This is a genomic window from Burkholderia sp. Bp9004 (assembly GCF_003858025.1).
Lineage (GTDB): Bacteria > Pseudomonadota > Gammaproteobacteria > Burkholderiales > Burkholderiaceae > Burkholderia > Burkholderia diffusa.
The window spans coordinates 1-56,086 of sequence record NZ_QTQD01000006.1; the positions used below are offsets into that span (position 1 = coordinate 1).

Genomic DNA, 56,086 nt, shown 5'->3' on the forward strand with positions numbered 1-56,086 from the left:
GTCATGCCCATCGGCGAAGACAGTCAACTTGTCAGTCCAATCGCGGAACAACTTGGCAGACTGGTACGACTGCGGGCCAGACCAGACAAGGCCCCAATGCTGAGCGGCGACTTCAAAGCCGTCACAATACGGGCAGGGCACGATGGATGTGCCCCAGCTTTCGGCAAAGCCGGGAACAGCAGGCATCTGGTCGACAACGCCATAGCTCAGGATCAAACGGCGCGCCCTTAGGCTTTCGTGATCGTCGGTGACGACGCAGAAATCGTCGATGGCGCCAGACACGCTCTCCGCCCGGGCATCGACCAGCCGGATCGTTGGATAGCGCACCAGCTGCTGCCGCGCCTCGACAAGGATGTCTAGCGGCGGTTTGTGATCGTGGCCGAGCAAGCCATGCGAGTGCCCGGCAAAGCGGTTGCGCGGCCGGCCGGTATCGAGAACGGTGACCTTGCGGCGGGCACGGCCGAGCTGCAGGGCGGCGGCGAGACCGGCAAAGCTGCCGCCGATGATGATGACGTCATTCATGGTGATCGGCTCCGGGTTGTGGATGGAGGGGGCTGGGCGTGGTGTGCAATATCGCCCGGCGATACGCGCTTGAGACGGTCAGCGAGCAGGGCTTCGGCATTGGCGAGAAAGTTGCCCATGCTGTATTGACCGGCTCGACAATGCCGCTCGATATCGCCGGGCGGCCCGGGGAAACCTGATCTGGACAACCGGTTCAAACCTGCCCTTGACGTGCACATTGCGATACCACATGGTATCCTAATGCTCGAATTTGAATACTGTCAAGTACTGGAATTGTCGTGACCGAAAACAGCCACGGCCGGCGCGGCCGGCCCGCCAACGAGGCGCTTCGCCAAACGATTGTCGACGCCGCCTGCGAACTCTTTGTGGAATTGGGGTTTCAAGCGACGACCATGGACAAAGTCGCCCAGCGGGCGAAGATATCCAAGCTCAGCATCTATCGGCACTTCGAGAACAAGGAGGCGCTGTTCAGCGCGGCCATGGTGGCCCGCTGTGATCAGTTTGCACCGCAGGCCCTTTCTGAAGGCGTCGACGGTTCGGCCGAAGATCAGCTCATGGTGGTGGGATCATCCCTGCTTCGCACGCTGTTGAGCCCCGATGTCCGCAGTGTGGAAGCCATGGTTTTGGCCGACAAGACGAATCAAAAGTCGTTAAGCAAGCTTCATTACGAAGCCGGGCCCGCCCGTGTCATCGCCCACATCGAGGCCGTGTTGCTTCAGCTGCACGCGAAAGGGCTGCTGAACGTACCCGATCCTCTCCGGTCCGCCCGCTTGTTTGCCGCGCTTTTCAAAGGATCCGATCTACTGCTTATCGCACGCTTCGATGAGGCGAGAGCAGAGGACAGCAACGAAATCGAATCCTACTGCCGGTCGGCCGTCACCATGTTCATCGCCTCGCACGGTGACATCTAAGGGTGAGCTAACGCGGCTTGATGAAGAACCCGCAGAGTTGCACACGCTGTTCGCCTTGAGCAATCTGTGGATGACGCGCGAACGACTGATGCGCGAGGCCGCTACATGAGCGCAAAGGCTGCCCGCGCAGGCAGGCATCCTTGCACGGCTTAAGCCGCCTCACGAACTCAGGGGTCTAAGCGTCCGCAGAGGCCGATGACTTGTCCTCCAGGCGACGGCACGGAATGACCGCTCCACTCCGATACCTACCCTTAGGACAGAGACTGCTCGACCGGCTGCAACGGGTTGGCAAGCGACGTCCACGGAAATCCACGAAGAACCAAAAAAGAGGCGGGGCTTGCACCCCGCCTCTTCGGCTCCGTCATGATGCCCCGACTCTTAACCCTTCAAAAAGCCGGTGGAAATCCAAGGCACGGCGGCGATCATCGTGATCCCAATAAACAACGCGGCCATATAACCCATGATGGGTCGGATGCCCAGATTCGGCGAGATCTTGCTGACTGCACACGCCCCATAGTAGCCGACTCCGAACGGCGGCGAGAACAGCCCCAGTCCCATCGAGAGAATCACGACCATTGCATATTGAACTTCGTGGATGCCAACAGCTCGAGCAATCGGGAACAGTAACGGGCCGAAGAGCACGATTGCAGGGATTCCTTCAAGGACGCTACCCAATATGATGAACATGAAGATTGACACGACCATGAAGGAGAATGCGCCGCCAGGCAGATGCTGCATGAAGTCGGCCAGTCCATGGGAGAAGCCAGACTGGGTGAGCGCCCACGCCATCGCGGTAGCCGTACCAATGATGATAAGGATAGCTCCCGAAAGAGCAGCCGTCTCCACGAGCATGGGGCCGATTCGCTTCCAATTGAAGCATCGATACACCAAGAGTCCGGCGACGACGGCATAGGCGATTCCAACCGTTGAGACCTCCGTTGCCGTTGCCACTCCCTCTACCACCGCCAAACGGATGACAACCGGAAGTGCGAGTGCCGGGATCGATACCACAAACGCTTTCCCGACAAAGGACCACGCGGGTCTCCCGGACGACGTGGGTTCAGTCTTTCGAGCCCGCCACCAGACGAGCATGCATAACATGAACGCCAGTACAAGGCCCGGCAACAGACCGCCCGTAAAGAGCGCAGAGATTGATACCCCCGTAACCGATCCGATCGTGATGAGCACAATGCTTGGTGGGACCGTCTCAGTTTGCGCGCCGGTAGCCGATAGCAACGCCACGAGCTCGCCGGGATTCTCGCCACGCTTCTTCATCTCAGGGAACAGAATCGGAGCAACAGCTGCCATATCGGCTGCCTTCGAGCCGGAGATCCCCGAAATCAGATACATCGCACCGACCAAGACATAGTAAAGACCACCGCGCACATGGCCCAGCAACGATGCCAGGAAGTTGATCATCGCCCGTGCCATCCCTGTCATCTCAATGAGAAGCCCGAGGAAAATAAACATCGGCACCGCCAACAGAAGGATTTGAGACATTCCTTCGTCCATGCGGCTGACGACGATTTCCAGCGGCATGGAGGTTGACATTGAAAGGTAAGCAAACACGGAAAGACCGAAGGAGAATGCGATGGGCATGCCGCTCAAGACCGTGAAGCCGACCACTCCAACGAAGAAAATCACCAGGTTAAGGTTTCCAAGCGATTGCAAAACGGGTCCGGCATGTTCCAACGCAAACACACTTACTAGCGACACCGCAACCCCAGCGATAGCGGTCCTCCAGCCGATTGCTAACAACTTGACCACGCAGATCAGCAGCATCGACACAACCCCGAAGATGATAGCCGCAACGCGTACGCCGTCATTGATCTCCATTGTCGGGGTCAAAATGTCCCACTGCTGCTTGATGTAAGCGATCGATGGAACAAGTATGAGCCCGAGAAAAAGCATGCTCGCCACCGTCGAAATGGTGTCCCAGAACGGATCCCAGTGCTCGCCCATGCGGTTGACAAGTGCCGTCATGCGCATGTGGCTTCCTCGGTGCAACGCCGTAGCGGCACCTGTCATTGCTAGCCAGAGAAACAGGATGGCAGCGAGTTCGTCGCTCCAGATTAACGGGTGGTGCAGGACATAACGAGCAACAACGCCACTGAAAAGCAGGATAACTTCTGCTAGCACCAGCAGTGCCGCAGGCACAGAGACGATTACGCCAAGCGCAAAGTCCACACGGGACAGCCAGCGTGGCATAGTCTTCGTTGCGTGATGGACTGTTGCGCTGGTCTGTTGTTCGAGTGCGTCATCCACGTCTTTCAGCATTTGCGTTCTCATGCGAGCTTCCCCGTGTATTTCTCCATGAGACTCCATTCTTCGTCTCCGAAGAATTGCTTCTGCTCCGTGTAGAAGTTCGCGGATTTCAGGGTTTGGCGGAACGCGTTCGTGTCAGCGGTGTTAAACGCAAGCCCTCTGCCCGCAAGCGTCTTTTGCAGGGAGGCGTTCAACTGGATCACGTCTTGTCGTTGCTTCAGTGCCCCCGCATTGAGGTGCTTTGAGACGATGTCACGGACGGTGGGCGGCATTTTTTCCCACGCTGTCTTGTTACCCAAGAACCAGTAGCCGTCCCACATGTGGTTTGTCATCGAGCAGTATTTCTGGACTTCATAAAGCTTCGCGGCGTCTACTACAGCCAGCGCGTTCTCCTGTCCGTCGACGACCTTTGTCTGCAATGAGGAATAGACTTCGTTGAAGCTGATCGACGCCGGGGCGGCGGAAAGCGACTTGAACAGCGAGATCCAGAGACGACCACCCGGCACCCGGATTTTCATGCCCTGCAGGTCAGCAGGAGTCTTGATGGGCTTCGTACTGGTCGTGATCTGGCGGAACCCATTGTTCCAGATCTTGTCCTGAACAACCAGATTCGCCTTTCCAATAAGCCCGCGAATATGGGCGCCAAGGTCACCATCGAATGCCGCGAATACCTGGTCATAGTCTTTATACGCGAAGCCGACGCCAGAAATGGATGCCTTCGGAACCAGAGTCGACAAGGTATTTGCGCCCGACACCGTATAAAACTCCAGTGCCCCAGCTCGCAACTGCGAGAACATGTCCGGGTCGCCACCGAGCTGATTATTCGGAAACACCCGAAGGTCGACTCGACCATCTGTCTCCTTTTTGATCGCATCCGATGCCTCTTGGATGCGCACGTTCAGAGGGTGAGTTGCCGGTAGGTTCGTCCCGACCTTATAGGAAAATTCTGCAGCATTGGCGCGCCGAATCCACGGACCATCCAGGAGGCCTGTCGCCGCAACAACGGCTGCTCCGGTTCCGGTGATGAGAAAGTTTCTACGGGTGAATCCCATGTTCGTCTCCAACAATTTTGATAATCGTCCGTCAAGGACTTGCGCTTTATATGCTTGCTCGCCCTTCCCCGACGCGATGGGTCGAAGGAGCGGTATGGTGCGCTTTTGATTTGACGCGCCTGTCAGGTTAGTGCGCGTATTTAGAGTAGCGGACGTGTCGCCTCACAACAAACGACTTTATTTCGACCTATGGTGAGAAAAAATCGCTGGCTCGAATTCGAGAGGCGACGGGTTCAACAGATACTCCCCCGCGAAGCAGCGACCGCGGACTGTGAACACCGTGGCGTGCAGTGTTGGTGACCGCGTATTGGGGAAATCCCGCTCTGGCTTCGCCGCAGGGCGGCGGCCCTGGACGCGCGGTCTCTTCGCTTGCGCGAACCTCACTCACAACCAGTCGCGGCCCCAAAAGTCGGGGACTACGCCGGAATTAGCGATCTGCTTAAAAACCGCTTCTACGGTGAAAAAAAATCGGCACGTGGACGGAGCTGCCTAGCGCCATCGCCACTGATCGCAGTGATAGGTCCGATAGCCTTTGGCTTCGCGACATCGCTGAGCGCTACTGGTGAGCGCAAGGATTGAGCGTGTCCGCTCCTCAAGCCACGCACCGCTAGATTATTTTGCGCTGCTACCGGTGCCGCTTGCCGCGATTGACGGACGTAAATGAACGAAAGAAGCCGGGGGCCTATAACGGGCGCATCGACTCGCTCTCGACGGCCTGGCGAAAGGTCTTCGGCTTCACGCACGGCATTGTGCTCGTCGACGCCTTCTTCGAGAACGTCCAGCTTGATGGTCAGCGCGTGGGGCTGCGCTTCGACCGAGCGCCCCCACAGCCTATGCAGGTTGCGTGCTTGTGGACGCGCACCGAGATCCCGGACGCGGACGATCTGTGGTCGATCGCGGTGGTCACCGATGATCCGCCGCCCGAAGTAGCGGCGGCCGGTCACAAGTATTTTTCTTTACAATCATGGCCTTGGACCATCACGCAGGGAAGCACGTCATCCCGCGCGCCGACGAACCGATCGGCGACAAGATGCGCAGCCGCATCGTCGTGGACGTCAGCGCACGACGCCGGCAACGGCAATCCGTCGATTCGATTCAGGCCGGCGGCTCGTGCGTCGAGACCGCCCGCACCAATTTATCCAGGAGACCTCATGACCGCTGCAGACAACGCGCCCGTCAGCCGCTTTCCCGTGCCGACACTCGAAGACCTGCCCGACGACATTCGCGAACGGATCGCGGCCGTCCAGGAGAAATCGGGCTTCGTCCCGAACGTATTCCTCACGCTCGCGCATCGCCCGGACGAGTTTCGCGCGTTCATGGCATACCATGATGCGCTGATGGACAAGCCGGGCAACCTCACCAAGGCCGAACGCGAGATGATCGTCGTGGCCACCAGCAGCGTGAACCAGTGTCAGTACTGCGTGATCGCGCACGGCGCGATCCTGCGCATTCGCGCGAAGGATCCGCTGATCGCCGACCAGGTCGCGACCAACTATCGCAAGGCCGACATCACCGCTCGACAGAAGGCGATGCTCGACTTCGCGATGAAGGTTTCGCAGACCGCGCACCAAGTGGGCGAAGCGGACTTCGATACGCTGAAGTCGCATGGCTTCACCGACGAGGACGCCTGGGACATCGCGGCGATCTCGGCGTTCTTCGGGATGTCGAATCGCATCGCGAACGTGACCAACATGCGGCCCAACGCGGAGTTCTACGCGCTAGGGCGCTGAAGGCGGCCGGCAACGGCGATCGTGATCGAAGACCGGCGTGCATGCGACCGGGCGTCATCCGGTCGCCGCGCGTCGGCGGGGCGGCGGCGCCGCGCTCGAGCGAACCCGCGCTGCCCCGGCTCCCAGACTCACCCGACCTTCTTCAACGCCTGCAGCCCCTCCGGCAACTTCGCGTCCGGGAACATCGTCGACAGCGTCGTATCGCGCCACCGCGCCGCCTCCTCTGCACGCTGCGCTTCCGCCTGCTCGCACACGAACAGCGCATCGCCGCCGAGCAGCAGACGCATCGGCACGTCGTCGCGACGCGACAACTCGACGATCAGCTTCGCGATCCGCGCCGGATCGCCGACCTCGTGGCCGCCGTACGCGCCGAGCAATTCGAGAATCTTCCCGACCGACGGCTGATAGTCGGGCAGCAGGCCGTCGACCTCGCGCTTCGCCTGCGCGGCCCATTCGGTGCGCATCCCGCCCGGCTCCAGCGTGCAGACGCGCACGCCGAACGGCGCGACTTCCTTCGACAGCACGTCGCTGAACCCGCCGACCGCCCACTTCGCGGCCTGATACGCGGACAGGCCGGGCGTCGACGTGCGCCCGCCGACCGACGACACCTGGAAGATGTGGCCCGCGCGCTGCGCACGCATCGTCGGCAGCACCGCACGCGTCAGGTTGACCACGCCGAACAGGTTCGTTTCGATCTGGTCGCGGAAGTCATCGGCGCCGATCTGCTCGAACGGCGCCGTATGACCGTAGCCCGCGTTGTTCACCAGCACATCGATGCGGCCGAACGCGTCGCGGGCAGCCGCAACCGCATGCGCGGCCGCCGCTGCGTCGGTCACGTCGAGTTCAATCGGCAGCAGCCGGTCGCCGTACCGTTCTTCCAGATCCGCGAGCCGCGCGGGATCGCGCGCACCGGCCGCCAGACGATCGCCCGCCGCCAGCACCGCTTCCGCGATCGAGCGCCCCAGGCCGCGTGCGGCCCCTGTTACCAGCCAGACTTTCGACATTTTCCACTCCTCGACAAGGTTGAAATCACAAAATGAATGATTACTCACTCATTAATACAGGCGCTGAAACGGTGACTTTCACCGTGCCGCGCCCTGCCTGAAACCGCCTTCCGCCGCGGCGGATGCGCCCGATCCGAACGCGCCGCCGCTCACCCGTCTCCCGCCATCCGCCATCCGCCAGGCAGCCCGCCCGGCGAGCCGTCCGCTCAAACCGCGTGCAACACGGCCCACAACGCACGAAACCCCGCTTCCCGGTATCCGTCGGCCAGCGCCGGATCGCGCGCGATCGATTCCATCGCCGTTTCCGCGATCGACGTGAACAGCGCCGCGCAGAACGCGTGCGCATCGTCGGCCTTCAGCCCGCCCGCAGCCGCAACCTGCGCGCGCAGCAGCGAGCTGATCGCGCCGAACCCTTCGGCCCCGGCCGCGCGATGCGCGTCGTCGATGCGGCCGCTCACGCCGAGCTGCTGCAGCGCGCGGCGCCCGTCCGGATTCGCGACGCCCCACGACACATAGCCGTTCCACGCATGCCGCATCGCCTGTTCGGCCGGCGCGTGTTCCGGAAACCCGGTCATCATCGCCTCGCGCATCTCGGCCTTCAGGCTCAGGTACAGCGCATTCAGCAGCGCATCCTTGGTCTCGAAATAGGTAAACACCGTGCCTTCCGCGACGCCGGCGAGCCGGGCGATGCGCGCGGTGGTCGCGCTCGCGCCGTCCTCCGCGAGCGCGCGGGCGGCGGCGGCGAGGATGGCGTCGTGCTTGTCGGGACTGCGCGGTCGGGCCACGTTCGATTCCTTTAATGAGTGAGCGCTCAATCATAATCGCAGCATGCGTGCCATGCAAGCGCTGTTACGACACGGGAACACATACACAATCGATCAAAAGCGTGCACTATTAGCGTTTTCACGTACTGGCGCGCCAACGCACCGGCGCCCGGCGCTTCGACGTTCGTTCCACGCTCACACCGCTTCAGACCGCGATCCACTCATGACGAATAAGCCCAACCAGACCGAAGCCGACCAGCCCGTCGACATGATCATCTTCGGCGGCGGCGGCGACCTGGCCGCCCGCAAGCTGTTGCCCGCGCTGTACATGGCGCACCTGCACTGCAACCTGCCGCCGGAGACGCGCATCATCGCGGTCGGCCGGCGCGACTGGGGCATCGACGGCTATCGCAAGTTCATGGACGAGCAATCGCGCCCGTTCATCGACGACAAGGCGTTCAACGCCGACGCATGGGCCCGCTTCCTCGACCTGTTCAAGTACGTGCTGATCGACGTGAACGCGCCGGAAGACTACGCACGGCTCGCCGACGCGGCGCGCGGCGATGCGATCCGCGTGTTCTACCTGTCGACGTCGCCGGAGCTGTTCACGACGATCTGCGACAACCTGTCGGCCGCGCACCTCGTCGATGCGCGCTCGCGCGTCGTCCTCGAAAAGCCGCTCGGCCACGATCTCGCGTCGGCGCAGGCGATCAACGATGCGGTCGGCAAGCATTTCGCGGAATCGCAGATCTACCGGATCGACCATTACCTCGGCAAGGAAACCGTGCAGAACCTGATGGTGCTGCGCTTCGGCAACCCGATCTTCGGGCCGCTGTGGCAGGCGCCGAGCATTCGCAGCGTGCAGATCACGGTGGCGGAGACGGTCGGCGTCGGCAGCCGCGCGGGCTTCTACGACCATACCGGCGCGCTGCGCGACATGGTGCAGAATCACCTGCTGCAACTGCTGTGCATCGTCGCGATGGAACCGCCGGTGTCGCTCGACCCGGACGCGGTGCGCGACGAGAAGCTGAAGGTGCTGCGCTCGCTGCGGCCGATGGCGCTGTCGGACGTCGCGCGCGACACGGTGCGCGGCCAGTACACGGCCGGCGCGGTCGACGGACAGCCGGTCAAGGGCTATCTTGAGGAGGACAACGTGCCGGCGGACAGCCACGCGGAAACCTTCGTCGCGCTGCGCGCGCACATCAACAACTGGCGCTGGGCGAACGTGCCGTTCTTCCTGCGCACCGGCAAGCGGCTGCAGCGCCGCCAGTCGGAAATCGTGATCGAGTTCGCGGACATGCCGTTCTCGATCATCCCGAGCGGCCCGCGCCACTACAGCAACCGCCTCGTGATCCAGCTCCAGCCGGAAGAGTCGATCCAGTTGCAGATGCTCGCGAAGGAGCCGGGCAGCGGGATGAAGATGGTGCCCGTGAGCCTGAACCTCGACCTGCAGCAGGCGATTCCGGAGCGGCGCGCGGAAGCGTACGAACGGCTGCTGATCGACGTGATCCGCGGCCGCCTCACGCACTTCATGCGCCGCGACGAGCTCGAAGCCGCATGGTCGTGGGTCGAACCGATCCTCGACGGCTGGAAGCAGCTCGGCGATCGCCCGCGCCTCTACACCGCGGGCACGTTCGGACCGGCGGCATCGTCGGCGCTGCTGGCGCGCGACAACATGTCGTGGTCTGAGGAAGCGTAAGCCTTGCACGACGGCGTGCCCGCGGCGCAAGCGCCGTGCGGCACGCCGGGTCACGCCGGCGCCCGAAGCCGGTCGCCCGCGTCCCTTCCAGCGCGCCGCCGCTACAGCGGCCCCATCCACGCAGCCTTGCGCCGCGTCGGCCCATCGCTGCCGCTGCTCCCGCCGCCCAGCACCTCGATCATGTAATCGACGAACGACGCGATCCGCGACGAGATCGCAGTGTTCCGGTAATACACCGCGTTGATCGGCTGCTCGACCTCGAGCGTCTGCCGCGCGAGCACCTGCACGAGCCGGCCGGCCTCGCGATCCTGCGCGGTCATGAAGTCCGACAGGCACACCACGCCCGCCCCCTCCAGCGCGAGCTGCCGCAGCGTCTCGCCGCTCGACGACCAGATGCCGGGCTCGATGCGGCTCGGCTCGCCGTCCGCGCCGAGGATCGGCCACACGTTCAGCGATTCGGGCTGCGTGAAACCGAGCAGCGTGTGCTTGCCGAGATCCTCCACCTTGCGCGGCTGGCCGTGCGCTTCGATGTACGCGGGGCTCGCGAGGATGCGCAACCGGCTGTTGCCGATCCGCCGGCTGTGCAGCGTCGAATCCTTCAGGCGGCCGATCCGGATCGCGACGTCGGTGCGCCGCTCGAGCAGGTCGATGATCCCCTCGTTGCTGTTCAGCTCCAGCTCGACCTTCGGAAAGCGTTCACGGTAGCCGCGCACGAGCGGCACGATCACATGCAGCATGAACGGCGTCGCGGCATCGACGCGCAGCCGCCCCGACGGCATCTCGCGCCGCGCGAGCATCTGCTCCTCGGCGTTCTCGACCGATTCGATGATCGCGCGCGCATCCTGCAGGAACGCGCGCCCCTCTTCGGTCAGTTCGAGCCGGCGCGTGGTCCGGCGCAGCAGCGTGGTCTTCAGCTTCTCCTCGAGCCGCGCAAGCGTGCGGCTCGCCGCCGACACAGTGACGTCGAGCTGCTGCGCGGCGGCGGTGATCGAACCGGTGTCGACCACGGCGGCAAAGGCCTGGAGTTCGTCGAGCGTGATTTTCATTGTTGACCTGAAATCAAAACAATTTGGTTTATAGACCAGTTTTTCAGCAAAAGTAAAGGCGGCACACTGCGATCCATTCTTACTGGAACCTGGATCCCGCCATGCCACTCGCCCTGCTTGCGCTGACCATCAGCGCCTTTGCCATCGGCACGACCGAATTCGTGATCGTCGGGCTGATCCCGACGATCGGCGCCGATCTCGGCGTCAGCCTGCCGTCGGCTGGCCTGCTCGTCAGCCTCTACGCGCTGAGCGTCGCGATCGGCGCACCGCTCCTCACCGCACTCACCGGCCGCGTGCCGCGCAAAACGCTGCTCGCCGCGCTGATGGCGCTGTTCACGATCGGCAACCTCGTCGCCTGGCAGGCGCCGGGCTACGAATCGCTGATCGTCGCGCGCGTGCTCACCGGCCTTGCGCACGGCGTGTTCTTCTCGGTCGGCTCGATCATCGCGACCACGCTCGTGCCGAAGGACAAGGCCGCCAGCGCGATCGCGACGATGTTCAGCGGCATGACCGTCGCGTTCGTCGCCGGCATCCCGCTCGGCACCTTCATCGGTCAGCACTTCGGCTGGCGCGCGACGTTCCTGATCGTCGCGCTGTTCGGCCTCGTCGCGTTCCTCGGCGCCGTGGCCTTCGTGCCGCGCGGCCTTCCGCGGACGCCGCCGGCGCCGCTCGCCCGTCAGTTCCGCGTGCTGGCCCAGCCGCGCCTGCTGCTCGTCTATGCGATGACGGCGGTCGGCTACGGCGGCTCGCTGATCGCGTTCACCTACATGGCACCGCTGCTCGAACAAATTGCCGGCTTCACGCCGTCGCAGGTCAGCCTCGTGCTCGTCGGCTACGGCGTGTCGGTCGCGTTCGGCAACGTGTGGGGCGGCAAGCTCGCCGACCGCGTCGGCCCGGTCAAGGCGCTCAAGCAGATCTTCCTGCTGCTCGCGATCGTGCTGCTCGCACTGACCTTCACGGTGCACGTGAAGTGGCTCGCGGTGCTGACGATGCTCGCGTGGGGCGCGGTCGCATTCGGCAACGTGCCGGGCCTGCAGGTGTACGTCGTCAAGCAGGCGCGCCACTTCGCGCCGGACGCCACCGACGTTGCATCGGGCTTCAACATCGCCGCGTTCAACCTCGGCGTCGCCGGCGGCTCGTCGCTCGGCGGCCTGATCGTCGCGAACGTCGGCCTCGGCCACACGCCGTGGATCGCCGCCGTCGTCACGCTCGGCGCGTTCGCGCTGACCGCGCTGAGCGGCCGCCTCGATCGCGGCCAGGGCCTGCCCGAACGCACGGCCGAACCCGTCGAACTCGCCCATTGAACGTCACTTTCTGCAGGAGCCGCACAGCATGAACGCATCGACCCGACGTCCGCCGTTCGCCGGCAAGACTTTCGAAGTCCGTTACGACGGCCTCACCGCCCTCAACGCGTATGACGAGGACGGCCTCCACATGCGCTACGAGATCACCGAAGGCGCGTACGCCGGCGCGACGGGCGAAGTCGCCTTCACGTGGCAGCACGTCGCCGGCGAGACCTACGCGATCTCGTGGCAGGAAGCCGACCGCGCGACGGTCGTGCACCTCGACGATTTTGCCGCCGGCACGTCGCGCTCGTTCTTCACCGCGTCGTCGCTCGACTTCTACCGGCTCGAAGGCAGCCTGCGCGCGATCTGAACGGAGACGCCCGACCATGTCCACTTCACTCGACAAGCTCGCCGAAGGCGGCTTCACCATCGGCATCGAACTGCCGCTCGACAACGACTGGTCGCCGGCCGGCGACGCGAAGCGCCAGCATGACGGCCGCCGCCCCGGCGTGCCCGACCTGGAAATCCACGCGGAGCTCGCGCAACTGGCCGACACGCTCGGCTTCCGCGCGCTCTGGGTGCGCGACGTGCCGGTGTACGACCCGTCGTTCGGCGACGCCGCGCAGGTGTTCGAGACCTTCTCGTATCTCGGCTACCTCGCCGGCATCACGCGCGACATCCTGCTCGGCACGGCGGCCGTCGTGCTGCCGCTGCGCGAACCGCTGCTGACGCTGAAATCGGCCGCGACGATCCAGGAACTGAGCGGCGGCCGCCTGCTGCTCGGCGTCGCGAGCGGCGACCGGCCGGTCGAATATCCGCTGTTCGGCCGCGATTTCGCATCGCGCGGCGCCAACTTCCGCGACCAGATCGCGCTGCTGCGCGACGGCGCGCGCGCGCATCTGCCGCCCGGGCTCGACGTGCTGCCCGCCGCGCGCTCGACGGTGCCGCTGCTCGTCGCGGGCCTCGCGCAGCAGACGCCCGCATGGATCGGCGAGCACATGGACGGCTGCCTCGCGTATCCGGGCACGCCGGCCGATCACCTGCAGCGCGTCGCGAACTGGCGCGCGGTGGCCGGCAACAAGCCGTACGTGAGCTTCATCCACCTCGACCTCGCGGAAGATCCGCACGAGCCGCTGCAGCGGCACCGCTTCGGCGCGCGCGCCGGACGCATCGCGCTGACGGAGGAGCTCGCAGCGATGCGCGCCGCCGGCGTGCAGCACATCGGCCTGCATTTCCGCCGCAACCGCCGCCCGCTCGACGAGACGCTGGCCGAGATCGCGTCGGACGTGCTGCCGGTGTTCCATGCGAATGCCGCGGCCGATGCGAATGCGCTGACGGGCGCCGCCTGAGGCCGCCACGCCGCCAGCCAGCGGGATCCACGACCGATATTTGACTTGAAATCAAATATTTTTGACCTCTAAAGGCGTTTATCTCATCAGTCCAGGGCGCCAGAATGATTTCCATACCGCAATCGCTCCACCTCTTCCAGGAACACATGATGAGCAACATTCCCGCATTCGGCCTCGGCACCTTCCGCCTGCAAGGCCAGGTCGTCATCGACTCGGTCCGCAACGGCCTCGAGGTCGGCTACCGCGCGATCGACACCGCGCAGATCTACGGCAACGAAGCCGAAGTCGGCGAAGCGATCGCCGCATCGGGCGTGCGCCGCGAAGACCTGTTCCTCACGACGAAGATCTGGGTCGACAACTACGCGCCGGAAAAGCTGGTCGCCAGCCTCGAGGAAAGCCTGCGCAAGCTGCGCACCGACTACGTCGACCTGACGCTGATCCACTGGCCGGCTCCCGAGAGCGGCGTGTCGGTCCAGGCATTCATGACCGCGCTCGCCGACGCGAAGGTGAAGGGTCTCACGCGCCGGATCGGCATCTCGAACTTCAACATCGAACTGACGAAGGAAGCGATCGCGGTGGTCGGCAAGGATGCGATCGCGACGAACCAGATCGAACTGAGCCCGTACCTGCAGAACCGCAAGCTGGTCGAATTCCTGAACGGCGAAGGCATCCACGTGACGTCGTACATGACGCTCGCATACGGCAAGGTGCTCGGCGACCCGGTGATCGGTGCGATCGCGCAACGTCACGACGCGACGCCGGCGCAGGTCGCGCTGGCCTGGGCCCTGCAGCTCGGCTACTCGGTGATCCCGTCGTCGACGAAGCGCGAAAACCTCGCAAGCAACCTGCTCGCGCAAACGTTGCGCCTGACCGACGAGGACATGGCGCAGATCGCCGCGCTCGAACGCAACGGCCGCGAAGTCGACCCGGCCGGCCTCGCGCCGAAGTGGGACTAGGCCTGTTCCCGCTGATCACAGGCGCTGGCGCCGCCCCCTCAATCGAACCGTCCGCGGCCAGCCGGCCGCGGCACCGACAGGAATCCATCATGACCCAGGACCCGCTTTTCCAACCGCTGCAATTCGGCTCGCTGACACTGCCGAACCGCATCGTGATGCCGCCGATGACGCGTTCGCGCGCCAGCCAGCCCGGCGACGAAGCCAACGAACTGATGGCCGCGTATTACGCGCAGCGCGCGAGCGCGGGCCTGATCGTCAGCGAAGGCACCTACATCGCGCCGCTCGGCAAGGGCTACGCATGGACGCCCGGCATCCACACGCCGTCGCAGGTCGCCGGCTGGCGCAAGGTGACGGACGCCGTCCACGCAGCGCATGGCCGCATCTTCGCGCAGCTCTGGCACGTCGGCCGGCTGAGCCACACGAGCCTGCTCGGCGGCCGGCAACCCGTTTCGTCGTCGCCGCTCCAGGCGAAGGGCGTGAACGTGTTCGTCGCCGGTGAGGACGGCAGCACGCCGGGCTTCGTGCAGGCGTCCGAGCCGCGCGCGTTGTCCGTCGACGAAATCGGCGAGATCGTCGATCAATACCGCGCCGCCGCGCGCAACGCGATCGAAGCCGGTTTCGACGGCGTCGAGCTGCACGGCGCGAACGGCTATCTCGTGAACCAGTTCATCGACTCGAACGCGAACACGCGCACCGACGCGTACGGCGGCTCGCTCGACAACCGGCTGCGCTTCCTGCGCGAAGTCGCGCAGGCGCTGATCGAAGGCACCGGCGACGCGTCGCGCGTCGGCATCCGCCTCGCGCCGCTGACCACGCTGAACGGCTGCGTCGACGACGATCCCGAAACGACCTACCTCGCCGCCGCGAAGCTGCTCGGCGAACTCGGTGTCGGCTACCTGCACATCGCGGAAGCCGACTGGGACGACGCACCGCTGATGCCGGTCGAATTCAAGCAGCAGCTGCGTGCCGCGTATCCAGGCGTGCTGATCTACGCCGGCGCGTACACCGCCGAGCGCGCGCGGGAAGCAATCGCCGCCGGCTGGGCCGACCTCGTCGCCTTCGGCCGACCGTTCGTCGCGAACCCCGACCTGCCCGAGCGCCTGCGCACCGGCGCCGCGCTCACGCCGCACGACCGCAACACGCTGTTCGGCGGCGGCGCACGGGGCCTGACCGACTATCCGACGCTCGCGCAGGCCGCGGCCTGACCGCTCGACAAGAGTCCGACATGAGAATCACGTCCCCTTCCCGCCTGGGTTTCGGCACCGCGCCACTGGGCAACATGTATCGGGACATCCCGAACGAAGAAGCACTGGCCACCGTCGACGCGGCATGGGAAAGCGGTATCCGCTACTTCGACGCGGCGCCGCTGTATGGCGCCGGCCTCGCCGAGCTGCGCCTCGGTGAAGCGCTCGCCGGCCGGCCGCGTCATGAATATTCGCTCGGCACCAAGGTCGGCCGCCTCGTGCTCGACGAGCACGAGGATGCGTCGCAGCGCGATCTCGGCGAGAAGGGCGGCCTGTTCCGCCATGGCCTGCCGAACAAGATCGTCTACGACTACACGGAAGACGGCACGCTGCGCTCGATCGAAGCGAGCCTCGAGCGGCTGCGCACCGACCGCCTCGACACCGTGTGGATCCACGATCCGGCGATCGACTTCCACGGCGAGCGCTGGCTCGACGTGTTCGACGTCGCGATGTCGGGTGCGGCCAAGGCACTCACGCGGCTGCGCGACGAGAAGGTCATCAAGGGCTGGGGCCTCGGCGTGAACCGGATCGAGCCGTGCGAGCTCGCGCTCGAGCGCTCGGATCCGGACGGCTTCCTGCTCGCCGGCCGCTACACGCTGCTCGACCATGCCGGCGCGCTCGAACGGCTGATGCCGGAAAGCGCCGTGCGCAGCCTCGGCATCATCGTCGGCGGCCCGTACAACTCTGGCGTGCTCGCGGGCGGCACCCACTTCGAATACCAGCCGGCCACGCAGGAGATGCTCGATCGCGTCGCGCGCATCCGGCAGATCAGCGAGCAGTTCGGCGTCGATGTCCGCGCGGTGGCGCTGCAGTTCTCGCTCGCGCACCCGGCCGTCGCGGCCGTGATCCCCGGCGCGAGCCGGCCCGAGCGCATCGACGAGAACCTGCGGCTCGCGTCGGCGCCGATTCCGGCAAGCCTGTGGGACGCACTGAAGGCCGAGCGCCTGATCGCGGAACACGCGCCGACACCGGCCGGCGCGGCCTGATCCGCTTGCGCGCGACCGCCGCGACGAGCGGCCGCGCACATCCATTCCCGTGCAATCGCGGCGGCTATCGCCGCGATTGCCATTTCCGAATTGCAGCCTGCGCAATCGCCGTCTAACGTTCATAAGATCGACTTCGCACGACCGTCACCCGACCTGAAAGGACGCTCCGCCATGCCAAGCCGCTTTCCGAAACGCGACATGCTGCAGGCCCTCGCGGCCCTTTCGTTCGCGGCCTGCACCTTGCCGGCCCATGCCGACGATGCAACCGGTCTCGTGCCGCCCCAGCCGGCGTCGCCCGTGCTGTCGACGACCGCGACCGGCGTGCAGATCTACGCATGCGAATACGACGCCGGGCACCGGCTCGCGTGGGCATTCCAGCGCCCGGAAGCGATGCTGTTCGACGCCACCGGCGCGCTCGTCGTCCGGCACGGCGCGGGGCCGTCGTGGGAATCGCTCGACGGCAGCCGCATCACCGGCAAGAAGCTCGCGGAAACGCCCAGCGCGCACCCGGGCAGCATTGCGCAACTCCTGCTCGCCGCGACGCCGGCAGCAGCCGGCACGCTCGCCGGCGTGCGCTTCATACAGCGGCTCGATACCGTGGGCGGCACGCCGCCGGAGGCGACGTGTGCGACCGAACATGCGATCGGCCGCTTTCCGTATTTCGCGCGATATGTGTTCCTGAAGTAACGCGCGGCGGCATCCCGAAGCGCGGACGCCGCTACCGTGATGCTCACAAGTCCATTTGATCAGTCATCCTGCATTTACCGATCGTATGTCCGGCGTATTCATCGTCATCGATCGGGCCAGGACATGATGCGCGCGCGTCAGCGCGTGCGCATCGACAGCTCGACGTCGCCGCCGAACGGGACCGACAGATAGCCGTTTTCCGGCGCGCGCACGTAGGCGAGGTAATCGGGACTGTATTGCGCGTTGTCGGCAATGACGAACGCGCCGGGCCGCAGCCGGCGCTCGACCAGCGCGAGCACCTCGGGATACAGCGCCTTCGCGCCGTCGAGCAGCAGCAGGTCGACCGTTTCGGGCAGATCGGCCGCCAGCGTGCGCAGCGCATCGCCTTCGCGGATCTCGACGAGATCGGCCAACCCGCCGGCCGCCAGGTTCTCGCGCGCCCGCGCGACCTTCGACGCCTCGAACTCGCTCGTGATCAGCCGGCCGCCGCCGTTGTCGCGCAGCGCGGCCGCGAGGTGCAGCGTCGAGATACCGAACGACATGCCGAATTCGACGATGGCGCGCGCGCCGTTACTGCGCGCGAGCATGTACAGCAGCGTGCCCGTCTCGCGCGACACCGCGAGCGGATAGTCCTTCAGGCGTGCATAGAAATCGGCGTAATCGGTCTTGCTGCGCATCAGCCGCGCGTGCTCGTCGTGCGTCAGGTCCGCGAAGTCCGGGCTCGACGCGGGCGACGATGCGTCGGCTTCGTCGAACAGGCGCGCGAGCAGCGACGCCAGCGGGTCGTGAATCAGGGTGGTCATGCGAATCTCCGGTGTCAGGTTGAGTGCGTCAGGGCGCCCGACTAGAATATGACGAACTATTCAGGTTTTACTATTCGCATTGGCAGACCCGTCATGACCGACCGCCGCAACGCCCCGATCGCCTCGCGCAGACTGCCTCGGCAGGCCCGCTCGACCCAGCTCGTCGATGACGTGCTGCAGGCCGCTATTCAGGTTCTGGCGACCGAAGGCGCGCAGCGCTTCACGATGGCGCGCGTCGCCGAGCGCGCCGGTGTGAGCGTCGGTTCGCTGTATCAGTACTTCCCGAACAAGGCGGCCGTGCTGTTCCGGCTGCAGCACGACGAGTGGCGCCAGACGTCCGGGATGCTGCGCGGGATGCTGGAAGATCCGCGCAAGACGCCGCCCGAGCGGCTGCGCACGGCCGTCCATGCGTTCATCCGCTCGGAATGCGACGAGGCGCGAATGCGCATCGCGCTCGACGACGCCGCGCCGCTCTATCGCGACACACCCGAGGCGCAGGAAGCGAAGGCCGCCGGCAACCGGATCTTCAGCGCGTTCATGCTCGACGCGCTGCCCGACGTACCGGATGCCACGCGCGCGCTCGCGTGCGAGCTCATCACGAGCACGCTCACGAGTTCCGGCAAGGCGTTTTCGGAAACCGAACGCACGCCGGCGGAAATCGACGCGTACTCGGCCGCGATGGCCGACATGTTCTGCGCGTATCTCGCGCAGCTCGCGCGCGGCTGATGCAACGACGGCGACGACGGCAACGACGCACGCCAGCGCAGCACGCGCGCGGCCCCGGTATGATCCGGACTCACGTTGCGCACGGCAGCGCGGCGCGTCACGCGCGGCCGTATTCACGCACCTGCGCGGCCTCGATGAAAGACATTCGTAATATCCGATGCATCACCCGCACCGCCCCTGCCCGCCGATCCAGCATTCGAATAATCGCCTTAACGAATTCGAACTAGGCGTATACACGCGTTCCGCGACGACGAAGCCCCGTTGCACGCCGATATAAGCGCTGCGACATGCGCTGCATGCTCGTCCCCCAATGGGACGTGACGGGCCGTTCGCCTAACCTTCGCTACGGCAAAGCACACGTGACGGGGTCGACTACACCACGCGTCGTACGACGCGACACGCGCGCCCATCGACGCGCGGACGACGACACGAATCGCGCGTGATGCGTCCCCACGACGCTGCCGATAATTTCAACCAGATACGAGACACCCTGACGACGGCCTGCCACGGGCCGTTTCAGCATGCTGATAAAGGAGCAAGCTCATGAGTGATACCCCGGTGCAGCCGACGGTCGGCGTCGGCGCGGAAGAAACGGACTTCGGCACCAAGGGAGTCATCGACCGGTACTTCGGCATTTCGTCGCGCGGCAGCACGCAGCGTCGCGAAATCGTCGCGGGCGTGACCACTTTCCTCGCGATGGTCTATTCCGTGTTCGTCGTGCCCGGCATGTTCGGCAAGGCCGGCTTCGACACGAGCGCGGTATTCGTCGCGGTCTGCCTCACCACCGCCTTCGGTTCGCTGCTGATGGGCCTGTGGGCGAAGCTGCCGATCGCGATCGGCTGCGCGATCTCGCTGACCGCGTTCACGGCGTTCGGCCTCGTGCTCGGCAAGGGCCTGCAGCCGACCGTCGCGCTCGGCGCCGTGTTCCTGATGGGCCTCGTGTTCACGGGCATTTCGGTCACCGGGGTGCGTTCGTGGATCCTGCGCAACCTGCCCGCGGGCGTCGCGCACGGCACCGGCATCGGCATCGGCCTGTTCCTGCTGCTGATCGCGTCGAACGACGTCGGTCTCGTGATCAAGAATCCGGGCGCCGGCCTGCCGGTCTCGCTCGGCCAGATCACCGCGTTCCCGGTCATCATGTCGGTCGTCGGCCTCGCCGCGATCTTCGGGCTCGAGAAGCGTCGCGTGCCCGGCGGCATCCTGCTCGTCGTGGTCGCAATCTCGCTGATCGGCCTCGCATTCGATCCAGCCGTGAAGTATCGCGGCATCTTCGCGCTGCCGTCGCTGAGCGCACCGGGCCACGCCTCGCTGATCGGCGCGATGGACATCAAGGGCGCGCTGTCGATGGCCGTGCTGCCGAGCGTGCTGGCGCTCGTGATGACCGCCGTGTTCGACGCGACCGGCACGATCCGCGCGGTCGCCGGACAGGCCGGCCAGCTCGACGAGAACGGCCGCATCATCAACGGCGGCCGCGCGCTGACCGCCGATTCGGTCAGCTCGATCTTCTCCGGCTTCCTCGGCGGTGCGCCGGCCGCGGCCTACATCGAGTCGAGCGTCGGCGTGGCCGCCGGTGCGAAGACGGGCCTCGCGGCCGCGGTGGTCGGCGTGCTGTTCCTGGTCGTGATGTTCTTCTCGCCGCTCGCGGGCCTCGTGCCGTCGTACGCAACGGCCCCCGCGCTGATGTACGTCGGCCTGCTGATGCTCGGCAGCGTGAGCAAGCTGCACATGGACGACATGGTCGATGCGATGTCGGGACTCGTGTGCGCGGTATTCATCGTGCTGACCGCGAACATCGTGACCGGCATCATGCTCGGCTTCTCGACGCTCGTGATCGGCCGCATCGCCAGCGGCGAATTCCGCAAACTCAACGTCGGCACCGTGCTCATCGCGGCCGTGCTCGTCACGTTCTATCTCGGCGGCTGGGCGATCTGACCGCGCATCATGCGCGACGCCGCCGGCACAAGGGCGGCGCGCATCGGGACGACCCCGTCTCCTCCACCATCGTCGTTGATGGTCTCCAGGCCTGGAAACGCATGTTTCCAGGCCTTTTTTGTCGGTGCGGCCGGCGTTGCGGCGCGTCGCGCCGCGAGTGCGCATGCGGTGCTACGATCACGTTTTGTCCCCCGGAACGCCCATGAATCCGTTCGGCATCGTCTCTGAATCAGACACGCGATCCGCGGCGAGCAAGCCGCCTTTCATCCCGTCGTTCGGCTTCGTCGAAGTTCATGAATCCCGGCCGATCGACGCGCCGCCGTCGCGCATCATCGACGCCGTGGCCGCGCTCGACATGCGCGCCGATCCGGTCATCGATGCGCTGCTTGCCGTGCGCGAATCGCCGGCGGCCATCGCGCGTGCGCTGGCCAACCGCCGCGCCGAAGGCGCACGCGAACGCTTCGGCTTCGATACGTTCACGCTGCTGCATCGCGACGAGACGTCGCTGTCGCTGGGGCTCATCGGACGCTTCTGGCGCCCGACGCCCGACGTGCGCACGATCGACGACGCCGAGGCCTTCGTCCGGCACGACGATCCGCGCGATGCGAAGCTGGTGCTGCGGTTCGAGGTCGTCGGACTGTCGTCCGGCACGCGGCTGCTGCGCACCGAAACCTTCGTGCACTGTCCGAGCACGCGCACGCGCCTGCTGTTTCTGCCGTACTGGCTCGCGATCCGGCTCGCGAGCGGCTGGATCCGCCGCCGCACGCTCGCGGCCGTCGAACTGGCGCTTGCCTGACACACCCGGCCGCCACGATATCTTCACGCGGTGCGTCGTAGCGCGGCGCATCGCGACGACGTCACGCCCCGCATGCACCGTCATCTGCAATCCTGATCGGTTCGCCGTCGACCTCGACAAAGAAATGCCGTAGCGTGCCCCGCGGTTTTTGTTTCGCCCGGCGTTCGCCGCCGCGGCGCGCTACCCTATCGATCTTCGCGCCGGCGCCCCGGCCCGCCGCCAGATCCGAACCGATCGATGACCCGCATCCGAAACCACCTGAACATCGCGCAACTCCAGGCGTTCGTCTCCGCCGCGCATCTCAAGAGCCTGCGCGCCGCCGCGCGCGAACTCGGCGTCACGCAGCCCGCGATCACGCATACGATCCGCGAACTCGAGTCGGCGCTGAACGCGGAACTGCTCGCGCGCAGCGTGCGCGGCGTCGAGCTGACCGCGTGCGGCCATGCGCTGCTGCCGCGCGCCGAGCAGCTGCTCGGCGACATGCGCCGCACCGTCGAGGCCGTCGAGCAGGTGAAAGGCGAGATGTCCGGACGTGTCGCGGTCGGCACGATGCCGTCGATCGCGCTGACCGCGCTGCCGCACGCGGTCACCGCATTCCGCCAGTCGATGCCGAACGTGAGCCTGCATCTGGTGGAATTGACGGTGCCGGACGCGCTCGCGCAATTGCGCAACGGCACGCTCGACATCGCTGCGATGCACCATGTGCCCGCGCTCGACCGCGATTTCACGCAGGTGCCGCTGCTGTCGACCGAGTTCACCGTCGTGATGCGCGAAGGCCACCCGCTCGCGCACGCGCGCCGGTTAGAGGAACTGCTCGACGCCGAATGGATCGTCACGGTCGGGGCCGAGCAATTCCCGCACAGCGTGATGGTCGGAATGTTCGAGGCGCGCGGGCTGCCGCTGCCGAAGCGCCTGCTGCGCTCGCCGATGTCGTTCGCGGTGACGCTCGGGCTCGTGGCGCGCTCCGACGTGATCGGCTGCTTCACGCGCCCGCTGGCCGCGATGGTGGCGCCGCTCGGGATTCGCACGGCCGACCTCGACGAAAGCATGCCGCGCTTCGACCTGTCGATCATCGCGCGCCGCGACCTGCTGCCGACGCCGGCCGTATCGCAATTCGTCACCTGCCTGCAGCGCGCGGTCAACGAAACGCTCGGTTGAATCGTTCCTACGTCTGAAACGGTCGTGCGCCGCACGCATGGCCGTCGGGTCCGGTATCGGGGCATGTCCTAGGCGCCCTGCCGGTATTTTGTCTTGATAATCTTGCGCACGTCGCGCGCCCGCATCGGGCAGCGAAACGGACAGCTCGACGCGAAGCCGCGCCGGGCCGAAGGCTTACGGCGCGGCACAACCGCGCACCCATCGAACAAAACGAGGAGTCACCGAGTGAAAAAGATTCTTGCGGCTGTGACCGTAGCCCTGCTCGCCGTATCGGCCGGCACTGCATACGCGAAGGACTGGACGACCGTGCGCTTCGGCGTCGACGCAAGCTACCCGCCTTTCGAATCGAAAGGCGCTGACGGCAAGGTGGTCGGGTTCGACGTCGACCTCGGCAACGAAATCTGCCGCCGCATGAACGCGAAGTGCGTGTGGATCGAAAACGACTTCGACGGGATGATCCCGGCGCTGAAGGCACGCAAGTTCGACGGCGTCCTGTCGTCGATGTCGATGACGCCGGCGCGCCAGGAACAGATCGCGTTCTCGTCGAAGCTGTTCAACACGCCGACGCGCCTCGTCGCGAAGAAGGGTGCCGGCCTGATGCCGACGGCCGAATCGCTGAAGGGCAAGTCGGTCGGCGTCGAGCAGGGCACGATCCAGGAAACCTACGCGAAGACGTACTGGGCCCCGAAGGGCGTGAACGTCGTGCCTTACCAGAACCAGGACCAGGTCTATGCCGACCTGATCTCCGGCCGTCTGGACGGCGCGCTGCAGGACGCGGTGCAGGCTGAAATCGGCTTCCTGAAGACGCCGCGCGGCGCGAGCTTCGATTTCGCCGGCAAGGACATCGACGATCCGAAGACGCTCGGCAACGGCGCCGGCATCGGCCTGCGCAAGGAAGACACCGACCTGAAGGCGAAGATCGACGGCGCGATCGCCGGCATGCGCAAGGACGGCACGTACGACAAGATCGCGAAGAAGTACTTCGATTTCGACGTGTACGGCAAGTAACACCGCGCAACGCGCGCTTCGCATCCGCGCAGACGGGCTCCGCAAGGAGCCCGTTTTTTTTGCCCGCGCGCGACGAAAGACTGCGAGGCACGCATGCACGACGGGCCGCGGCACCGTTATTTTTTACGCAACAACCCGATGATTCGTAAAGGAAATCGACTTGCCCGGCGCGCGGTTTGATAGGTTCGCGCAAGGCAACGTACAATCGATCTTCCACGCATACCGGATCACTCGCGGCTGCGCCGCCCTCCCCTCATCATGCAAACGCAGACCCATCCGCTGATTTCCCCCGCCGTCGGCACCGAACGCCAGATCACGAGCTTCCACTACGGCCCGCGCGGCCAGAAGAAGGTCTACATCCAGTCGTCGCTGCACGCGGACGAACTGCCCGGCATGCTGGTCGCCGCGCTGCTGCGCCGCAAGATCGCCGCGCTCGAGACGGCCGGCAAGCTGCGCGGCGAGGTGATCATCGTCCCGGTGCCGAACCCGATCGGCCTGTCGCAGCATGTGTTCGGCGATCACCTCGGCCGCTTCGAGCTCGGCTCGATGCAGAACTTCAACCGCAATTTCTACGATCTCGCGGCGCTCGTGCTGCCGCGCATCGAAGGCCGCCTGACGAACGACGCGCAGCGCAACCTCGCCGCGGTACGCGCCGCGATGCGCGAGGCGCTGGACGAACAGAAGCCGCGCACCGAACTCGAATCGCAGCGCCTCGCACTGCAGAAACTGTCGTTCGACGCCGACATCGTGCTCGACCTGCATTGCGACAGCGACGCGGTGATGCACCTGTATACGAACCCCGATCTGTGGGAAGAGGTCGAGCCGCTGTCGCGCTATCTGGACGCGCAGGCGTCGCTGCTCGCGCTGAATTCGGTCGGCAATCCGTTCGACGAGATCCACAGCTTCTGCTGGTCGGATCTGCGCAACCGCTTCGGCGATCGCTTCCCGATCCCGAACGGCGCGATCTCCGTCACGGTCGAACTGCGCAGCGAGCGCGACGTGTCGTACGAACTCGCGGAGAAGGACGCGCAAGCGATCGTCGAATACCTGACCGAGCGCGGCGTCATCGACGGCACGCCGGCGCCGCTGCCGCCGCTCGCGCATCCGGCCACGCCGCTCGCGGGCACCGATCCGCTCGTCGCGCCGGTGTCGGGCGTGATCGTGTTCCGCACGCCGGTCGGCGCGTGGATCGAGGCCGGCCAGGACGTGGCCGACATCGTCGATCCGCTGACCGATCGCGTGATCACGCTGAAGAGCAGCGTGTCGGGCGTGCTGTACGCGCGCCAGATCGTGCGCTTCGCGACCGCCGGGATGGAAGTCGCGCGGATCGCCGGCGCGACGCCGATCCGCACCGGGTCGCTGCTGTCGGCCTGAGCCCCTGAACCCCTGCGCCGCCTGAGTAGCGGCCGGCCCGCGCGCCGCAGCACGGCGCGCCAACGAAATCGCCCGCTTGCGCGGGCGATTTGCTTTTCGGTCTGGCGCGATGCCCGCGACGCGGGCTGGCCACGGCAGACGTTCAGAACGCCGGCACGATCGCACCGCCGAACTTCTGGTCGATGAACTTGCGGACGTCGTCCGATTCATAGGCCGCGACGAGCTTCTTCACCCACGGCTTGTCCTTGTCCTGCGCGCGCACCGCGATCAGGTTCGCATACGGCCCGCGCAGATCCTCGATCGCGATCGCATCCTTCACCGGCGTCAGCCCGGCCTTCACCGCGTAGTCGGTGTTGATCGACGCGGCGTCGAGGTCGGGCAGCGCGCGCGGCAACTGCGCGGCGTCGAGCTCGACGATCCTGATCTTCTTCGGATTCTCGGCGACGTCGAGCGGCGTCGCGTTCACGCCGTTCGTGCCGGCGCCCGCCTTCAGCTTGATCACGCCGTATTTCTGCAGCAGCAGCAGCGCGCGGTTGCCGTTCGACGGATCGTTCTGGATCCCGACCTTCGCGCCCACCGGCAAGTCCTTGAGCGACTTGAGCTTCTTCGAATAGAAGCCCATCGGCGCCGTGTAGGTCAGCCCGACGTTGACGATCCTGTAGCCGCGCTGCTTGATCTGGCTGTCGAGAAACGGCTGGTGCTGGAAACCGTTCGCATCGAGGTCGCCCGCGTCGAGCGCCGCGTTCGGCTGCACGTAGTCGTTGAATTCGATGACCTTGATCGCGAGGCCTTCGCGTGCGGCGACTTTCGTCACCTCGGTCCAGATCTGTGCGTCGGGGCCGCTCATCGTGCCGATCTTCAGCGTCTGGGAGTCGGCGTGCGCGCCGGGCGCGGCAAAGGCCAGCGCCGCGGCAAGCGCGCCGAGGCCGGTCAGGATCGAACGTCGCATGGTGTCCTCTTGTCCCGTGTCGTTGTTGAAGCGCGCATCGTGGCACGGGGCCGGAACGGCACCAACCAAGCTTATTTCATGTACATATTCCGGATCCCGATCGAATCTCAGGCGGAATCGGTATAACTCCGTGCTGTACAACCGGGCAGAATCCAGTGTCGCTTCGGCACCACAGATTCGTCATATGACAAAGCCTGTCACATTCATTACGTGGCCCGCCGATAAAGTTGCGACCGGTCCGTGAAAGCGCCCATAGAGAGCGCCGGAACCGCAACTGGACACGCCATTTACTCGCTCGGAGAATCCTTTGAACAAGAAACTGTTGACCATCGCCATCCTCGCAGCAACGGCTGGCGCGGCACACGCACAAAGCAGCGTGACCCTGTATGGCGTCATCGATGCCGGTATCAGCTACGTGAACCACAGCAAGACCGCGAACGGCGGCAGCGGCAAGCTGTTCAAGTACGACGACGGCGTGGCCCAGGGCAGCCGTTGGGGCCTGCGCGGCACCGAAGACCTCGGTGGCGGCCTGAAGGCAATCTTCGTGCTCGAAAACGGCTTCAACAGCGGCAACGGCACGATCGGCCAGGGTGGCGCGATCTTCGGCCGTCAAGCCTATGTCGGCCTGAGCCAGTCGCAATACGGCACGGTCACGTTCGGCCGCCAGTACTCGTTCTCGACCGACATCCTCGGTTCGAACTACTCGACGGGCGGCAACACGGTCGCGGGTAACTACGCGTACCACGTGAACGACATCGACCAGCTCACGTCGAGCCGCATCAACAACTCGGTGAAGTTCCAGAGCGCGAACTACGCCGGCTTCACGTTCGGCGCGTTGTACGGCTTCTCGAACTCGACCGACTTCGCTGGCGCACCGTCGACGACGACGGGCACCACGACGACGGCCGGTTCGTCGCGCGCATACAGCTTCGGCCTGAACTACGCGAACGGCCCGTTCGCACTCGGCGCCGCATACACGGACATCCGCTTCCCGAGCCAGTCGACGCCGGCATTCTCGACGTCGATCGCGAACATCGCGCTGACGAACATCCGCGACCTGCGCACGTACGGCGTCGGCGGCCGCTACATCTTCGGCCCGGCAACGGCATGGCTGCTCTGGACGCGCACGCAGTTCACCCCGATCGCGGCTGGCGCATCGGGCACGTTCTACAACGCGTATGAAGCAGGCGTGAAGTACGCGATCACGCCGGCCCTGTCGGCAGCAGCGGGCTACACGTACACGAACGCAACGCAAAGCGGCAACTCGGCGCACTGGAACCAGGGCAACCTGGGCCTCGACTACGCGCTCAGCAAGCGTACCGACGTGTACGGCCTGGTTGTCTACCAGAAGGCGTCGGGCAACGGCGTGCAAGCGCAGATCGGTTCGAGCACGAGCTACTTCAGCACGTCGGGCAACGGTTCGTCGAACCAGCTGGCCGCTCGCGTCGGTATCCGTCACAAGTTCTAAAGCATCCGCTTAACTGTCCGCTCATTTCGCGGACGACGACGGCAAGAAGCGCCCCGCTCCACGCGGGGCGCTTTTTTATGGGCTTTTAAGTTTCGCTTAATTCTGGGCTGAGAGGATGCTCTCACCCCCCCTGTTGGCCGCCTGAGCATCGGCGGCTTTTTTTTTGAGACCCACTACGGCACCGGCATCAACTGCCCACAAGACAGGATCGGAGCCCAAGATGATCGAAGATACCGTTTTCAGCCATCTGCACGCGATTCTGACGCGCCGGCATTCGCTGCCCGTCCAGAGCTGCCGCGTGTCGGTGGAAATGCAGCGCCCGTGGGGCCGCCCGTACCGGCTCGTCGAATGGACGATGCACCTCGACGCGCCCGCGCGACGCCAGATCGTGCCGGCCGAATCGACCGACGAAGAGATCGCCGAGGTCGTCGCGTCGCACGTGCCGGGCCGACTGTACGGCGACGGCCGGCTGCAATTCTGACTCCCTCCGTTACCCGCCGTTGCCCGCATCGCGGCCGGCCCGCACGCATCGTGCGGCACTCGGTCTCGTTTGACGCGGCAACGAATTCTGCTACGCTGCGCGTTTTCGTCCACGCAACACACGATGGAAAACGCATTCAACGAACGCGGCGTGATGGTCACGCGCAACGGCCTGTCGGCCGCCGGGCAGGTCTTCCCGCTGCGTGACATCCGCAACGTCGATGTCGTCAAGATCCCGAAGAATCGCCTCGTGCCGTCGCTGATCTCGCTGATCGGCGTGGCCACCGCCGTCGCAGGCGGCATCGGCGCATCGAGCGCCGCGCTGGTCGTCGGCGTGATGCTCGCCGTCGTCGGCTATCTCGCCTGGACCACGCAGGACATCACATACCGGCTGATGGTCGAGATGCCCGACGGCAAGCGCGAAGCGCTGTCCAGCGTCGACGCCGAATTCGTCGAGCGCGTCGCGCAAGTCGTGCGCGATGCACGGACGGCGACGGCCGCCGGCTGATTTCCGCTGCGCGCGCCGACCACCTACTATTGAATGAGCGGCACGCCGCCGCGTCGTTCGAGGAGGTCGGCATGAACGCCCAATCGCTGTCCGGCATGCTGCGCGCGCAGGAACTGCTGCTCGTCTCGATGATCCGCGCGCTGCCGCCCGACACACGCAGCGTGCTCGTCGACCTGTACGCCGAACAGCTCGCGTTCGCCGAACAGGCCGGCTTCGAAGGCCACGGCGATCGCGCGACGCACGACGCGTTCATCGCGCATGCGCGCAACCTGCTGATTCGTATCGAATCGCTGGCCTAGGGCCGGCCCGCTTTCACCGCATGTCTCGCCGCGCGGCTCACCCGATCCGCGCCGACGGTGCGCGTGCGCACGCGCCGCTTTTCGCCCTTGAATCGATAATAATTCTCATTTACAACGGCGAAATTATCCATTTCCTGTCAATTCTCCGTTCGCCGCCAGCCGCGCGCGAACGGGCCAGCCAGGTGAACGCGCCACCCCGCCAGCCTTCGGGCTAGTCATCGTCAATGGGAGACCACCTGTGCATTGCTATCCGGCGACGGGCCGCCACCGGTCATGGTGCCGGCGTAGCACGCGCGTATCGTCGCGTCCGCGCGGCAACCTCGCTCAATGCTCGACGTCCGCGACACCGAACGTCCGCATTTTCCATCCCAGCCGCACCGCAAGCATGCGCGTCGTGAAGCCCGCCGCCAGCGCGACCACCGACGCCAACCCGGCATCGATGCCGAGATGCTGGATCCCGACGTACAGCGTGCCCGTGAAGAACGCGACGCTCGCATACAGTTCCTCGCGCAGGATCAGCGGCATCTCGTTGCACAGCAGGTCGCGCAGCATCCCGCCGCAGACACCCGTGATCGCGCCGGCCAGCACGACGATGATCGGCGCGGCGCCCGTCGACGCGCCGATATCGCAGCCGATGATCGTGAACGCTGCGAGACCGATCGCGTCGACGGTGACGAACAGCGTCTTCATCCGCGCGACGTGCCGCGCGGCCCACGACGCGACGGTCGCCGCGGCGAGCGTGATCACGAGGTACTCGGGATGCGCGATCCAGCCGAGCGGATAGTGGCCGAGCAGCACGTCGCGCACCGTGCCGCCACCGAGCGCCGTCACCGCGCCGACGAGCGCGAGCCCGAAGCGGTCCATCCCGCGCCGCATGCCCATCAGCGCGCCCGACATCGCCTCCGCGACGATCGCGATCAGATAAAGCGTATGCATCGCGCGCCTCAGTCCTGGGTACGGAACAGGTCGAGCACGCGTTCGCGCTCGGCCGCATCGACGGCTGCGGGCATCGGCTCGTCGGGCTTGCCCTTCTCGCCCGATGCATCCGGCGCCTCGTACGCCGGTGCGCCGCCGCACGCGAAGCGGCTGCGGATGAACGGCGGCACGTCCGCCGTGCACGTGCCGCGCGTGTATTCGGCGTACACGAAATCACCGTCGACGAGCGCGACGTCCTGCGGCGGCGTCGCATCGACCGGCGTGCGTCCGTCGACGGCCGTCTTCATGTAGTCGAGCCAGACCGGCAGCGCGAGCGTCGCGCCGGTCGCGCGTCCCATCGGGCGCGGCGTGTCGTAGCCGAGCCACGCGACCGCGACGATCCCCGACGAGTAGCCAGCGAACCAGACGTCCTTCGATCCGTTCGACGTGCCCGTCTTGCCGGCCGCGTCGTCGCGACGCAAGGCGAGCGCGCCACGCGCGGTGCCGGCCTTCACGACGTCGCGCAGCATGCTGTCCATCACGAACGCGTTGCGCGCCGACACGACGCGCGCGCCTTCAGGCGTCGTCGCCTCGTACATCGCGCCGCCGTGACGCTGCTTCACCGACAGGATCAGGCGCGGCTCCATCCGCGTCCCGCCGTTCGCGAACACGCTGTATGCGCTCGCGAGTTCGAGCGGCGTCACCGCGCCCGCGCCGAGCGCGAGCGGCAGCGACGCCGGATTGCGCTGCGCGTCGAAACCAAAATGCACCGCGTGCTGCTGCACGTAGCGCGCGTCGGCGGCCTGCATCAGGCTGACCGCAACCAGGTTCTTCGAGCGGACGAGCCCGCGCCGCACCGGAATGAAGCCCTCGTAGCGGTTGCCGAAATTGCGTGGGCGCCACGGCCGCGCGCCGGTTTCCTCATGGGTGAGCGTGCGCTGCGTGTCGTCGACCAGCACGCCCGGAAAGTAGCCCTTCTCCAGCGCCGCCGAATAGACGAATGGCTTGAAGCTCGAACCCGGCTGGCGATACGCCTGCAGCGCATGGTCGAACACGTTGCGGTTGAAATCCGCGCCGCCGACGAGCGCGAGCATGTCGCCCGTCGCCGCATCCAGCGACACGAGCGCGCCTTCGAGCCCGTTGCGCGCATCGCGCTTCGTGCCCGGCTGCCGGCTCAGCGTGCGCTGGAGCGCGGCTTCGGCCGCGCGCTGGTCGCGCATCGAGATCGTCGTGGTCACATCGAGGCCGAGCGTATAGGCGTCGTCGCGAAAGCGCTCGACCATCATCCGGCGCGCGCGCTCCGCGACGTACGGCGCCGCGATGATGCCGGGCGGCGGCGTGGTCGCCAGCGCGATCGGCATGTCGGCCGCGGCGCGATACGTCGCGTCGTCGAGCTCGCCGAGCGCATGCATGCGGCCGAGCACGTAGTTGCGCCGCGCGGTCGCGCGCGCCGGATTGACGACCGGATTGAACGCGGACGGCGCCTTCGGCAATCCGGCGAGCACGGCCGCTTCGCCCGCGCTCAGCGCGTCGAGCGGCTTGCCGAAATACACATTCGCGGCCGCCGCGAACCCATACGCGCGCTCGCCGAGATAGATCTGGTTCATGTAAAGCTCGAGCAGCTTGTCCTTGCTGTACTCGCGCTCGAGCTTGATGGCCATCAGGATCTCGGCGAGCTTGCGGCTCAGCACCTTGTCGCGCGTCAGGTAGAAGTTGCGCGCGACCTGCATCGTGATCGTGCTGCCGCCCTGCCCCGGCTGTCCCGTCACGACGTTCGCGAACGTTGCGCGCGCGAGGCCGCCGATATCGATCGCACCGTGCTGGTAGAACTTCGCGTCCTCGGCCGCGAGCAGCGCGTGCCGCATGAGCGGCGGAATGCGTTCGAGCGGCACGAACTCGCGGCGCTCGACGCCGTACTCGGCCAGCAGTTCGCCGTCGCGCGAAAAAATCCGCAGCGGCAGCGCGGGACGATAGACGGCCAGGTGCTCGACGGATGGCAGCTGCGTCCAGATGCGGTGGATCGTCCATGCGCCGATGCCCGCGCACGCGAGCGTCAGGCCGACCAGCACGCCCGCGAGCATGCGCCATGCACGGCGCGGCGACGTAGGAGGCGGTGCCGGTGGCGGCGGAAGATTGGCTGGGTGATCGGTCATGCAGGCTCCTTCTTCAATGCGGCGAACGCGGGCGCGCAACAGGCGCCCGTCGGTCACGGAAGGCGCGCATTGTCGAAGGGATGCCGGGATACCGGAACATTCTTTAGCCTAAGTTTTGCTAGCTAAATTTTATTTAGGAAGGGTTGCGCGGGCGGCTGTGCCGGGCGAACCGCGCGGCGCACGAGCCAGTTCGCCTGTACCATCGTCCGCATGTTCGACACGTACCTGCGCCAGTGGGACCTCGCTCCTGACGGCGGCCCGATCCTGACCGCGAGCGGCGGCGTGCTGCCCGTCGTCTGGCACGCGCGGCCCGCGATGCTGAAGGTCGCGACCTGCGACGAGGAGCGCCGTGGCAATGCGCTGATGACCTGGTGGAACGGGGATGGCGCCGCGCGCGTGTGGCTGCACGACAGCGACGCGGAGCTGCTCGAACGCGCGCAACCGGCACCCACGCTCATCGGCCTGTCCGTCGCGGGCCACGACGACGATACGATCCGGATCGCATGCCGCGTGGTCGCGCGGCTGCATGCGCATCGCGCACCGGCAACGCCCGAGCTCGTGCCGCTGACCGACTGGTTCCACGCGCTGCTGTCGCACGACACGGGCGATGCCACGCTGCGGCGTTCGGCCGCGACGGCGCACCGGCTGCTGGCCGCGCCGCCCGTCGACGACGTCGTGCTGCACGGCGACATCCATCACGGCAACGTGCTGCACTTCGGCGATCGCGGCTGGCTGGCGATCGATCCGAAGGGTCTGCGCGGCGACCGCGCGTTCGATTACGCGAACCTGTTCTGCAATCCCGCGCACGACATCGCCGTCGATCCCGCCCGCTTCGCGCGGCGCTGCGCGCTCGTCGCCGAGGCCGCACAACTCGACCGCCGCAGGTTGCTGCAGTGGGTCCTCGCCTGGGCCGGCTTGTCCGCGGTCTGGCTGATGGAGGACGACCTGCCGCCCGATACGCGTGTGCAGGTCGCGAGGATGGCTGCCGCAGCGCTCGACGAATAGCGTGCGACAGCCGTCACCCCGTCGGCTGCATCGCGTAGCGGCGCCCATGAAAAAACCCGCCGGCATGCACCAGCGGGTTTTCGTGTCCGACGTGCGCGACGCTTAGCGCGCCGGATTCAGCGTCAGGTTCATGTGACGGTTCACATCCTTGTACAGCAGGTAACGGAAGCGGCCGGGGCCACCCGAATAGCATGCCTGCGGGCAGAACGCGCGCAGCCACATGAAGTCGCCCGCTTCCACCTCGACCCAGTCCTGGTTCAGGCGATAGACGGCCTTGCCTTCGAGCACGTACAGGCCGTGCTCCATCACGTGCGTCTCGGCGAACGGAATCACGCCGCCCGGCTCGAACGTCACGATGTTCACGTGCATGTCGTGACGCATGTCGCTCATGTCGACGAAGCGCGTCGTCACCCATGCGCCGTCGGTGCCCGGCATCGGGATCGGCTCGACGTCCTGCTCGTTGGTCACGAACGCTTCCGGCAGCGCAATGCCGTCGACGACCTGGTAGTGCTTGCGGATCCAGTGGAAACGCACGGCGGCATCGCTGACGTTGTGCAGCGTCCAGTCGGCGCCCGGCGGGATGAAGGCGTAGCCGCCCGGCTTCAGCGTGTGCTGCTTGCCTTGCAGCGTCAGTTCGGCCTCGCCTTCGACGACGAACAGCACGGCTTCGGCGTTCTTGTCCTGCTCGGGCTTGTCGCTGCCGCCACCCGGATTCACTTCGACGATGTACTGCGAGAAGGTTTCGGCGAAACCCGACAGCGGACGCGCGATCACCCACAGGCGCGTGTTGGTCCAGAACGGCAGCCAGCTCGTGACGATGTCGCGCATCACACCCTTCGGAATGACCGCGTACGCCTCGGTGAACATCGCACGATCGGTCAGCAGATCGGTCTGCGGCGGGTGGCCGCCATGCGGCGCGTAATACGTTGTCTTAGACATAAAGCATCCAGGCAATGGGTTGGTCCGGCCCCGGGTGGCAACGGCAGGCGCGGCACGCGTGTGGGGCACGCATGCGGCGGCGGGACATCGCTGCCGGGGTGGCTTGAAAGCGCGGGCGCCTTCGTTCGGTCGGCCAGGCTTCGCGACGGGCCCGCCCGGTTCAGCGGGCGGGGCGAGCCATGCTTGCGGGTCCGGCGGCCGGGCCGCGGACACTCGGGGTCATACGGCGGGGCACGGGGGACGGCACGGTTCGATTCCGTACGCGGGCAGCGCTGACGATAGCGAAGTCGATCCCGATCGACCAATTAAATGTTGCGATGACATCCATTCGATTTCGCACTACCCGCCATTGCGCGCGATGGCCCGTGAACGCGTGCCGCGGACACGTCCGCGCATCAGGGAAATCCTGATGACCGGGCGGCAACGCGTCGATCGACGAGTGCGAAATGAGGATGACCGAACCTGCGCGGCTGCATGTCGATGCAACTGGCGATGTCGTCTACAAGCGGGAAAGGTGAAGCGGGAGAGAGAGCGTGCCAACCCGTCGAGCGGGGTCGGGCATGGACTGCCGGAGAGGGTGAAGGGCCGCCGGTCTTGCCGGCGACGGCGGCCCGGCTGAGGCCGCCGGGCCGGCTGTCGGATCGGGTGCCGACGTACCGGGCGCGCCGGTGCGCAAGCCGCGCACCGTGCCGCGCCCGCGGCGATCAGTCCCAGTCGCGGTGGTGGCGATGCTTGCGGTGACGATAGCCGCGATCGCCGTGATCGCGTTCGTACGAGCTGCGCGACATGTTGCCGCCCAGCGCCGCGCCTGCGCCACCGCCGACGGCCGCGCCCAGCAGACCGCCCGTGCGGCCGCCCATTGCGTTGCCGGCTGCAGTGCCTGCGCCGCCGCCGAGGGCGCCGCCGATGATTGCGCCGGTGCGCTCGCGACGGTTCGACGTCACGGCACCACCCGCGCCGCCGCCGATCGCGCCGCCGATGACGGAGCCGGTGCTGCCACCGACCGCGCCACCGACCGCTGCGCCGGCAACCCCGCCGAGCGCGCCGCCAAGCGCATTGTTCAGGTCACCGGCCATTGCCGGCAGTGCGGTCGCGCCGGTCAACGCGGCGACGACGAGAGCGGGGGCGATTTTCTTCCACATTCCCGTATTCTTCCTTGTTCGCAATCTGGTTATCGAAAGTCCGCTCGATACGACGATCTGAATCGATCGACGTCGATGCCGGCATTGTGCCGAATCCCGGACCAATTCATTTCAATGAGCTTGCGGCGAAGAATAGCACCGGTCGAGCCGGCTTGCCGTCGACATTCTGGTAACAAGTTGTTTACCGGAAGAGGACCGGAAAAGGTTGCCGGAAACCGCCGCCAAAGCACGCCGGCAGGGGCTCCGGCCATGGTCAAGCCCCGTTTTTCGGCAATGCCGAACGTGCCCGTCGCGCGGGTTCGGACACACGTGGCAACACATCGGAGGCGCGCCGCGAGGCGGCGGCATCGCCCGGGTCGTTCGGGCCATACGAGGGTCAGTACACACCCGGAATCAGCCGCCAGGTGTGCGCGCAGTACGCGTCGTATTCGGCGCCGAATTGCGCGCGCAGCAGCGCCTCCTCGGAACGGATGCGCGCGACGAGCGGGATCATCGTCAACGCGACGAGCAGCAGCCCGACGCCCGAGCGGAACGCCAACGCCCAGCCGGCCGCATTGACGAGCAGGCCGAGATAGCTCGGGTTGCGGATCCTGCGATAGATGCCGTCCGTCACCAGCGTATGGCCGGGCTGGATCGCGACGAGCCCGCTGAAGCGCTTGCCGAGCACGAACACGGGCCAGATGCGCAGCACGCCGCCCGCGACGTACAGCACGACGCCGATCCAGCGCACCGTGGCGCCGCCGAAGGTCCACACGTCGAGCCGGTCGGTCAGCGCCGGCACATACGCGAGCAGCAACCCGCTGGCGCCGAAGGCCGCGAGCACCCAGCGATTGTCGCGGTTCTCGCGCTCGCCGGCGCTCAGGTTGCCCTCGGTCAACAACGCGACAGCGGCCAGCGCGAGCGTTGCGACGGCGATGACGGTCAGTTGCGGATGCGAGAAGAAGGCGGCAAACCCACCGATGCCGAGCACGGCGAGCCCGAGATAGACGAGCGTGGAGACGCTCGCAGCGATTGCGAACTTGCGCGTAACGGCCATGGCTTGCCTCGCCGGAGGGGGCTTTCCTGTGAAGTATAGGAACCCGGGCGGGCGATGCGCACGCGAGCCGTCATGCGGCGCGCGAGTATTCCCTGCGAGAAGCGGCGGCGGCGCGTCGAACGACGCGCTCGATCGACGCGCGGGCGGCGCCCGCGGCCGCCGCCCGGTCAGCGAATGCGGAAGTTGCCGCCGATTCCGACGCTGACCGGCGGTGCGTAATAGGCCGGCGCATAGCCGTAGTACGCCGGCGCGGGCGCGTAGCCGTAAGGCGGCGCGACATAGCAGCCGGACAGGCCGCCGATCAGCGCAAACGTGATGAGAACTTTGTACATGGCTCGATTCCCGGCAAGAAGGACACGTCGCATCGCGCGAAAGCCGTGCCGTCGCAGCCCTTGACGGCCAGCAGGACGACGCAACCGGCGGCAACCGGCCCGTCCTGTCGCTCGATGCAGCAATGCGCGGAGTCTAGCGCCGGAGCCGCCAGGCCGAGTTTCGCGAGCGGTTACACGTGTTACGTGGTGTGACCGCTGAAACAGGTGCGAACGGCGTCGCCGCACGCGCCCGCTGGCGCCGCCCTAATCACGAGCCGTCCATGCGTTACACGAAACGCGCGCGGATACGCTCGGCGAGCGATTCGAGCGTGGCCGCGTCGGCGATGTCGCGCGCGTGCATCCGCAGGTCGACGCCTTCCCAGCGCGGAATCACGTGGAAATGCACGTGCGGGACCGTCTGGCCCGCCGCCGCGCCGTTGAACTGACCGATGAACACACCGTCCGGCACGAGCGCCGCGCGCACGGCCGCCGCGACGCGCTGCGTCATGCGGATGCCGGCCGCCGCTGCGTCGCCGGACAGCTCGAAGATCTGCGCGGCCGGCTCCTTCGGGATCACGAGCACGTGACCGTCGGCCTGCGGCATGAGGTCCATGATCGCGAGCGTTGCGTCGTCTTCGGCGACCTTCACGCACGGCAGTTCGCCGCGCAGGATCCGGGCGAACGGGTTGTTGTTGTCGTAGGACATGGCGTTTTCCGATTTTGCGATTGCGGTTTGACTGGGAACGATGCCGGACGATTATCGGCCGACGGCGGGTCGGATTTCAACTTGTCAGGCCGTGTCGCGATCGCGGTGAACAATGCATGCCGGCTCGCGTGTCGTGTCGCTCGCCGGGTGGAATATCCGGCCGTCGCCATCCGTTTATTCCGAGTGCGGGTTCGCACGGCAAGACCGCGGATCCGCACCGGACATCCGTCAGCTGCGCAGGACGGCAGCCGGGATGACTGCTCGCGATCACCAACCGGAGTCATGCCATGGATCCTCTCCCCTCCTGTCGTTCGCCCGCCCTCGCCATTCACCCGCCGCTCCTCGCCCACGCCTGTCGCACGATGACGCGCACGCTATGCCGCGCGGCTTGCGGCGCCGGGCTGGTCGCATTGTCGTCGGCTTTCGCGTGGGCCGGCGGTAACGATGCGATCCTGCCGGTCTCGTCGGTCACCGCGTCGACCGTGCCCGCCAACGGCGACATCAATCCGTACGGCATCGCCTTCGTGCCGCGCGGCGTGCCGAGCTGGAGCACGCTCAAACCGGGCGACGTCGTCGTGTCCAACTTCAACGCGGCGTCGAACGCGCAAGGCACCGGCACGACGGTCGTGAAGCTGTCGCCCGGCCAGACGCCGACGACGTTCTTCCAGGGCAGCAATCTCGGCCTGACGACCGCGCTCGCGGTGCTGCGCAGCGGGTTCGTGCTGGTCGGCAACGTCCCCGCGCCGGACGGCAAGACCGTCGTGCCTCCGGGCTCGCTGCTCGTCATCGGTCCGCAAGGCAATCTCGTCACGCAACTGTCGAGCAGCACGCTGCTCGACGGACCGTGGGACATGACCGTGATCGACCGCGGCCAGCGCGTGACCGCGTTCGTGTCGAACGTGCTGAACGGGACGGTCGCGCGGATCGAACTGGTGATCGGCAGCGATGGCGTCAGGATGCTGCAGAGCTCGCGCATCATCGCGTCGGGCTACGTGAACCGGACCGATCCCAACGCGCTGGTGGTCGGCCCGACCGGCCTCGCGTACGACCCGAACATCGACGTGCTGTATGTCGCGTCCACCGGCGACAACGCGGTGTTCGCGATCCAGAACGCCGCGTCGACGAATCGCAACGCCGGCGTCGGACGGATGATCTACGCCGACGCAGCGCACCTGCACGGACCGCTCGCACTGGCGCTCGCGCCGAACGGCCATCTCGTGACCGCCAACGGCGACGCGGTCAACCCCGACCCGCAGCAACCGAGCGAGATCGTCGAATTCACGGTGACCGGACGCTTCGTCGCGCAGATGCAGGTCGATACCGTGCCGGGAGCGGCATTCGGCCTCGCGTTCGGGCACGGCAGCAAAGGCCAGCCGGAATTCGCGGCCGTCGACGACAACACGAATACCGCGACGATCTGGACACTGCGTTCGGACGACAACAACGCACAATGACGCACCGCGTGGACGGGCCGAATGCGGCCCGTTCGAACCTGCTCGATCGACACATGCGATTCGCACACGCCGGGCACCATGCCGCCTGATCGACGCCGCCCGGCGTCGCCACTCCCGCGATTGCCACCGCTCGCCCGAACCTGCGACACTGCCGGATCGTTGCCGGCCGGCACGCCACCGAGGACGCTCGCGCATGACGATCCCCTTCAAATCGCTGATCCTGCGCGGCGTCGCCGTCGCGCTCGTCGCCGCGCTCGGCTATACCGGCTACATGCTGTCGCGGCTCGCCCCGATCGCGACGGGTTATGCCGCGAAGGCGCTGTGTTCCGGCGTGTTCGTGTCGGGCCGTCCGGCCGCGTCGGTGATCGATGTCGACATCATGGCCGGCGTGCACCCGCTGCTGAAACTGGTGCGCCCGTCGATCGATCCCGAGCATCATCGTGCCGTCGCAACGTTCGCCGGGTTCGCGCCACGCGAGGCGGACTTCCGGCCCGGGCTCGGCTGCACGCTCGCGCTCGGGCCGTCGCCCGGCGTGCTGCCGGCGGCGCTGCCGCCCGTCCCCGATCCGCCGCCCGCGCAGGAAGCGGCGCCGGCCGCACCGCCCGCCGGCATCGACGCACGCAAGCTGCAGGCCGCGCTCGACCGCGCGTTCGATGAACCCGATCCGGCGCGGCCGCGGCGCACCCGCGCGGTCGTCGTGATGTGGCGCGGCCAGGTCATCGCCGAGCGCTATGCGCCCGGCTTCACGGCCGACACGCCGCTGCCCGGCTGGTCGATGACGAAGACCGTCACGGCCGCGCTGGCCGGCATGCTCGTCGCGCAGCACAAGCTGTCGCCGGACACGTCGGCGCTGCTGCCGGAATGGCGCGACAGCGGCGACCCGCGCGCGGCGATCACGCTCGACGAGCTGCTGCGGATGACGAGCGGCCTGCAATTCAACGAGGACTACGACGACCCGCTGTCCGACGTCGCCGTGATGCTGTTCACGCAGCCGGACACCGCGCGCTTCGCGTCGGCCAAGCCGCTCGCCGCGCGGCCCGGCACGCAGTGGTACTACTCGAGCGGCACGAGCGCGATCGTCGCACGTGTGATGCGCGAGGCGATGGGCGGCACCGAGCGCGACTACCTCGCGTTTCCGCGCCGCGCGTTGTTCGCGCCGCTCGGGATGCGCAGCGCGGTGTTCGAACCCGATGCGGCCGGCACGCTCGGCAGCGCGTCGTTCATGTATGCGAGCGCGCGCGACTGGGCGCGCTTCGGGCAGCTTCTGCTGCAGGACGGGGTGTGGGACGGGCAGCGGCGGCTCCCGGAAGGCTGGGTGCGCTACCTGACGCGCGCAACGCCGCTGTCGACGCGCGGAGAATTCGGCGCGCATCTATGGGTCAAGGTGCCGGAGCCGTTCAACGATCGCGATCCGCACGCGCGCCCACTGCCCGCCGATGCGTTTCATGCGGTCGGCCATGAAGGCCAGTTCGTGAGCGTGGTGCCGAGCCGCGAGCTGGTGGTCGTGCGGCTCGGGCTGTCGCGGCCGGAATCCGCGTGGAATCACGAGGCGTTTCTCGCGCGCGTGCTCGAGGCCGTACCGGCATCCGGCACGTGACGTGCCGCGGGGAGGCAGCGTTGCAGCGGCAGTCACGCCGCCGCGACGCGCGTGAGATGCAATGCGTTACGGGTTCGCGCTGCCCGCGTACTGCTTGAAGCCCTCGCGCGTCGCCAGACGCTCGATGTAGCGCTTCACCGCCGGGAATTCGGGGTGCTCGAACGGCGTGCCGAACCAGCGGTTCACCGACAGGCCGATCGGAATGTCGGCGAGCGTGAAGTGGTCGCCGGCCACGAACGCGCCGGTCGCCTCGAGCTGCGCGTTCAGTATCTGCATGTGCTTCGTCCAGCCCGCGATCGACTGCGCGATCGCCGCCGGGTCCTGGTGATCGGGCAACTTGCGCACGAGGCCGAGGAACGCACCCACCCACGAACGGTTCAGGTCCGTGCCCTGCCAGTCGATCCACTGGTCGACGCGTGCGCGCGCCCGCGGCTCGGCCGGGTAGAGCGCGTCGCCGCCATAGCGGTTCGCGAGATAGCGGATGATCGTGTTCGACTCCCACAGCACGAAGTCGTCGTCCTTGATGACCGGCACGAGGCCGTTCGGATTCAGCGCGAGGTAGGTCGGATCGTTGGTCGTGCGAAAGCCCGCGCCCCAGTCTTCCTGTTCGAACGGCAGGTTGAGTTCGGTGCACAGCCACAGCACCTTGCGAACGTTGATGGACGGGATCTTGCCGAGGATGTGCAGCATGCAGGCTCCTTGTGAGGTCGAATGCGAAGCGTTCGGACCGCGCGAAACGGCCCGAACGCGCTCCTGCCGAAGTTATACACGAGCTCACGGGAATCGACAGGCCGTCAGGCGAAACCGCTGCGCGCGGCCCCGCTGCTTCGCTTACACAGGCTTGACCACCATCAGAAAATACACGCTCAGCATCGCGAAGAACGCCGGATAGCCCAGCAGCTCCCAGCGCTTCGCATAACGCCAGTAGCGCGCCGGTAGCTCGGCATCGCCATTCGCATGCGCGAGCTTCGCCATCGCGGCCAGCTCGATCTGGAGCCACACGACCGGCAGCCAGCACGCGCCCGCGACCGCATACAGCACGATCGACGCGATCAGCCACGGCGTCGTCCACGGCCAGCCGGCCGCATGCGCGAGCCACAGCCCGGACGCGGGCTGGAACAGCACGGCCGGCGTCGTGAACCACCAGTCCGCGCGCACCACGAGGCGCGACACGGCGGCGATCGCCGGCACGGAGCACGTGCGGTTCGCGAAGAACAGGTAGAACGCGGTGCCGAAGCCCGTACCGACCATCAGCACCGAGGACAGGATATGCAGCGTCTTGATCACGAGATAGGTGCTCATGCGTGTTCTTCTTCTGAAAAGAGGATCAACAGGATCGCGAGAATCGGCACGTTCTTCAGCACGGGGCCGAACGGCTCGGCGAGCAGGCCGGGCATCGTGGCCGCGATGACGGCCGAATACGCGACGATCAGCGCGCCTTGCGCGGCCCACAGACGGCGGGACGGCGCGGCGACGGTCGCCACGCCGAACGCGAAGTCCAGCGCGCATGCGCCGTGGAGCGCGATCAGCGCGGGCAGTCCGCTCAGGTGGGCGCGGGCGAGCATGGCGAGGCTGTCGTGCCGCGGATGAATGAACGCGCTGGCGATGGCCGTCCAGATCCAGACGATCGCGAGCGCGCCGAGCAGCAGCGGCCGCCGCCACATCGCGAGCGCATCGCAGCGCAGCGCGGCCGCGTTCGCGCCGATGAAATCCCGCAGCCCGCGCGGCGGCCGGCCAAGCACGGCCGCGAGCGCGGCGGGATCTCCGGTATTGCCGCCGCGCAGCATCGTCCACGTGTCGCGGGTCAGCATCGCGCCCGGCATCGTGCCGAGCAGCGCGGCCGCCGTGCCGACCAGCGGGCTCGGCAGCGCGACGCGCGCCGCCGGCGGGAAACCCAGCGCGGCGCGATAGACGCTCAGCATCTCGCGATACTCGACTTCGTCGCCACCGACCGCGTCGATGACCGGACGGCCGGCCGCCGGCGCATCGACGAGCCGCGCGACGAGCTCGGCGAGATCGTCGACGTGCACGGGGCGCAGCCGCTGATGGCCGCCCGCAGGCAACACGTGCACGGGGAGGCTCGCGAGCATCCGGAAGAACCGGGCGGACGTGCCGGCGGTTCCGTAGACGAGCGCCGGACGCACGATCCGGTAATCGAGCGGCAGCGTCTGCAGGAAGGTGTCGGCCGCGTACTTGCTGGCGAAATACGGCGTGTCGCCGCGCTCGACGCCCAGCGCCGAGATCTGGATCACGCGTCGCACGCGGGCACGGCAGCATGCGGTGAAGAGCGCGCAGGGCGCCGCGCGATGCACGGTGTCGAACGTCGCATCACGCCGGTCGGCGATGATCCCGACCGCATTGATCACCACGTCGACGCCATCCAGCCGGGCGAGCCACGCGTCGGGATCGACATCCTTCGCGAAGTCGATCGCGACGTCGTGCGCGCCGACCGCATGCCGCACGCCGCGCAGCACGCGATGGCCGCCGGCCTCGAGCCGCGCGCTCAGCGCCCGCCCGATGAAGCCGTTCGCGCCGCAGACGAGGATGTTCATGTCGCACTCCGCGATGCGGAATGCCGGCGGATCGGCAGCATGATCTCGTTCATTTTTTCATCCTCTATGTACAGTTATTTCTGTAAAGACAGAAATATTGAATCCCAAAAAAAGCGGGCTGCGTGCCCGCACGTCCGGTGCCGCCTACTTCGACGACTTGCGCCTGACCGTCTGGCTGATCTTCGCGCCGATCCCGAGCGCCTTCATCAGCGTGTCGGGCTTGAGCCGCAGCATCTCGTCCGACCAGGTCGTGAGCGTCTCGACGAACTGCAGCGTGTCGCGAATGCGCTGTTCGGTTTCGCGGCTCTCGTCGGCGATCTCCGGGCTCGTCAGGCAATCGCGCAGCACCGTGAGCGTCGGTTCGATCTCGCGTTGCCGCCGCCCTTCGACGATCAGCTTGAACAGTTCCCAGATGTCGGTCGACGTCTCGAAGTGGTCGCGGCGATCGCCCAGCACGTGCACGACCTTCGCGAGCCGCCACGCCTGCAACTCCTTCAGGCTCGTGCTGACGTTGGAGCGCGCGACGTTGAGCGTCTCGGCGATCTCGTCGGCCGCGACCGGCCTTCCGGCCAGGTACAGCAGCGCATGAATCTGCGAGACAGTGCGGTTGACGCCCCACCGCGAGCCCATTTCGCCCCAGTGGAGGATGAATCGTTCGGCAATCGGTGTGAGTTCCATGTCGGGAAATTTAGTTTTTTCAGTTATTTCTGTCAAGAGAGAAATATCTGGCCGCTACGCAAATCGCCGCATCGATGGTCCGACCCCGCGCAACTGCGAATGCCGCCACCGCCCGCGTTTCCCGCCCTGCCCGCCCGCTTCCATTACAATGCGCGGGATTTTTCCGATTTCAGGCCGTCCCCCGCCTTTCTGAATAGAGGTTTCCATGATCATCAAACCGCGCGTGCGTGGCTTCATCTGCGTGACGACACATCCGGTCGGCTGCGAAGCCAACGTCAAGGAACAGATCGACTACGTGACTTCGCACGGCCCGATCGCCAACGGCCCGAAGAAGGTGCTCGTGATCGGCGCGTCGACGGGCTATGGCCTCGCCGCCCGGATCTCGGCCGCGTTCGGCTCGGGCGCGGACACGCTGGGCGTGTTCTTCGAGCGCGCCGGCAGCGACACGAAGCCGGGCACCGCCGGCTGGTACAACAGCGCCGCGTTCGAGAAGTTCGCCGCGCAAAAGGGGCTCTATGCGCGCAGCATCAACGGCGACGCATTCTCCGACAAGGTCAAGCAGATCACGATCGACACCATCAAGCAGGATCTCGGCAAGGTCGACCTGGTCGTCTACAGCCTCGCGGCACCGCGCCGCACGCATCCGAAGACGGGCGAAACGATCAGCTCGACGCTGAAGCCGGTCGGCAAGTCGGTCACGTTCCGCGGCCTCGACACCGACAAGGAAGTGATCCGCGAAGTCTCGCTCGAGCCGGCGACGCAGGAAGAGATCGACGGCACCGTCGCCGTGATGGGCGGCGAGGACTGGCAGATGTGGATCGACGCGCTCGCTGAAGCCGGCGTGCTGGCCGACGGCGCGAAGACGACCGCGTTCACGTATCTCGGCGAGCAGATCACGCACGACATCTACTGGAACGGCTCGATCGGCGAAGCGAAGAAGGATCTCGACAAGAAGGTGCTGTCGATCCGCGACAAGCTGGCCGCGCACGGCGGCGACGCCCGCGTGTCGGTGCTCAAGGCCGTCGTCACGCAGGCGAGCTCGGCGATTCCGATGATGCCGCTCTACCTGTCGCTGCTGTTCAAGGTGATGAAGGAAAAGGGCACGCACGAAGGCTGCATCGAGCAGGTTTACGGGCTCCTGAAGGACAGCATGTACGGCGCGACGCCGCACATCGACGACGAAGGCCGCCTGCGCGCGGACTACAAGGAACTCGATCCGCAAGTGCAGGCCGAGGTCGTCGCCATGTGGGACAAGGTGACGAACGAGAATCTGTACGAGATGACCGACTTCGCCGGCTACAAGACCGAGTTCCTGCGCCTGTTCGGCTTCGAGATCGCCGGCGTCGACTACGACGCGGACGTGAACCCGGACGTGAAGATCCCGGGCATCATCGACACCACGGTCTGACGACCGTGCCCGCCGCGCGCGACGCGTGGCGGCGGGCCGACTCTCCAGCAGCGAAGCCCGAACGGCGTCACCCCGTCGGGCACCGCCGCCGGCAGCGCGGTTCGCACTTGCCGTGCGAGCGCGTCGGCGGCGCCATCCGCGTATCGGGCGATCGCGTCCCGCGCTATTTCACCGCCCTTGCGGCATCCCACAGCGGCTGTCCACCCAGCGCCGCATGCCACGCGCCGAAACGCGCGCGCCACGACTCGAACGGCTCCGTCAGCGGATGACGAGGATCGTCGCTGAGCGCATACGCCATCCCCTCGATCAGCCAGCGCGGCTTGGTCGCCACCGCGAGGTTGCCGAGCACTTCGGCCTGACGATGATGGATCAGCTCGTGCGCAAGAAAGTAGGTCTGCCAGCCGCGCGGCGCGACGACCACGCCGAAATCCCCGAGCGTCAGGGCCGCGCGCTCGCCGAGACCGAACTTGTCGGCACACTCGCGCGTCGAGCAGAACACGACGCGCGGTGCCTCGCGAAACGGGCCCACGGCCGCCGCCGCGCGCGCATAACCGTCGCGATAGAGCTGCTGCGCGGCGTCGAACTTCGCGGCATCGTCCGTGCAGATGTCCGCGCTGGGGCAAGACACGCCGGGAAGCAGCGCGGGCGCGACGACGCGTAGCGGCTTGACGAGCGCATAGGCGGCAATCGGCACCGCGACGAGCAGGCCCGTGAGGGCGAAGGCGACATGGGAGCGTTTCATCGAGGCGGCGATTCCGTTGGCATGGCGGTGGCGTGTTCCAGCACGAATATATCGGAGCGGCGCCGTCGCCGTCCGACATTTTTCCGTCCAGCGTCCGGCGTCCGGCCCACGGCCCCGCTCCGCCGCACTGCGCGCCGATCGCGAACCGGAGTGCGATCGCATCCAGCCCGGTTACGCGAGCTGCTTGTGAAAATACGTCGTCGCGCACAATGCGCCGTCGGGCATCAGCGCGAAGTTCGGCACGACGCCGACGCGCTGCCAGCCGGCCCGCTCGTACAGACGCTCGGCATCGCCGCCCGTCACGGTGTCGAGCACGAGCACGGTCTTGCCGGCATCGCGCGCGGCTTCGTCGGCAGCCGTCAGCAGCCGCGCCGCGATCCCCTGCCGGCGTGCATGGCGCGACACGAGCATCTTCGCGATGTCCGCGCGATGCGGCTGGTTCTCCGGCTGCGCGGTCACGACCTGAACGGTACCGACGATCCGGCCGGCGACGTCCTCGGCGATGAGCAGGATGCGCTCGCCGCCCGCGACGCCATCGGCGACGCGCGTCCAGAACGCAACGGCGGTCGAACGCTCGATCGGCAACATGAAACTGACGGACGCGCCACCCTCGACGCAATCGATCAGCACGTCGGCCAGCGCGTCGATGCGCGCATGCGCTTCGCTCGCATCGAGGCGGCGCACGGTCACGGGTTCGGTCATACCCTCTCCGGTATATCAGGTGGGGCACGCGTTCGGTCGGCGTGCGCCCGGATCGTATGGAACGCCGGCGTGCGGTCGATGCATGCATAACGGCGGCCGGTGCACGGCAACACGGCGCCCGGCCCGATTGGCGCGTGTTACCGCCCCATCATGCTACGCGATGAAAAATCCGGCTGAATCGCCTATGCTTAGCCACATGGCTAACTTTCAACCCGGCATCAGCGACGTATTCCACGCACTCGCCGATCCGACACGCTGCGCGATCGTCGGCGCGCTCGGCAATGGCGGGCGGACCGTTTCGGCACTGGCCGCGCCGTTCGACATGGCGCTGCCATCGTTCATGAAGCATCTCGCGGTGCTCGAGCGCAGCGGCCTCGTCACGACCCGGAAGACTGGCCGCTCGCGCACCTGCGAGCTGGTCGCCGGCCGGCTGGCGGAGGCGGAGCAGTGGCTCGCCGCGCAGCGCGCGCACTGGGAAGCGCGCTCCGATCGTCTCGTGGAATTCGTCGAACGCCGTCACCAGGAGGAGCAAGCGCATGTCAGCCAGCCACGTCGACCCCGCCGAAGCCCATGACCTCGTCATCACGCGCACGCTGCGCGCGCCGCGCCAGGCACTCTGGCGCGCATGGACCGACCCGGAATTGCTGAAGCAATGGTGGTGCCCGAAACCGTGGACCACCGAAGTGCACGCGTTCGACCTGCGCCCGGGCGGCGCCTTCCACACGTTCATGCGCGGCCCCGACGGCGGCACGAGCGACAACCCCGGCTGCTTCCTCGACATCGTGCCGGAAGCGCGAATCGTATTCACGTCGATGCTCACGGGCGGCTGGCGGCCGCAGGTGCCGTGGCTGGGCTTCACGGCCGTCATCACGATGGCCGACGACGACGCCGGCTGCCGCTACGAGGCGCGCGTGATGCACCCTGATGCCGCCACGCGCGAGCGGCACGAGGCCCTCGGCTTTTTCGATGGCTGGAACATCTGCATCACGCAGCTCGACGAATTCGCGGCCGCGTTGCGCTGAATGCGGCCGCATGCGCGGGCCATTGCATGCGGCCGCGCGCGCGCCTAGGATTCCTGAAGGGAGCATGACGAGACGCCGGCATCCGGCGTGCGCCGTCGTGCGCGTTCCGCGGGAGGCCATATGCTGCACATGCATACGCATTCGACCCGGGTCAGCCGGCACCTGAACGCGCCGCGCGAGTGCGTCTACCGCGCGCTGCTCGATCCGCGCGCCGTCGAACAATGGAAAGTGCCTGACGGCATGACGTGCCGCGTGCACGCATACGACGCGCGCGAAGGCGGCGCGCTGCGCGTGTCGCTGAGCTACGACGCACCTTCGGACGGCACCGGCAAGACCACCGCGCACACCGACACCTATCACGGCCGCTTCGTGACGCTCGTGCCGGACCAGAAGATCGTCGAAATCGACGTGTTCGAAACCGACGATCCGATGCTGCGCGGCGCGATGACGGTCACGATCATGCTGTCCGACGAAGCAGGCGGCACACGCATCGATGCGGTACATGACGGTGTGCCGCCCGGCGTGCCGGCCGCCGACAACGAGGCCGGCTGGCAAATGGCGCTCGCCCGGCTGGCCGCGCTGGTCGAGACGGGCTAGCGCGAGGCGACGGGCGCAGGACGCATCAGCCGAGCCGGTACGCGCGCGTGACGGTCCCGCGGAACAGCGCATCGCGCTCGCTCGGGCCCGCATGCGCGGTCAACCGCTTGAACGCGTTCCAGCCGTTCACGTACGAATACGAACCCTTGTCGACCGGGAAATTGCTCTCTAACATGCAGCGCTCGGCGCCGAACGCCTCGATGCACGTGAGCATCCACGGCTTCCATGCGTCGGCGAGCTGTTCGGACGACGGCGGCCGCGCGCCCTTCTCGAAATCGAAGCCGTTGATCCGCATGCCGAGGCCACCGACCTTCACGAATACGTTCGGCAGCCGGGCAAGTTCGCGCATCGATGTCCGCCAGCGCTCGAAGACTTCCGGCCGCTTGTCCGCGTAGCTCGCGATCCGCACGACGCCGCCACAGTGATTGACGACGATCCGCGTGTCGGGGTTCGCCTTCGCGAGATCGAACAACTCCGGCAACTGAGGAAAGAACAGCCACGCGTCGTACGACAACCCGAGCGGCGCGAGCTGCGCGACGCCGGTCCGGTACGCGGGATCGAGCAGCAGCCCGCGCGGCACCGCCGACAACGGGTTGGCGAGCGACGGGTCGGCATCCCACGTGCTCAGGTGCCGCACGCCGCGAAAGCGTCCGCGCCCCGCATCGAGATGCGCTTCGAGCACGTCGCGCACGCGTGCGCCGAGCCGCAGGTCCGCATGCCCGACGATGCCTTTCGCGACGGCCGGACCGCTTCGCTGCAGCGGCTCCGTCACGCCGGCCACGTATGCCGTCTCGCCGACAGGCTTCAGTTCGACCGGCCCGGCATCGCGATAGCGCGTCAGCGCCTGCATGTAGACGGAGGCCTGGATGTTGTGTCCGGCGCGCGCATCCTGAAGATAGTCGTCGAGCATGTAGATCCAGCCCGGCCGCTCGTAGAAGTGATGGTGCGCATCGACGATCGGCAGATCCGGTTCGAGCGCGGGCTCGAGCGCCGAGGCAAGCCAGTCGTTGCGCACCGCGAGATAGTTGCTTTGCGTCGTCATGCGGGAAGCTCCGTTTTCAGCCGGCGCGCGCATCTCGGCACATGCGGGCAGTGCGAGCGATGCGGCGGCCGCACCGAGCAAGCGGCGTCGTTTTATCGAGATGGCCATGTCATTCGCTCCGGTCGAACGCGTACAGCGACAGCGTCAGCAGCGTCGTGAGCGCCAGCACGATCGCGAGGCCGAGCATCCCGGCCGTGAAGGTGCCGAAGCTGTCCTTCAGGTAGCCGACCAGATACGGGCCCGCGAATCCGCCGAGCGCGCCGATCGAATTGATCAGCGCGAGTCCGCCGGCCGCGGCCTCGCCGGACAGGAAGCGCGAAGGCAGCGTATAGAAGATCGTGCGTCCGGCAATCGTGCCGACCAGCGCGAGCGTGATGCCGACCAGCGCCGGCCCGAGCGTCAGGAAATGGGTCGACACGCCGAGCGCCACCGCGCCGATGGCGAGGCCGATCGCGAGGTTCGCGATCGGGCCGCCGCGCCGGTCCACCCGCTTCGCCCACCACAGCAGCGCGATCGTCGCGAAGAAGTAAGGCACCGCGGACAGCCAGCCGGTCTGCATCGTCGACATCCCGTGCGCCTTCAGCATCTGCGGCAGCCAGATGCCGATGCCGTACGAGCCCATCGTGAAGCCGAACGAGATCAGCGCGAGCAGGTACACGCGCACGTCGCGCAACGCGACGCCGAAACGCTTCTTGCGGCCGGCGGCGCCTTCGCGCTCGAACGCGCGCTGCAGTGCGGCACGCTCGTCGTCCGACAGCCAGGCGGCCGTGGCCGGGGAATCGGACAGCAGCTTCAGGACGAGAAAGCCGAGCGCGCACGCGGGCAGCCCTTCGACGATGAACATCCACTTCCAGCCCGCGAGACCGAGCGCGCCGTCCATCTGCAGCAGCCACGTCGACAGCGGACCGCCGATCAGCGACGACAGCGGCGTCGACACGGTGAACCAGGCGAGCACGCGCGTGCGGTAACTCGCCGGAAACCACACGGCGAGGAAAAAGATCACGCCCGGGAAAAAACCGGCCTCGCCGATGCCGAGCAGCAACCGGATCACATAGAAACTGGCCGGGCCCGCCGCGAGCGCGGTCGCCGCCGCGATCAATCCCCACGTGATCATGATGCGAGCCAGCCAGCGCCGCGCACCGAAGCGGTACAGCGCGAGATTGCTCGGCACTTCGAACAGGCAATAGCCGGCGAACATGATCCCCGCGCCCCAGCCGAACTGCGTGGCGGTCAAGCCGAGATCGCGGTTCATCGTCAGCGCCGCGAACCCGACGCTCGTGCGGTCGAGATAGTTGAAGAAATACGCGAGCGCGAGCAGCGGAATGAAGCGCCATGCGGCCTTGCGCACGGCCCGTTGCTCGATCGTCGCGTCGGTCTCGCGATCGGCGGCCAGCGCCGGGGAAGCGGATGTCATGGTTGTCTCCGTGGATGCGGCGGTCCGCGCCCGCACGATCGCGCGGCCGGGATGCCCTGTGTTCGTTCGATGGATCGCGGCGGCGCTACGCGCTCGCCACTTCGTTCGGCGACGGCACATCGCCCGGCATGGCCGGCGGTTGATCGTGCGCGCCGTGCGCGTGCCGCCCCGCGACGACGCCGGCTTCGATCAGCGCCCGCGCGTCGTCCGGCGTATAGCCGAGCTCGCCGAGCAGCGCGCTGGTGTCCTGGCCGAGCGCGGGCGGCGCCGAGCGCAGCCGCAGGCGCTCGCCCGCGAGCGTGAGCGGCAGCATCGCGGTACGCGTGTCGACCGGGCGGCCGGCGCTGCTCGCATCGGCCGGCAGCGTCACGGCTTCGAGGCCGCCCGTCGCCAGCAGATGCGGATCGTCGAACAAGTCCTGCGGCTTCGTGATCGGCGCATACGGCAGGCCGATCGATTCGAAGATCGCGCCGATCTCCGCAGCCGAATGCGCGGCGAGCCGCGCACGCAGTTCGGGCAGCAGCCAGTCGCGGGCCTGCACGCGAAGGTTGTTCGTTGCGAGGCGCGCATCGTCCTTCAGCGCGGCGAAACCGAACGCGTCGCAGAACAGCGCCCACTGCGTGTCCGACACCACCGCAAGAAAGATCTGTTCGTTATCCTTGACGGAGAACACGTCATAGACCGCCCATGCGGAGATCCGGCTCGGCATCGGCGACGCGGCCTGCCCCGTCACCGCGAACTGCATCATGTGCTGCGCGACGAGGAACACGTTGTTCTCGAACAGCGAGCTCTGCACCTGCTGCCCGCGGCCGGTGCGTTCGCGCTGCGCGAGCGCGGCCATCGCGCCGATCGCGCCGAACATCCCGCCCATGATGTCGTTCACGCTCGACCCCGCACGCAGCGGCCGGCCTTCGGGGCCCGTCATGTACGCGAGGCCGCCCATCATCTGCACGACTTCGTCGAGCGCGGTGCGATGTTCGTACGGGCCCGGCAGGAAGCCCTTGTGCGACACGTACACCAGGCGCGGATTCAGCGAGGACAGCGCGGGATAACCGAGGCCGAGCCGGTCCATCGTGCCGCTCTTGAAGTTCTCGCTGAACACGTCCGCCGTCGCGACGAGCCGCCGCACGATCTCGAGCCCGCGCGGATCCTTCACGTCGACCGCCATGCTCTTCTTGTTGCGGTTGAACATTCCGAAGAAACCCGCGCCGGAACCGCGCAACGCACGCGTGCTGTCGCCCGCGATCGGTTCGATCTTGATGACTTCCGCACCGAGATCCGCGAGCAGCATGCCGCAGGTCGGGCCCATCACCATGTGCGTCATCTCGATCACGCGCACGCCTTCGTACGGCAGCGGCGAAGCCGGTTGGCGATCGTTCATTGCGCGACTCCGGTCAGGCAGCCTTCCGGCTGGGCCGCGGTCGGCGCACGGCCGTCCGCATAATGAAAACCCTTCGGCAACCCCGCGTCCGGCACGTGGCCGTACAGCGCCTCGGCCGGCAGCGCCGCCTGCAGGATCGCGCGCGCGGCGAGCAGCGCGTCGACGTCGATGCCCGTGTCGTACCCCATCGACTCCAGCAGGAACACCAGGTCCTCGGTCACGACGTTGCCGGTCGCGCCGGGCGCATACGGGCAACCGCCCAGGCCGCCGAGGCTCGCGTCGAGCGTCGTCACGCCTGCGTCGAGCGCCGCGACGACGTTGGCGAGCCCCTGCCCGCGCGTGTTGTGGAAGTGCGCGCCGCCGGCCTTGCCGCCGACTTCGCGCCGCAGGCGCATGAACAGCCGGCGCACCTGCGCCGGATTCGCGTAACCGCTCGTATCGGACAGGCCGATCTCGTCGACGCCGCATTCGGCCATCGCGACGGCCATCGCGATCGTCTCGTCGTCGGCGACCGCGCCGGCGATCGTGCAGCCGAACGCCACCGACACGCCCGCCTCGATCTGCACCGACGGAAAACGCGCATCGCGCAGCGCGACGATCGCGCGCACTTCGTCGATCATCTGCGCCGGCGTCTTGCGGATGTTCGCGAGCGAGTGCGCTTCGGTCACCGATACCGGCAACGTCAGCTTGTGAACCCCCGCGTCGAACGCGCTTTCGGCGCCCCGCAGGTTCGGCGCGAGCGCGGCGACGTGCAGCCCCGGAATCGCGAGCGCATGGGCGACGACTTCCCGCACGTCGGCCATCTGCGGCAACAGCCGCGCGGGCACGAACGACCCGACCTCGATCTCGCGCAGCCCGGCTTCGGCGAGCGCGGTGATCCAACGCAACTTGTCGGCCGTCGGCATCACGGCCTTGATGCTCTGCAGGCCGTCACGCGGACCGACCTCGCTGACCAGCACCTTCGGACTTTCGGAAACACGCATTCGACACCTCAAGATTCTATCTGAAAGAACACCGTTCTGTTTGACGGAACTTTAGAGGCGTGTCGAATCGGCTGTAAGCGGGGTATACCCGTGAAATTGCGGTTTTTTGGAACTTGAGTTCTGTCAGACAGAACGATATAGTCGGTCAACCGCCACCGAAAGGAACAACGCGCCGTGCCCCCGACCTCGACTCCCGCAGATCACACCGACGAAATGCCCGACTCGTCGGCCGAAGCCTCCAGCGGCGTCGCCGTCCTCGATCGCGCGTTCGCGATCCTCCACGCTTTCGGGCAAACCGACGACCGGCTGTCGCTCGCGGAACTGTCGCGCCGCACCGGGCTGTACAAGAGCACGATCCTGCGCCTGCTCGCCGCGCTGGAGCACGGCGGCTTCATGCGCAAGCTCGACGACGGCCAGTACGCGGTCGGACACGAGCCGTTGCGGCTTGCCGCGCTGTATCAGCGCTCGTTCCGGGTCGGCCCGGTCGTCGAACCGTTGCTCGAGACGCTCAGCCGCGAACTCGGCGAGACGGCATCGTTCTACGTGCGCCATGGCGACATGCGCTCCGTGCTCTACCGCGTCGAACCCACGCGCACGGTGCGCGTGTCGATCCGGGTCGGCGAGGAGTTTCCGGTTCACCAAGGGGCGTCGGGGAAGGTGCTGCTCGCGTTCACCGAGCCGCACGATGCGCGCTGGAACGACGTGCGCGAACAGTTGTGGGCCGCGTCCTACGGCGAGCGCGACCCGGAAACCGCGTCGGCGTCCGTGCCGGTGTTCGGCGCGGCCGGCGACTGCGTCGGCGCACTGACGGTGTCCGGTCCGCAATCGCGGCTTGCCGCCGCGCCGGCGATGGCCGCGGCGCTCGCGATGCTGTTGCCGCTCGCGCAGAAGGCGACCGTCGCGCTCGGCGGCGCAGGCGCGCGCTACGATGCGCAAGCCGTGCGCGACAGTCTCGCCCGGTTCGCGGTACCGGACGGCCCCGCCCAGCCCTAACCGGCCGCGCGCATGCGGCGATGAGGCAGCGCAAAAGGCGGCCGCATGCGACACTGGCCGTCGACGCATGCAGCACGCCGTCGAACGGCGCCGCACATGCAACCGCCGTCCGGACACGCAAGGGAACCCCACGATGAACGCCGCGCGCACCGCCACCTGGTATTTCGATTTCGTTTCGCCGTTCGCGTATCTGCAGCAGGAACGGTTCGACCAATTACCGCCTGCCGCCGCATACGAGCCGAAGCCGATCGTGCTCGGCGCGCTGCTCGCACACTGGGGCCAGAAGGCGCCGGCCGAGATCGCGGCGAAGCGCATCTTCACGTATCGCCACGCGCAATACCGCGCGGACAAGCTCGGCATTCCGTTCCGGATGCCGCCCGCCCATCCGTTCAACCCGATCCGGCCGCTGCGCCTCGCGATCGCGATGGGCGGCTCGCCCGACGCGATCCGGCGGATCTTCCGCCACATCTGGCGCGACGGCCAGGACGTATCGACGCCGGATGGCTTCGCCGCGCTGTGCGAGGCGGTCGGCTTTCCGGAAGGCGTGACGGCCGTCGAAGCCCAACCGGTGAAGGACGCGCTGCGTGCGAACACCGATCAGGCGATCGCGCACGGCGTGTTCGGCGTGCCGACCTTCGAACTCGACGGCGACCTGTTCTGGGGCGAAGACGCGACCGACATGTTCGTCGACTGCGCGACGTCGCGCGCGTGGCTCGACTCGCCCGAAGTGCGCCGCATCAGCGCGCTGCCCGAAGGTATCCGGCGCGGTTGACGACACGCGCGACGACGCTTGCGTGTCGCGCCCTTCGACGAGCAGCGGGCTTCGCGCATCATCGCGACGAAGTCCACGAGCAGCGCTTGGGGCGCGAGCGCTGCAGGCAAATGCGGAGCGGGCAGCCCAACACGGCTTGCACACCTTTTCTTTTTATTTTCGTTCGGTGCTTCGCGGCCCGGCGCAGCACGGCAGATCCGCGCGGGATGTGACGCGCATTCGGTCATCCGATGCAAGTGCGCGATCGCCCACCGGATTATCCAGTTCAACACATTATTTTTCGACGATGCGCAGTGAACGCGCGCGCAACCGTCAGATGATTCGACATGACCGCGCCGCACGGTCATTCCCAATCCGGCCCCATCGGAAAATCACGTTTTCTAAGGGGAATCCCGGTATTTTTTCCCATTTTCTTCGAAATTACCGGTGACATACTTGCCCCCCATTGCGCTCCCGTGCGAGCGCGCTTCCTGATCCCTGCCGGTCGCGTGTCATGTGCTGCGTGTCCGCCGGGGTCGCAGAACATGAACAATTTCGACACCGCGATCCAGACCTTCCTCACCCACATCACGTTCGGACCGCTGATGAATCACGCGATCCGTGTGATCGCCGGCCTCTATACGTTCAAGGGCTTCATCCTCATCCCCGTGCTGTGCTGGCTGTGGTTCCAGCCGGGACCGGAACGCGAACGGCAACGCGAGCTGGTCATCGCGACGGTCGCGAGCGGGCTCGTCGCGCTCGCGTTCGGCCGGCTGCTCGCGAAAGTCCTGCCGTTCCGCGTGCGGCCGATCTACAACCCCGATCTGCACCTGCACTTCCCGTCCGAGGAACTGCGCGCGGCCACGCTTCAGGCGTGGAGTTCGTTTCCGAGCGATCACGCGATGCTGTGGATGGCGATCGCAACAGGCATCTTCATCATCGCGCGCCGGGCCGGCGTGCTCGCGCTGCTGTATGCGGTCGTGTTCATCTGCGTGCCGCGCGCGTATCTCGGCTATCACTATCCGACCGACCTGATCGCCGGTGCCGCGATCGGCATCGCGATCGCGTGGCTGCTGACGCGCGATGCGATTCGATCGCGCTTCGCGCCGCAGGTGCTGGAGGCGATCCGGCGCTTCCCCGCGCCGGCCTATACGCTCGCGTTCCTGCTGTGTTTCGAGCTGATCACGCAGTTCGACGAACTGCTGACGCTCGCGCAGTCGGTCAAGCATACGGCGATGTAACGGGACGGCGCCGCCATGCATCCGCTGCTGTCGTCACGACGCCCAGGCACGCGCTGCCGGCCCTGCGCGGCGGCATCACGCCATGCGCACGCCGCCGGTCAGGTCGCCGCCGCGTCGGCACCCGCGGCCGCGCATGTCAGTCGCGATCGGGCGCGCCGAGCGGGAAGAACGCACGATACGGCCGCGCTTCGTCGACCGCCCGCGCGAACGACGGCCGCGCAAGCAGCCGCTTGCGATACGCGATCACGTTCGCGAACGACGGGTCGATCCGGTGCGTCCAGTCCGCGTAGAACAGGAACGGCGCCGCGCCGCAGTCGGCG

General features: G+C 66.8%; 56 protein-coding genes and 1 pseudogene (1 of these 57 cut by a window edge). 31 read left to right on the forward strand and 26 right to left on the reverse strand.

All coding sequences use genetic code 11. The features are described 5' to 3' along the window. On the reverse strand, nt 1-522 hold a 522-nt coding region (locus DIE08_RS09010), incomplete at its 3' end, for an NAD(P)/FAD-dependent oxidoreductase (protein ID WP_148096080.1). A gap of 278 nt (nt 523-800) precedes the next feature. Between DIE08_RS09010 and DIE08_RS09015 the strand changes: the two genes are divergently transcribed. Next, nucleotides 801-1,433 carry a TetR/AcrR family transcriptional regulator gene (locus tag DIE08_RS09015; RefSeq protein WP_089489828.1) on the forward strand — a complete coding sequence of 211 codons (633 nt, stop codon included), beginning with the start codon at nt 801-803 and terminating at the stop codon, nt 1,431-1,433. A 378-nt stretch (nt 1,434-1,811) separates the two neighbouring features. Here DIE08_RS09015 and DIE08_RS09025 read toward each other — a convergent pair whose 3' ends face one another. Next, nucleotides 1,812-3,641, reverse strand: coding sequence for a TRAP transporter large permease subunit (locus tag DIE08_RS09025; RefSeq protein WP_239468998.1), 1,830 nt, complete (start codon nt 3,639-3,641; stop codon nt 1,812-1,814). 77 nt (nt 3,642-3,718) lie between these two features. Then, nucleotides 3,719-4,750, reverse strand: a complete 1,032-nt coding sequence (locus tag DIE08_RS09030; RefSeq protein ID WP_124624309.1) for a TRAP transporter substrate-binding protein — start codon at nt 4,748-4,750, stop codon at nt 3,719-3,721. A gap of 647 nt (nt 4,751-5,397) precedes the next feature. Between DIE08_RS09030 and DIE08_RS36700 the strand changes: the two are divergent. Further along, nucleotides 5,398-5,670: pseudogene (locus tag DIE08_RS36700) on the forward strand (SOS response-associated peptidase family protein); the annotation flags it as partial. 231 nt (nt 5,671-5,901) lie between these two features. Next, nucleotides 5,902-6,480, forward strand: a complete 579-nt coding sequence (locus DIE08_RS09035) for a peroxidase-related enzyme (RefSeq protein ID WP_124901678.1) — start codon at nt 5,902-5,904, stop codon at nt 6,478-6,480. 128 nt (nt 6,481-6,608) lie between these two features. Here the strand turns inward: DIE08_RS09035 and DIE08_RS09040 are convergent, their stop codons facing one another. Then, a complete protein-coding gene (locus DIE08_RS09040; RefSeq protein WP_124901679.1) occupies nt 6,609-7,484 on the reverse strand; it encodes an SDR family NAD(P)-dependent oxidoreductase in 876 nt (291 codons plus the stop codon). A gap of 206 nt (nt 7,485-7,690) precedes the next feature. Then, complete coding sequence (locus DIE08_RS09045; protein ID WP_059814978.1) at nt 7,691-8,269, reverse strand: TetR/AcrR family transcriptional regulator; 579 nt, start codon at nt 8,267-8,269, stop codon at nt 7,691-7,693. Between the two features lie 202 nt (nt 8,270-8,471). Between DIE08_RS09045 and zwf the strand changes: the two genes are divergently transcribed. Further along, the gene (gene zwf / locus DIE08_RS09050) at nt 8,472-9,947 is read left to right on the forward strand and encodes a glucose-6-phosphate dehydrogenase (protein ID WP_124901680.1); all 1,476 of its coding nucleotides are present in this window, start codon (nt 8,472-8,474) and stop codon (nt 9,945-9,947) included. Between the two features lie 101 nt (nt 9,948-10,048). On the opposite strand, the gene DIE08_RS09055 is transcribed toward zwf, so the two are convergent. After that, nucleotides 10,049-10,993 carry a LysR family transcriptional regulator gene (locus tag DIE08_RS09055; RefSeq protein ID WP_059608114.1) on the reverse strand — a complete coding sequence of 315 codons (945 nt, stop codon included), beginning with the start codon at nt 10,991-10,993 and terminating at the stop codon, nt 10,049-10,051. A gap of 101 nt (nt 10,994-11,094) precedes the next feature. Here DIE08_RS09055 and DIE08_RS09060 point away from each other — a divergent pair, with 101 nt between their 5' ends. From DIE08_RS09060 to DIE08_RS09090, 7 genes are all read left to right on the forward strand, one after another. Then, the gene (locus DIE08_RS09060) at nt 11,095-12,297 is read left to right on the forward strand and encodes an MFS transporter (RefSeq protein ID WP_059528553.1); all 1,203 of its coding nucleotides are present in this window, start codon (nt 11,095-11,097) and stop codon (nt 12,295-12,297) included. A gap of 28 nt (nt 12,298-12,325) precedes the next feature. Next, on the forward strand, nt 12,326-12,649 hold the full coding sequence (locus tag DIE08_RS09065) for a MoaF-related domain-containing protein (protein WP_124624323.1): 324 nt from the start codon (nt 12,326-12,328) through the stop codon (nt 12,647-12,649). Nucleotides 12,650-12,665: 16 nt separating this feature from the next. Further along, nucleotides 12,666-13,628: an LLM class oxidoreductase gene (locus DIE08_RS09070; protein WP_124624326.1), complete on the forward strand. Its 963-nt coding sequence runs from the start codon at nt 12,666-12,668 to the stop codon at nt 13,626-13,628. A 149-nt stretch (nt 13,629-13,777) separates the two neighbouring features. After that, a complete protein-coding gene (gene dkgB / locus DIE08_RS09075) occupies nt 13,778-14,584 on the forward strand; it encodes a 2,5-didehydrogluconate reductase DkgB (RefSeq protein ID WP_124901681.1) in 807 nt (268 codons plus the stop codon). 89 nt (nt 14,585-14,673) lie between these two features. Next, a complete protein-coding gene (locus DIE08_RS09080) occupies nt 14,674-15,789 on the forward strand; it encodes an alkene reductase (RefSeq protein WP_124901682.1) in 1,116 nt (371 codons plus the stop codon). Between the two features lie 20 nt (nt 15,790-15,809). Then, entirely contained in the window at nt 15,810-16,814 is a 1,005-nt protein-coding gene (locus DIE08_RS09085; RefSeq protein ID WP_124901683.1) for an aldo/keto reductase, read from the forward strand. 171 nt (nt 16,815-16,985) lie between these two features. Further along, a complete protein-coding gene (locus DIE08_RS09090; RefSeq protein WP_124901684.1) occupies nt 16,986-17,501 on the forward strand; it encodes a DUF3455 domain-containing protein in 516 nt (171 codons plus the stop codon). A 137-nt stretch (nt 17,502-17,638) separates the two neighbouring features. On the opposite strand, the gene DIE08_RS09095 is transcribed toward DIE08_RS09090, so the two are convergent. Then, nucleotides 17,639-18,304: an O-methyltransferase gene (locus tag DIE08_RS09095; RefSeq protein WP_059608108.1), complete on the reverse strand. Its 666-nt coding sequence runs from the start codon at nt 18,302-18,304 to the stop codon at nt 17,639-17,641. 93 nt (nt 18,305-18,397) lie between these two features. Here DIE08_RS09095 and DIE08_RS09100 point away from each other — a divergent pair, with 93 nt between their 5' ends. From DIE08_RS09100 to DIE08_RS09125, 6 genes are all read left to right on the forward strand, one after another. Next, entirely contained in the window at nt 18,398-19,030 is a 633-nt protein-coding gene (locus DIE08_RS09100) for a TetR family transcriptional regulator (protein ID WP_260436498.1), read from the forward strand. Nucleotides 19,031-19,573: 543 nt separating this feature from the next. Then, nucleotides 19,574-20,962, forward strand: a complete 1,389-nt coding sequence (locus tag DIE08_RS09105) for an NCS2 family permease (RefSeq protein WP_124624344.1) — start codon at nt 19,574-19,576, stop codon at nt 20,960-20,962. Between the two features lie 202 nt (nt 20,963-21,164). After that, the gene (locus tag DIE08_RS09110) at nt 21,165-21,758 is read left to right on the forward strand and encodes a DUF2867 domain-containing protein (RefSeq protein WP_124901686.1); all 594 of its coding nucleotides are present in this window, start codon (nt 21,165-21,167) and stop codon (nt 21,756-21,758) included. 237 nt (nt 21,759-21,995) lie between these two features. Continuing rightward, a complete protein-coding gene (locus tag DIE08_RS09115) occupies nt 21,996-22,916 on the forward strand; it encodes a LysR family transcriptional regulator (protein WP_185715840.1) in 921 nt (306 codons plus the stop codon). Between the two features lie 225 nt (nt 22,917-23,141). After that, nucleotides 23,142-23,924 (forward strand): ABC transporter substrate-binding protein, encoded by a 783-nt coding sequence (locus DIE08_RS09120; protein ID WP_059528597.1) that lies wholly within the window; start codon nt 23,142-23,144, stop codon nt 23,922-23,924. Between the two features lie 258 nt (nt 23,925-24,182). Beyond that, nucleotides 24,183-25,298, forward strand: a complete 1,116-nt coding sequence (locus tag DIE08_RS09125; RefSeq protein WP_124901687.1) for a succinylglutamate desuccinylase/aspartoacylase family protein — start codon at nt 24,183-24,185, stop codon at nt 25,296-25,298. 142 nt (nt 25,299-25,440) lie between these two features. On the opposite strand, the gene DIE08_RS09130 is transcribed toward DIE08_RS09125, so the two are convergent. Further along, the gene (locus DIE08_RS09130; protein ID WP_124624350.1) at nt 25,441-26,247 is read right to left on the reverse strand and encodes a MetQ/NlpA family ABC transporter substrate-binding protein; all 807 of its coding nucleotides are present in this window, start codon (nt 26,245-26,247) and stop codon (nt 25,441-25,443) included. A gap of 307 nt (nt 26,248-26,554) precedes the next feature. Between DIE08_RS09130 and DIE08_RS09135 the strand changes: the two genes are divergently transcribed. The 4 genes from DIE08_RS09135 (at nt 26,555) to DIE08_RS09150 (ending at nt 29,002) form a co-directional block, all read left to right on the forward strand. Beyond that, complete coding sequence (locus DIE08_RS09135; protein WP_059467242.1) at nt 26,555-27,715, forward strand: porin; 1,161 nt, start codon at nt 26,555-26,557, stop codon at nt 27,713-27,715. Between the two features lie 220 nt (nt 27,716-27,935). Continuing rightward, nucleotides 27,936-28,196: a DUF2866 domain-containing protein gene (locus tag DIE08_RS09140; RefSeq protein ID WP_059528608.1), complete on the forward strand. Its 261-nt coding sequence runs from the start codon at nt 27,936-27,938 to the stop codon at nt 28,194-28,196. 123 nt (nt 28,197-28,319) lie between these two features. Further along, nucleotides 28,320-28,703, forward strand: coding sequence for a DUF6232 family protein (locus DIE08_RS09145; RefSeq protein WP_059680324.1), 384 nt, complete (start codon nt 28,320-28,322; stop codon nt 28,701-28,703). A gap of 71 nt (nt 28,704-28,774) precedes the next feature. Beyond that, complete coding sequence (locus DIE08_RS09150) at nt 28,775-29,002, forward strand: hypothetical protein (RefSeq protein WP_059608121.1); 228 nt, start codon at nt 28,775-28,777, stop codon at nt 29,000-29,002. Between the two features lie 324 nt (nt 29,003-29,326). On the opposite strand, the gene DIE08_RS09155 is transcribed toward DIE08_RS09150, so the two are convergent. Beyond that, a complete protein-coding gene (locus DIE08_RS09155; RefSeq protein ID WP_124901688.1) occupies nt 29,327-29,938 on the reverse strand; it encodes a trimeric intracellular cation channel family protein in 612 nt (203 codons plus the stop codon). Between the two features lie 8 nt (nt 29,939-29,946). Continuing rightward, the gene (locus DIE08_RS09160; RefSeq protein ID WP_124901689.1) at nt 29,947-32,070 is read right to left on the reverse strand and encodes a penicillin-binding protein 1A; all 2,124 of its coding nucleotides are present in this window, start codon (nt 32,068-32,070) and stop codon (nt 29,947-29,949) included. Between the two features lie 210 nt (nt 32,071-32,280). On the opposite strand from DIE08_RS09160, the gene DIE08_RS09165 reads away from it, so the two are divergent. Then, nucleotides 32,281-33,075 (forward strand): aminoglycoside phosphotransferase family protein, encoded by a 795-nt coding sequence (locus tag DIE08_RS09165; protein WP_124901690.1) that lies wholly within the window; start codon nt 32,281-32,283, stop codon nt 33,073-33,075. Nucleotides 33,076-33,177: 102 nt separating this feature from the next. On the opposite strand, the gene DIE08_RS09170 is transcribed toward DIE08_RS09165, so the two are convergent. From DIE08_RS09170 to DIE08_RS09190, 5 genes are all read right to left on the reverse strand, one after another. Continuing rightward, nucleotides 33,178-34,014, reverse strand: a complete 837-nt coding sequence (locus DIE08_RS09170; RefSeq protein WP_124901691.1) for a bifunctional allantoicase/(S)-ureidoglycine aminohydrolase — start codon at nt 34,012-34,014, stop codon at nt 33,178-33,180. 704 nt (nt 34,015-34,718) lie between these two features. Next, nucleotides 34,719-35,156, reverse strand: a complete 438-nt coding sequence (locus DIE08_RS09180; protein WP_059608095.1) for a hypothetical protein — start codon at nt 35,154-35,156, stop codon at nt 34,719-34,721. A gap of 376 nt (nt 35,157-35,532) precedes the next feature. Then, nucleotides 35,533-36,192 carry an isoprenylcysteine carboxylmethyltransferase family protein gene (locus DIE08_RS09185; RefSeq protein ID WP_124624364.1) on the reverse strand — a complete coding sequence of 220 codons (660 nt, stop codon included), beginning with the start codon at nt 36,190-36,192 and terminating at the stop codon, nt 35,533-35,535. 167 nt (nt 36,193-36,359) lie between these two features. Continuing rightward, the gene (locus DIE08_RS35575) at nt 36,360-36,524 is read right to left on the reverse strand and encodes a hypothetical protein (protein ID WP_006760791.1); all 165 of its coding nucleotides are present in this window, start codon (nt 36,522-36,524) and stop codon (nt 36,360-36,362) included. Nucleotides 36,525-36,789: 265 nt separating this feature from the next. Beyond that, nucleotides 36,790-37,209: an HIT family protein gene (locus tag DIE08_RS09190; RefSeq protein ID WP_059608093.1), complete on the reverse strand. Its 420-nt coding sequence runs from the start codon at nt 37,207-37,209 to the stop codon at nt 36,790-36,792. Between the two features lie 287 nt (nt 37,210-37,496). Here DIE08_RS09190 and DIE08_RS09195 point away from each other — a divergent pair, with 287 nt between their 5' ends. Next, nucleotides 37,497-38,663 (forward strand): hypothetical protein, encoded by a 1,167-nt coding sequence (locus tag DIE08_RS09195; RefSeq protein ID WP_185715841.1) that lies wholly within the window; start codon nt 37,497-37,499, stop codon nt 38,661-38,663. A 193-nt stretch (nt 38,664-38,856) separates the two neighbouring features. Then, nucleotides 38,857-40,260 carry a serine hydrolase gene (locus DIE08_RS09200; protein ID WP_124901693.1) on the forward strand — a complete coding sequence of 468 codons (1,404 nt, stop codon included), beginning with the start codon at nt 38,857-38,859 and terminating at the stop codon, nt 40,258-40,260. A gap of 66 nt (nt 40,261-40,326) precedes the next feature. Here DIE08_RS09200 and DIE08_RS09205 read toward each other — a convergent pair whose 3' ends face one another. The 4 genes from DIE08_RS09205 to DIE08_RS09220 all read right to left on the reverse strand — a co-directional run bounded on the left by DIE08_RS09205 (nt 40,327) and on the right by DIE08_RS09220 (nt 43,490). Then, entirely contained in the window at nt 40,327-40,950 is a 624-nt protein-coding gene (locus DIE08_RS09205) for a glutathione S-transferase family protein (RefSeq protein WP_124901694.1), read from the reverse strand. A gap of 141 nt (nt 40,951-41,091) precedes the next feature. Further along, the gene (locus DIE08_RS09210) at nt 41,092-41,562 is read right to left on the reverse strand and encodes a DUF2269 domain-containing protein (RefSeq protein ID WP_059608090.1); all 471 of its coding nucleotides are present in this window, start codon (nt 41,560-41,562) and stop codon (nt 41,092-41,094) included. Continuing rightward, on the reverse strand, nt 41,559-42,812 hold the full coding sequence (locus DIE08_RS09215; RefSeq protein WP_124901695.1) for an SDR family oxidoreductase: 1,254 nt from the start codon (nt 42,810-42,812) through the stop codon (nt 41,559-41,561). Before DIE08_RS09215 ends, DIE08_RS09210 begins: the two co-directional genes overlap by 4 nt. A 144-nt stretch (nt 42,813-42,956) precedes the next feature. Beyond that, entirely contained in the window at nt 42,957-43,490 is a 534-nt protein-coding gene (locus DIE08_RS09220; RefSeq protein WP_006760784.1) for a GbsR/MarR family transcriptional regulator, read from the reverse strand. A gap of 205 nt (nt 43,491-43,695) precedes the next feature. On the opposite strand from DIE08_RS09220, the gene fabV reads away from it, so the two are divergent. Next, the gene (gene fabV, locus DIE08_RS09225) at nt 43,696-44,898 is read left to right on the forward strand and encodes an enoyl-ACP reductase FabV (protein WP_124901696.1); all 1,203 of its coding nucleotides are present in this window, start codon (nt 43,696-43,698) and stop codon (nt 44,896-44,898) included. Nucleotides 44,899-45,061: 163 nt separating this feature from the next. Here fabV and DIE08_RS09230 read toward each other — a convergent pair whose 3' ends face one another. After that, nucleotides 45,062-45,640, reverse strand: a complete 579-nt coding sequence (locus tag DIE08_RS09230) for a hypothetical protein (RefSeq protein WP_124901697.1) — start codon at nt 45,638-45,640, stop codon at nt 45,062-45,064. A 171-nt stretch (nt 45,641-45,811) separates the two neighbouring features. Next, on the reverse strand, nt 45,812-46,342 hold the full coding sequence (locus DIE08_RS09235) for a GNAT family N-acetyltransferase (RefSeq protein WP_124901698.1): 531 nt from the start codon (nt 46,340-46,342) through the stop codon (nt 45,812-45,814). Between the two features lie 196 nt (nt 46,343-46,538). On the opposite strand from DIE08_RS09235, the gene DIE08_RS09240 reads away from it, so the two are divergent. From DIE08_RS09240 to DIE08_RS09250, 3 genes are all read left to right on the forward strand, one after another. Next, nucleotides 46,539-46,916: a helix-turn-helix transcriptional regulator gene (locus DIE08_RS09240; protein WP_124624388.1), complete on the forward strand. Its 378-nt coding sequence runs from the start codon at nt 46,539-46,541 to the stop codon at nt 46,914-46,916. Continuing rightward, a complete protein-coding gene (locus DIE08_RS09245) occupies nt 46,879-47,364 on the forward strand; it encodes an SRPBCC family protein (RefSeq protein ID WP_124901699.1) in 486 nt (161 codons plus the stop codon). The genes DIE08_RS09240 and DIE08_RS09245 overlap by 38 nt, the downstream gene beginning before the upstream one ends. 120 nt (nt 47,365-47,484) lie before the next feature. Continuing rightward, on the forward strand, nt 47,485-47,961 hold the full coding sequence (locus DIE08_RS09250) for an SRPBCC family protein (RefSeq protein ID WP_059608082.1): 477 nt from the start codon (nt 47,485-47,487) through the stop codon (nt 47,959-47,961). Nucleotides 47,962-47,986: 25 nt separating this feature from the next. On the opposite strand, the gene DIE08_RS09255 is transcribed toward DIE08_RS09250, so the two are convergent. The 4 genes from DIE08_RS09255 to DIE08_RS09270 all read right to left on the reverse strand — a co-directional run bounded on the left by DIE08_RS09255 (nt 47,987) and on the right by DIE08_RS09270 (nt 52,781). After that, nucleotides 47,987-49,111, reverse strand: coding sequence for an amidohydrolase (locus DIE08_RS09255; RefSeq protein WP_124901700.1), 1,125 nt, complete (start codon nt 49,109-49,111; stop codon nt 47,987-47,989). Between the two features lies 1 nt (nt 49,112). Beyond that, nucleotides 49,113-50,417, reverse strand: coding sequence for an MFS transporter (locus DIE08_RS09260; RefSeq protein WP_124901701.1), 1,305 nt, complete (start codon nt 50,415-50,417; stop codon nt 49,113-49,115). An 85-nt stretch (nt 50,418-50,502) separates the two neighbouring features. Further along, a complete protein-coding gene (locus DIE08_RS09265; RefSeq protein WP_124901702.1) occupies nt 50,503-51,798 on the reverse strand; it encodes a CaiB/BaiF CoA-transferase family protein in 1,296 nt (431 codons plus the stop codon). Beyond that, entirely contained in the window at nt 51,795-52,781 is a 987-nt protein-coding gene (locus DIE08_RS09270; protein WP_124901703.1) for a hydroxymethylglutaryl-CoA lyase, read from the reverse strand. The genes DIE08_RS09265 and DIE08_RS09270 overlap by 4 nt, the downstream gene beginning before the upstream one ends. A gap of 213 nt (nt 52,782-52,994) precedes the next feature. Here DIE08_RS09270 and DIE08_RS09275 point away from each other — a divergent pair, with 213 nt between their 5' ends. From DIE08_RS09275 to DIE08_RS09285, 3 genes are all read left to right on the forward strand, one after another. Continuing rightward, the gene (locus DIE08_RS09275) at nt 52,995-53,774 is read left to right on the forward strand and encodes an IclR family transcriptional regulator (RefSeq protein ID WP_124901804.1); all 780 of its coding nucleotides are present in this window, start codon (nt 52,995-52,997) and stop codon (nt 53,772-53,774) included. Between the two features lie 133 nt (nt 53,775-53,907). Next, a complete protein-coding gene (locus tag DIE08_RS09280; protein ID WP_124901704.1) occupies nt 53,908-54,546 on the forward strand; it encodes a 2-hydroxychromene-2-carboxylate isomerase in 639 nt (212 codons plus the stop codon). Nucleotides 54,547-55,070: 524 nt separating this feature from the next. Then, nucleotides 55,071-55,766: a phosphatase PAP2 family protein gene (locus tag DIE08_RS09285; RefSeq protein ID WP_059608079.1), complete on the forward strand. Its 696-nt coding sequence runs from the start codon at nt 55,071-55,073 to the stop codon at nt 55,764-55,766. Nucleotides 55,767-55,902: 136 nt separating this feature from the next. On the opposite strand, the gene DIE08_RS09290 is transcribed toward DIE08_RS09285, so the two are convergent. Continuing rightward, nucleotides 55,903-56,086: the end of a glutathione S-transferase family protein gene (locus DIE08_RS09290; protein WP_059608119.1), read on the reverse strand. The gene runs 476 nt beyond the window's last position; 184 of the gene's 660 nt are visible here — the last part of the coding sequence; its start codon lies off the right edge, out of view; its stop codon occupies nt 55,903-55,905.

Bases quoted from the DNA above. Each gene is read 5' to 3' on its own strand.
- DIE08_RS09025 (WP_239468998.1), bottom strand. From the start codon at position 3,641: ATGCCACGCTGGCTGTCCCGTGTGGACTTTGCGCTTGGCGTAATCGTC.
- DIE08_RS09030 (WP_124624309.1), bottom strand. From the start codon at position 4,750: ATGGGATTCACCCGTAGAAACTTTCTCATCACCGGAACCGGAGCAGCC.
- DIE08_RS09035 (WP_124901678.1), top strand. From the start codon at position 5,902: ATGACCGCTGCAGACAACGCGCCCGTCAGCCGCTTTCCCGTGCCGACA.
- DIE08_RS09040 (WP_124901679.1), bottom strand. From the start codon at position 7,484: ATGTCGAAAGTCTGGCTGGTAACAGGGGCCGCACGCGGCCTGGGGCGC.
- zwf (WP_124901680.1), top strand. From the start codon at position 8,472: ATGACGAATAAGCCCAACCAGACCGAAGCCGACCAGCCCGTCGACATG.
- DIE08_RS09055 (WP_059608114.1), bottom strand. From the start codon at position 10,993: ATGAAAATCACGCTCGACGAACTCCAGGCCTTTGCCGCCGTGGTCGAC.
- DIE08_RS09060 (WP_059528553.1), top strand. From the start codon at position 11,095: ATGCCACTCGCCCTGCTTGCGCTGACCATCAGCGCCTTTGCCATCGGC.
- DIE08_RS09065 (WP_124624323.1), top strand. From the start codon at position 12,326: ATGAACGCATCGACCCGACGTCCGCCGTTCGCCGGCAAGACTTTCGAA.
- DIE08_RS09070 (WP_124624326.1), top strand. From the start codon at position 12,666: ATGTCCACTTCACTCGACAAGCTCGCCGAAGGCGGCTTCACCATCGGC.
- dkgB (WP_124901681.1), top strand. From the start codon at position 13,778: ATGAGCAACATTCCCGCATTCGGCCTCGGCACCTTCCGCCTGCAAGGC.
- DIE08_RS09080 (WP_124901682.1), top strand. From the start codon at position 14,674: ATGACCCAGGACCCGCTTTTCCAACCGCTGCAATTCGGCTCGCTGACA.
- DIE08_RS09085 (WP_124901683.1), top strand. From the start codon at position 15,810: ATGAGAATCACGTCCCCTTCCCGCCTGGGTTTCGGCACCGCGCCACTG.
- DIE08_RS09090 (WP_124901684.1), top strand. From the start codon at position 16,986: ATGCCAAGCCGCTTTCCGAAACGCGACATGCTGCAGGCCCTCGCGGCC.
- DIE08_RS09095 (WP_059608108.1), bottom strand. From the start codon at position 18,304: ATGACCACCCTGATTCACGACCCGCTGGCGTCGCTGCTCGCGCGCCTG.
- DIE08_RS09100 (WP_260436498.1), top strand. From the start codon at position 18,398: ATGACCGACCGCCGCAACGCCCCGATCGCCTCGCGCAGACTGCCTCGG.
- DIE08_RS09105 (WP_124624344.1), top strand. From the start codon at position 19,574: ATGAGTGATACCCCGGTGCAGCCGACGGTCGGCGTCGGCGCGGAAGAA.
- DIE08_RS09110 (WP_124901686.1), top strand. From the start codon at position 21,165: ATGAATCCGTTCGGCATCGTCTCTGAATCAGACACGCGATCCGCGGCG.
- DIE08_RS09115 (WP_185715840.1), top strand. From the start codon at position 21,996: ATGACCCGCATCCGAAACCACCTGAACATCGCGCAACTCCAGGCGTTC.
- DIE08_RS09125 (WP_124901687.1), top strand. From the start codon at position 24,183: ATGCAAACGCAGACCCATCCGCTGATTTCCCCCGCCGTCGGCACCGAA.
- DIE08_RS09130 (WP_124624350.1), bottom strand. From the start codon at position 26,247: ATGCGACGTTCGATCCTGACCGGCCTCGGCGCGCTTGCCGCGGCGCTG.
- DIE08_RS09140 (WP_059528608.1), top strand. From the start codon at position 27,936: ATGATCGAAGATACCGTTTTCAGCCATCTGCACGCGATTCTGACGCGC.
- DIE08_RS09145 (WP_059680324.1), top strand. From the start codon at position 28,320: ATGGAAAACGCATTCAACGAACGCGGCGTGATGGTCACGCGCAACGGC.
- DIE08_RS09150 (WP_059608121.1), top strand. From the start codon at position 28,775: ATGAACGCCCAATCGCTGTCCGGCATGCTGCGCGCGCAGGAACTGCTG.
- DIE08_RS09155 (WP_124901688.1), bottom strand. From the start codon at position 29,938: ATGCATACGCTTTATCTGATCGCGATCGTCGCGGAGGCGATGTCGGGC.
- DIE08_RS09160 (WP_124901689.1), bottom strand. From the start codon at position 32,070: ATGACCGATCACCCAGCCAATCTTCCGCCGCCACCGGCACCGCCTCCT.
- DIE08_RS09165 (WP_124901690.1), top strand. From the start codon at position 32,281: ATGTTCGACACGTACCTGCGCCAGTGGGACCTCGCTCCTGACGGCGGC.
- DIE08_RS09170 (WP_124901691.1), bottom strand. From the start codon at position 34,014: ATGTCTAAGACAACGTATTACGCGCCGCATGGCGGCCACCCGCCGCAG.
- DIE08_RS09180 (WP_059608095.1), bottom strand. From the start codon at position 35,156: ATGTGGAAGAAAATCGCCCCCGCTCTCGTCGTCGCCGCGTTGACCGGC.
- DIE08_RS09185 (WP_124624364.1), bottom strand. From the start codon at position 36,192: ATGGCCGTTACGCGCAAGTTCGCAATCGCTGCGAGCGTCTCCACGCTC.
- DIE08_RS35575 (WP_006760791.1), bottom strand. From the start codon at position 36,524: ATGTACAAAGTTCTCATCACGTTTGCGCTGATCGGCGGCCTGTCCGGC.
- DIE08_RS09190 (WP_059608093.1), bottom strand. From the start codon at position 37,209: ATGTCCTACGACAACAACAACCCGTTCGCCCGGATCCTGCGCGGCGAA.
- DIE08_RS09195 (WP_185715841.1), top strand. From the start codon at position 37,497: ATGGATCCTCTCCCCTCCTGTCGTTCGCCCGCCCTCGCCATTCACCCG.
- DIE08_RS09200 (WP_124901693.1), top strand. From the start codon at position 38,857: ATGACGATCCCCTTCAAATCGCTGATCCTGCGCGGCGTCGCCGTCGCG.
- DIE08_RS09205 (WP_124901694.1), bottom strand. From the start codon at position 40,950: ATGCTGCACATCCTCGGCAAGATCCCGTCCATCAACGTTCGCAAGGTG.
- DIE08_RS09210 (WP_059608090.1), bottom strand. From the start codon at position 41,562: ATGAGCACCTATCTCGTGATCAAGACGCTGCATATCCTGTCCTCGGTG.
- DIE08_RS09215 (WP_124901695.1), bottom strand. From the start codon at position 42,812: ATGAACATCCTCGTCTGCGGCGCGAACGGCTTCATCGGGCGGGCGCTG.
- DIE08_RS09220 (WP_006760784.1), bottom strand. From the start codon at position 43,490: ATGGAACTCACACCGATTGCCGAACGATTCATCCTCCACTGGGGCGAA.
- fabV (WP_124901696.1), top strand. From the start codon at position 43,696: ATGATCATCAAACCGCGCGTGCGTGGCTTCATCTGCGTGACGACACAT.
- DIE08_RS09230 (WP_124901697.1), bottom strand. From the start codon at position 45,640: ATGAAACGCTCCCATGTCGCCTTCGCCCTCACGGGCCTGCTCGTCGCG.
- DIE08_RS09235 (WP_124901698.1), bottom strand. From the start codon at position 46,342: ATGACCGAACCCGTGACCGTGCGCCGCCTCGATGCGAGCGAAGCGCAT.
- DIE08_RS09240 (WP_124624388.1), top strand. From the start codon at position 46,539: ATGGCTAACTTTCAACCCGGCATCAGCGACGTATTCCACGCACTCGCC.
- DIE08_RS09245 (WP_124901699.1), top strand. From the start codon at position 46,879: ATGTCAGCCAGCCACGTCGACCCCGCCGAAGCCCATGACCTCGTCATC.
- DIE08_RS09250 (WP_059608082.1), top strand. From the start codon at position 47,485: ATGCTGCACATGCATACGCATTCGACCCGGGTCAGCCGGCACCTGAAC.
- DIE08_RS09255 (WP_124901700.1), bottom strand. From the start codon at position 49,111: ATGGCCATCTCGATAAAACGACGCCGCTTGCTCGGTGCGGCCGCCGCA.
- DIE08_RS09260 (WP_124901701.1), bottom strand. From the start codon at position 50,417: ATGACATCCGCTTCCCCGGCGCTGGCCGCCGATCGCGAGACCGACGCG.
- DIE08_RS09265 (WP_124901702.1), bottom strand. From the start codon at position 51,798: ATGAACGATCGCCAACCGGCTTCGCCGCTGCCGTACGAAGGCGTGCGC.
- DIE08_RS09270 (WP_124901703.1), bottom strand. From the start codon at position 52,781: ATGCGTGTTTCCGAAAGTCCGAAGGTGCTGGTCAGCGAGGTCGGTCCG.
- DIE08_RS09275 (WP_124901804.1), top strand. From the start codon at position 52,995: ATGCCCGACTCGTCGGCCGAAGCCTCCAGCGGCGTCGCCGTCCTCGAT.
- DIE08_RS09280 (WP_124901704.1), top strand. From the start codon at position 53,908: ATGAACGCCGCGCGCACCGCCACCTGGTATTTCGATTTCGTTTCGCCG.
- DIE08_RS09285 (WP_059608079.1), top strand. From the start codon at position 55,071: ATGAACAATTTCGACACCGCGATCCAGACCTTCCTCACCCACATCACG.